This window comes from Goekera deserti, assembly GCF_010685995.1.
Taxonomy (GTDB): domain Bacteria; phylum Actinomycetota; class Actinomycetes; order Mycobacteriales; family Geodermatophilaceae; genus Goekera; species Goekera deserti.
Map to the genome: position 1 here is coordinate 1 of NZ_JAAGWK010000036.1, position 57,671 is coordinate 57,671.

Below are 57,671 nucleotides of genomic sequence, written 5' to 3' on the forward strand. Positions count from 1 at the left end.
GTCCCGGGAGAAGCGGGCATGCCGCTTCCACACCGTCTGCCACGGCCCGAACCGCTCCGGCAGATCCCGCCAGGCGACCCCGCACCGGTAGCGGTGCACGATCCCCTCGACCACCTGCCGATGCTCCCGATACGGCCGCGACCGTCCCCTGACCTGCGGCATCAGCGGCTCGATCACCGCCCACTGCCCATCCGTCAACTCAGCCAGCGGCGCCACGCCCAAGATCATGCCCGACCCCCACAGACTTAGGAGACATGCCCTAGGTCGGCGAAGGACGCATTGGGGTCAGAAAGCAGCCGAACGAACGCGGCACCGATCCGAGGGCTCATCGGTCGACTCCGGCGCAGCGGTCGCCGCATCTTAACGGCATCGATGAGCCAGACGCCGGACACGCGTCGGGCCGGTAACCGCCCAGCCTGGGCCAGTGCTTGGACTCGCCGCACAGATTCCCCGAGCCAGGAAGCGGCTTCGGAGACGCCGATCTCCATAGACGTCTGGGCGATGCCTTCAGGGTCGTCAAGGAGGGTCCCGCCAGGCTTGGCGGACTTACTGAGCCGAACACGTACCTCACGCGTCGCGCTGAAGACCGACCCCTGCTCCATCGAGACCCACGACCACGGTGGACTTGTTCCACGGCATTCCGTCCGCTGCCAATCCGTGGATCTCGCAGACGTCTCCCCAGGCGGTGGGGCGGATGACGGCGTCGGTTCGTTGGTGAAGGTGCCCGCGCCAGACATGCCGGGGCCGCACCGCGTCGATGACCGACTGCACCCGTGCTGAGTGCGAGTCGGACCGAGCTAGGTCGTCCCTGGCCCAAGCCCGGGGAGCCCGGTCCCACCACTGCCCGGGCAGGTCACCGAGGGCAACGGCAGCGGCCTGCGGGCGATCGTGGGAGACGACGACGTCCGCCGGTCCTTCGCCGGCGATGCGCGTGGCCTCCTCGGAGGTCAGCTCTTCCTCTGGTCACCAGGAGTACCCCTCGGTGCGCAACTGTCGGTCCACTGACACCGCGCCGCCCACCGCCAGCCAGCGGTGCTCCTCTCCGCTCGGCAGCAGCATCAGGTTGCTGCCGGAGACGCCTTTGATGTGGTGAGCCATGTGTCTCCTCGGGGTCAGGCGGACAGGCCCAGATCGGCCCAGACGTCAGCATCGGCGAGCGCGGTGACCACCAGGTGGACCGCCACCGCCGGATCGACGCCCATCCGCTGGGCCCACAGCACCGACGGGCACTCATCGACGCACAGCGTGTCGTCGGACAACTCCAGGTAGGTGCCGTCCGAGTCGCGGAGGAGCAGATGCCACAGGTCGACGTCGGGATCCTCGAAATCCCCATACAGGGTCTCCACCATCGGCACCAGGACCAGCCGGCGGCCGTCGGCGAGGAGCACCTCGGCCGTCGTCAGATTCCCGAAGGTGCCGCATTCGGTGAGGAAGTCCGCTCGTCGAAGGTGCTCAGCCGCCTCGGTCGCCACGACGTCCTGGGACATCGGCACGGTGGGGGCGAACGGCTGCACGCTGATGGGAGAGGTCGTCGGCACGTGAACTCCTCGGATGGGGTGAAGGGGACGCAGCGACAGTGCCGGGTGTCTCCGACAGAACCGGGTGCTCCGGGGGCAGCGGAGATCCCGAATCACCCGATCGAGCGACAAGGAGTCACCTGGCGGCGCGGGGGCGCCCCTCCAGCGGCAACTCGCCTGCAACGTCGATCCGGTCGATCCAGCCGTCCAGCCGGGCAAGTCCCTGGCGCAGGAGCAGGCCTTGCGGCGCGTTACGGGCAACGTCCCCCGCGGCGGGGTTCTCCGGGCAGGGAGCCAGGGCCACCTGCGAAGAAGGCGGGTCGCACAGCGCCCGCCACTCCTGAGCCACGGCAGTCATCGCCGTGACAGCGTCGGTGTTCCCACCGGCGGCGAGCACGGTGCGGTGACCGCCCTCCTGCCCGACGACGACCGGCCGCCACGGGCCGAAGGCCGGGCCGAAGGTGCGGTAGACCGCATTGAAGTCCTGCGCCGACACAACCGGGTAGTCGGCGGCCGCGAGCGCCCAGAGCGTCCGTTCGGTCAGGTCGTCCATGGCTGTTCCCTTCCTCATGGGTGTGCTGCCCGATGGCGCACCCAGCGAACTTCGGCAATGAGGGCTCGGACCTTGAGCTCTCCGGGGCCGCATCTCAGGCGGCGGGAGCGAGACGCCCGAGTCCGGCCTCATCACCCGATCGCGGGAACATCGGACACGCGGCTGCCCCCACCGGCTGGGCTTTGCTCAACTCGTAGGGCTGATGGGGAACGGGCTCGTAGTCCCCGCGCCGCCTCCAAGGCACCAGCGCGTGATGCGCGAAACCCAGAACCGCCCATGGCGGCTCCTCCTCGTGGCCCTGCGGGCGGCCGACGCAACGGCGTCTGCCGCGAGTTCCACCGCCCCACCGTGCCTGATGGGGAGCCAGGGGACCGGTTCGATGCCCGGCCCGGCCGGCTCAGTCGGCGGGCTGCTCCTCGGCGGTGTTCGGCAGGCCGGGCCCACCCGGTCCGGGGTCCTCGTCGGCGGCGAGCTCGTCGAGCACCACGTCCAGCACGCGTACCGCCCCGGCCTTGTCCAGCGGGTCGTTGCCGTTGCCGCACTTGGGCGACTGCACGCAGGACGGGCAGCCGGACTCGCACTCGCAGCTGGCCACGGTGGCCCGGGTGGCCCGCAGCCAGGTGCGCAGCACCGCGTGGCCCCGTTCGGCGAAGCCGGCACCGCCGGGGTGGCCGTCGTAGACGACGATCGTGGCCGCGCCGGTGTCCGGGTGCATCGCGGTCGAGACGCCGCCGAGGTCCCAGCGGTCGCAGGTGGCCATCAGCGGCAGCAGGCCGATCGCGGCGTGCTCGGCGGCGTGCAGCGACCCGGGCAGGCTCACGCCGTCCAGCTCGGCGCGGGTGACCGCGCGCTCGTCGAGGGTCAGCCACACCGCCCGGGTGCGCAGCTGGCGGGCCGGCAGGTCCAGCGGGAACTCGGCCAGCACCTCGCCGGTGCCCGCGCGCCGCCGCTGGTAGGCCACGACCTGGTTGGTCACGTCGACCACGCCGGTGTGCGCGGTGACCGTGCCGAGCCGGCGGGTGGTGTCGACCGAGACGATGCCCAGGTCGGTCACGTCCCGCGCGACCGTCGTCCACTCCGGGCTCTCCGGGTGCACCTGGGCGCAGGCGTCGTCGGGGTGGAAGTCGTCCACCACGAAGGTCTCCCCGCGGTGCACGTACAGCGCCCCGGTGTGCACGGTGGCGTGCGCGGCGTCGCCGTCCACCGTGCCGAGCAGCCGCCCGGTGCTGCCCTCGATGATCGTCACCGGCTCCGCGCCGCTGCCCCGGATGTCCACCTCGGGCCGGCCGCGGCCGGCCCAGTACCAGCCGGTCGGCCGGGCCCGCAGGTCGCCGGTGGCCACCAGCGCGGCGACCTGTGCCTGCGCGGCCGCGCCGCCGAAGGTCTCCAGCTCGTCGGCCTGCAGGGGCAGCTCGGCTGCCGCCGCGCACAGCTGCGGGCCGAGCACGTGCGGGTTGGACGGGTCGGTGACGGTGGCCTCCACCGGGCGGCCGAACACGGCGTCGGGGTGGTGGGCCAGGTAGTGGTCCAGCGGGTCGTCGCGGGCCACGAACACCACCAGCGACTCCCGCTCGGCGCGTCCGGCCCGGCCGGCCTGCTGCCACATCGACGCCAGGGTGCCGGGGTACCCGGCCAGCACCACCGCGTCCAGCCCGGCGATGTCGATGCCCAGCTCCAGGGCGTTGGTGGTGGCCACCCCGAGCAGCTCACCCCGGGAGAGCTGGCCCTCCAGCGCGCGGCGCTCCTCGGGCAGGTAGCCCCCGCGGTAGGAGTCGACCCGGCCGACCAGGTCCGACCGGCCGCGGGAGTGCAGCACCCGCCGGGCCTGCTCGGCCACCGACTCCGCGCTGCGCCGGGAGCGGACGAAGGCCAGGGTGCGGGCGCCCTGCTCCACCAGGTCGGCCAGCAGCCCGGCCGTGTCCGAGGCGGCGGAGCGGCGCAGCGGGGCACCGTGCTCGCCGGTGTGCTCGGTCAGCGGGGGCTCCCACAGCGCGAACGTGGCGCCGGGGCGGGGTGAGCCGTCCTCGGTCACCGCCGTCACCGGCGCGCCCACCAGCCGGGTCGCGGCCACCTCGGGGTCGGCGACGGTGGCCGAGGCCAGCACGAACACCGGCTCGGCGCCGTAGCGGCGGCAGATCCGGCGCAGCCGGCGCAGCACGTGCCCGACGTGCGAGCCGAACACCCCGCGGTAGGCGTGGCACTCGTCGACCACCACGTAGGCGACCCGCCGCAGGGTGCTCGACCAGCGCTGGTGGGCGGGCAGGATCCCGCGGTGCAGCATGTCCGGGTTGGTGACGATCCAGCGCGCGTGCCGGCGCACCCAGTCGCGCTCCTCGCCCGGGGTGTCGCCGTCGTAGGCCCCCGGGCGCACCGACGGGTCCGCGAGCGCGGCCACCGAGGCCAGCTGGTCGCGGGCCAGCGCCTTCGTCGGGGCCAGGTAGAGCACGCAGGCCCGCGGGTCCTCGGCCAGCCGGCTCAGCGCCGGCAGCTGGTAGGCCAGCGACTTGCCCGACGCCGTCCCGGTGGCCACGACGACGTGCTGCCCGTCCCGGGCCAGCTGGGCCGCGCGCACCTGGTGGCTGAACGGCCGGTGCACGCCCCGCTCGGCGAGCCGGTCGACCAGCGCCCGGTCCACCCACTCCGGCCAGGGGGCGGTGCGGCTGCTGCGGGTGGGCACCCGGTGCACGTGCGTGACCGGGTCCGCCTCCGGGTCCGACCCGGCCAGCAGCGCGGCCAGCAGCTCACCGCCGGGCAGCGCCTCCGGCCCGTCCCACGCCACCGGGTCGCCGCCGACCGGGGCGCGGGCGGGTGACACCGATGTCATTCCCCCACTGTCACACCTGGGAGGCGGTTCGTGTCGGTCGAGCGCACGCCCACGGCGTGGGACCGGGCGTCTGTGAGCGATCTCGCAGGGGGCGGACGGGGCCGTCCCGGCGGCCTGACCAGCCCTGCGACCGACCTGTGGAGACCACCCGAGCCTGTGGACGACGGCCCCCACGGACGTCGACGGTCTCCCTAGCGTCCCCGGCGTCGGTCTCACCCGGAGACCGCGGCGCCCGGGAGGCACCGTGTCCGACCCCCTCACCGTCCAGCTGGACGTCCTCGACGGCCTGGCCGCCGAGCTGACCGCCCTCGGGGCCGAGCTCGCCGACGACGCCCACGTGAGCACCGCCTGCGGCACCTCGCTGGGGTGGTCCCTGGACGGCGGGCCCGGCGCGGAGACCGCCGCGGTGGGTCACGAGTGGGGCACCGTGCTCGGCCTGCTGGCCGGCCGTGCGACGGAGGTCGGGGCGACCCTGAGCGCCGCCGTCGCCGGCTACCGCGCCCTGGACCGGTCGGCCGCGGAGCTGGTGGCCGGCGCCCGGGGCCGCTCGGCGGTCGCCCGGTGAGCGCCCCGGTCCCGCTGTCGGCCGTGCTCACCTGGGACGTCGTGCAGCTGCGCAGCTCCGTCGGCACCCTGGACCTCGTCGCCGGCCGCACCGGCGCCTGGCGCCTGCGGCTGGACGCGGTGACCCAGGAGCTGTCCCGCGCGGTGTGCTGGTCGGGCCCGGCGGCGTCCGCGGCCGCCGGGGTGCTGGTCGAGCTGTCCACGGTCACCAGCGGGGTGGAGCAGTCGCTGGTGCCGTCTGTCGAGCAGCTGACCCTGCTGTTCACCGCGGCCACCAGCGCGCAGGAGCTGGCGGCCCAGGCGTTCGCCGCGGCCGCCGCCGGCCCGGTCACCCTGCTCGACGACGGCTCGCTGTCGGCGCCACCGCTGCTGCCCGGCAGCGCGATGGCCCCCGACCAGCTGGCCGCCCTGGACGCGATGGCCGACGCCGGCCGGCTCGCCGTCGCCCTGGCCGCGGCAGCCCAGGAGCAGGTCACCCAGGTCGCGGCCCACGCGCGGGGCGCCGCCGACGCCCTCACCCCGCTGCGCCCCGGCGGTCCGGCCGCCGACTTCGCCGACCTGGCCGGCCCCCTGGCGCCGGACGTCGTCGTCCTGCCGCTGCTCCCGCCGCACCACACACCGGAGCAGGCGGCGCGCTGGTGGTCCGGGCTCACCTCCGCCCAGCAGTACACCGCGATCGCCGAGCAGCCGGCTGTGGTCGGCGGGCTCGACGGCGTGCCGGCCTGGGCCCGCGACCTCGCCAACCGGGCGGTCCTGGAGGCGGAGGTGCAGAGCCTGGACACCACCAGCGAGCGGCACGCCACGGCGCAGGCGGTGGCCGCACAGCTGCGTGCCCAGGAACAGGACGGCCGGCTGGTGCAGCTGCACCGGCTGGACCTGGACCAGGGCCTGGTCGGCATCGCGATCGGCGACCTGGACGCCGCCGGCGAGGTCGCCGTGTTCGTCCCGGGCATCACGACCACCGCCGGCGACGACCTCGACGGGCTCGGTGCCGCGGCGGTGCGGATCGTCGGCGCCACGGAACAGGCCGCCCCCGGTGTCGAGGCCGCCGTGCTGGTGTGGCTCGGCTACCGCACCCCGGGCCTGCTCACCGCGCCCTTCCCGTTCGCCGCCGAGCGCGGCGGGCGTGCCCTGGACCGGGCGCTGGACGGGCTGGCGGCGGCACGGCCCGGCCCGGCCGCAGCACGCACCACCGTGGTCGCGCACAGCTACGGCACCACCGTGGTCGACCACGCCGCCGACGAGGACGGCGCCCTGGCCGCGGACGCCGTCGTGCTGCTCGGCAGCCCCGGGGTGTCGGAGTGGACGGCCGGTGGCCTCGAGGTCGACGAGGTGTACGACGCAGCGAGCCCGGCCGACCCGGTGTCCTACGTGAGCTGGTTCGGACAGAACACCTGGATGCCGCTCTGGGGGTCCGAGGGCCTCCCGACCGACATCACGCAGTGGCACACCGAGTACCTGGACGCCGACCGACCCACGCTGGAGGCGATCGGCGAGGTGGTCGCCGGCACCCGCTGACCCGTGGCCACCCGCCGGTCGCGACGCGCTGAGCAGGGACGTCACCGGCGACGGGGAGGCCCTGACCACACGGGGTGATCTCGACCGCAGCGCGGAACACCGTCCGGCGGGAGTCGTTCGACACACCGACGGCACGCCCGCCGGGAGTCCTCGACCGGGCTGCGCCGCCGGTCGTGGCCTACCGTGGCCTGGCCGAGCGGGTGCGCACCGCAAGCGCCCGACCACGCCGGGTCCCACCCGGCGACTGCGACACAGCACCACCGACAGGAGCACCGTGCCCACCAGGACCACGAAGACCGTCCCGACCAGCGACGAGACGAGCGAGGCCGGCACCCCCGCGCCCCCGGCGCGTCGCCGCACGGCAGCGGTCGGTGGCCGGCCGCTGGTCATCGTGGAGTCCCCGGCGAAGGCCAAGAAGATCGGCGCCTACCTCGGCAGCAGTTACGTCGTCGAGTCCAGTGTCGGCCACATCCGCGACCTGCCCCGCAACGCCGCGGACGTCCCGGCCGCGCACAAGGGCGAGTCCTGGGCCCGCCTGGGCGTCGACGTGGACAACGGCTTCAGCCCGCTCTACGTGGTCAGCCCCGAGCGCAAGCAGCAGGTGGCCCGGCTGAAGACGCTGATGAAGGACGCCAGCGAGGTCTACCTCGCGACGGACGGTGACCGCGAGGGCGAGGCCATCGCCTGGCACCTGGTCGACACCCTCAAGCCCAGGGTCCCCGTGCGCCGGATGGTCTTCCACGAGATCACCCCCGAGGCGATCGCCCGGGCCCTCGCCAGCCCCCGGGACCTCGACACCGCACTGGTCGACGCGCAGGAGACCCGCCGCATCCTCGACCGGCTCTACGGCTACGAGGTCTCCCCGGTGCTGTGGAAGAAGGTGCTGCCCAAGCTGTCGGCCGGCCGGGTGCAGTCGGTGGCCACCCGGATCGTCGTCGAGCGCGAGCGGGCCCGGATGCGCTTCCGGTCCGCCGACTACTGGGGCCTGGAGGGCACCTTCCAGGTCGCCGAGAAGGCGGACCCCACCGACGCGGGTGAGCCGGCCCGGCTGTCGGCGACGCTGGTCACGGTCGACGACCGGCGGGTGGCCACCGGCAAGGACTTCGACCCGGACACCGGGCAGACCCAGAGCGACGTCGTCCACCTGGACGAGGCCGGCGCCCGCGGGCTCGCCGCCCGGCTGGAGGGCAGCGCGGTCACCGTCACCCGGGTCGACGAGCGGCCCTACCGACGCCGCCCGTACGCGCCGTTCATGACGTCGACACTGCAGCAGGAGGGCGGCCGCAAGATGGGCTGGTCCTCGGCGCAGACGATGCGGGTCGCCCAGCGGCTGTACGAGAACGGCTTCATCACCTACATGCGCACCGACTCGACGAACCTGTCGAACGAGGCGCTGACCGCGGCGCGCAACCAGGCGCGCGAGCTGTACGGCGACGCCTACGTGCCGGCCGAGCCGCGCCGCTACGCGACCAAGAACAAGGGTGCGCAGGAGGCCCACGAGGCGATCCGGCCTGCCGGCGACGCCTTCCGCACCCCCGGCCAGGTCGCCGGGCAACTGGCCCGGGACGAGTTCCGCCTCTACGAGTTGATCTGGCAGCGCACCGTGGCCTCCCAGATGGCCGACGCGGTGGGCCAGACGGTGTCGGTCCGGCTCGCCGGGCGCTCGAGCACCGACGAGGGTGTCGAGTTCTCCACCAGCGGGCGCACGATCACCTTCCCCGGCTTCCTGCGCGCCTACGTGGAGAGCAAGGACGAGGGCAGCGCCGAGGACAGCGAGGCCGACGACGCCGAGCGCCGGCTGCCCCGGCTGGAGCGCGGCCAGCGGCTGGACACCACGGCGCTGGAACCCAAGGGCCACACCACCCAGCCGCCGTCGCGGTACACCGAGCCGAGCCTGGTCAAGGCGCTCGAGGAGCTGGAGATCGGCCGGCCCTCCACCTACGCCGCCACGATGCAGACCATCCAGGACCGTGGCTACGTGTGGAAGAAGGGTGCGGCGCTGGTGCCGTCCTTCGTCGCCTTCGCCGTGGTCAACCTGCTCGAGCTGCACTTCGGGCCGCTGGTCGACTACAGCTTCACCGCCTCGCTGGAGCGCGAGCTCGACGAGATCGCCGGCGGCAACCTGCAGCGCGTCGACTGGCTGACGGAGTTCTACTTCGGCGGGGACGGCGGGCACGCCGGCGGCATCGCGGCGTCCGGCGGGCTCAAGTCGGTCGTCGGTCAGCGGCTGGAGGAGATCGACGCCCGCGGCGTCAACTCGATCCCGCTGTCGGCGACCGGCCCGACCGGGGAGCCGGTCGTCGTCCGGGTCGGCCGCTACGGGCCTTACATGCAGGCCGGCGGGGAGGACGGCGCCCGGGTGAGCCTGCCCGAGGACATCGCCCCCGACGAGCTGACCAGCGAGAAGGTCGCGGAGCTGCTGGCCGCGCCGTCCGCGGACCGCACGCTGGGCACCGACCCGGACACCGGCGAGACGATCGTGCTCAAGGCCGGCCGCTACGGGCCCTACGTCACCACGCTGGTGCCCGAGGGCAGCAAGGAGGCCCCGCGCACGGCCAGCCTGTTCTCCTCCATGACGCCGGAGACGGTGACCCTGGAGGACGCGCGGAAGCTGCTCACCCTGCCGCGGGTGGTCGGCGCCGACCCCGAGGGTGTCGAGATCCAGGCGCTCAACGGCCGCTACGGGCCCTACATCAAGAAGGGCACCGACTCCCGCTCGCTGGAGAGCGAGGACGCTCTGTTCACCGTCACGCTGGAGCAGGCGCTGGCCATCTTCGCCCAGCCCAAGCAGCGCGGGCGGGCCGCGGCGAAGGCCCCGCTCAAGGAGCTGGGCATCGACCCGGTCAGCCAGGGCCCGGTCACCGTGCGCGAGGGCCGCTTCGGCCCCTACGTCACCGACGGCGAGAGCAACGCCAGCCTGCGCAAGGGCGACGACGTCGAGACGATCACCCTGGAGCGGGCCGCCGAGCTGCTCGTCGAGCGGCGCGAGCGCGCTCCGGTGACGAAGAAGAAGGCCGCCAAGAAGACGGTCGCGAAGAAGACGACCGCCACGAAGGCCCCGGCGAAGAAGGCGACGGCCACGAAGGCGACGGCCACGAAGACCACGGCCAAGAACACCACGGCCACGAAGACGACGGCCACGAAGACGACGGCGAAGACGACCAAGGCTGCGACCACGGCCCGGGGGAAGGCCGTCGCCGGGGACACCGCCGGGCAGGTCCCGGCCGGCAGCTGATAGCGGGCACCGTGATCGGTCCGCACCAGGATCGCCAGACCTGGCAGGAGCACGGCCGCTCCTTCGGCGCCGTCGCCGCCGGCTACGCCCAGCTGCGGCCGGGGTACCCGGCTGACGCGGTGACCTTCCTGCTCGGCGAGCACCCGCTGGACGTGCTCGACCTCGGTGCGGGCACCGGCCTGCTCACCGACGCCCTGCTCGCCGCCGGGCACCGGGTGGTCGCGGTCGACCCGTCGGCGCCGATGCTGGACGAGCTGCGCGCACGGCACCCCGAGGTCCGGGTCGCCGTCGGCGGGGCCGAGGACGTCCCGGTGGACGATGCCTCGGTCGACGCCGTGGTGGCCGGGCAGGCCGCGCACTGGTTCGACCCGGCACCTGCCGCCGCCGAGATCGCCCGGGTGCTGCGCCCCGGCGGACGGGTCGGGTTCGTCTGGAACTCCCGGGACGAGCGGGTGCCCTGGGTGGCCGACCTGGGCCGGCTGCTCGCCGCCGAGGCCCGCGACCACGAGGCCGACGAGGGCGTCGTCGCCTCGTTCGCGCTGAGTCGCGAGCTGGCCGCCCGCGTGGAGACGCACGAGTCCTCCGTCGTCCAGCACCTCACCTCCGAGCAGGTGGTCGGGGGCATCGGCACCCGCAGCTACGTCGCCACGATGGACGAGCCCACCCGGGCGGACTTCCTCGGCCGGGTCCGGACCCTGCTGGCCGAGCACCCGGACACCCGCGGCGCGACCACCCTGGACCTGCCCTACGTCACCCGGTCCTACCGGCTCACGCCCCGCTGACCCGCGCCGGCCGGTGCCCCACGGCGAAGACCCGCCGGAAGGGCAGCACCGTCGTGCCGTCGGGGCGCGCGGGGTAGGCCGAGCGCAGCGCGTCGGCGTAGGCGGCCCGGAAGGCCGCGGCGTCGGCGTCGGCCAGCCGGTCCAGCACCGGGCGCAGCACGGTGCCGGCCACCCAGCGCAGCACCGGGTCCGGCCCGGTCAGCACGTGCAGGTAGGTGGTCTCCCAGACGTCGGCCACCAGCCCCGCCCCGGTGAGCACGTCCAGGTGGACGCCGAGGTCGGGCACCGCGTCCGCCGGTGGCGCGGCCGCGGCCAGCAGCCCGGCCCAGCGCGGCGAGCGGCACAGGTCGGCGAGCAGGGCGTGGGTCGGGGCCCGGTGGTTGCCGGGCACCTGCACGGCCAGCCAGCCGTCCGGCGCCAGGTGCCCGGCCCAGCGGGCCAGCAGGTCCGGGTAGCCCGGCACCTAGTGCAGCACCGCGTTGCTGACCAGCACGTCCACCGGCGCAGCCGGTGCCCAGTCCCGGACGTCGCCGGCGACGAAGTCCACCCGCCCCGCGACGGCGTGCCGGGCGGCGGCGGCCAGCATCGCGGGGGAGAGGTCGACCCCGGTCACCCGGGCCGCCGGCCACCGGGCGGCCAGGGCCGCGGCCAGCGCGCCCTCCCCGCAGCCGAGGTCCACGACCACCGCGGGCTCGATCGCGCCTACCCGCTGCACCAGGTCGGCGGCCGGGCGGGCGCGCTCCCCGGCGAAGCGCAGGTAACCGGCCGGGTCCCAGTCGCTGCCGGTGGAGGGTGCGCCGTCCGGTGCCGTGGGGGGTGCCATGGCGCGTACCCGACCACACCGGCCGGTGTGCCGCTGCGCCGGCCGGCCGGTCCGGTCGGACCTCGCGGGTACCGTCGTCCCGGGCCCGGGGCGTGTCCGGCGCGACCCGGACCCGGCCGCGGGGCCTGCGCGCAGGTCCTGAGCAGCGGGTCGCCTGCCCGGCGGCCCCGCCCGCCGCGGCGTCCGTCACGACCACCGGGAGTCCCGATCACCGCGCAGCCGCCACCGCCGTCCGAGGACGGTCCGACCGGCCACGACGCGACCGGTCCGGATGCCGCCGGTCCGCCGGCCGGCGACGACGACGTGCAGGGCACCGAGGTCGGCCTGGTCGCCCGTGTCCGCGCCGTGCTGCGGGTGCCCGACTTCCGCAAGCTCTGGCTCTCCACCGCGCTGTCCAGCTTCGGCGACTGGCTGGGCCTGCTGGCGATCACCGCCACCGCCACCTCGCTGGTCGACGGGTTCGCCGCCGCCAACTTCGCCCTGGGTGGCGTGCTGCTGTTCCGCCTGCTCCCGGCGATCGTGCTCGGGCCGCTGGCCGGTGCCTTCGCCGACCGGTTCGACCGCCGCCGCACCATGGTGGTCACCGACGTGCTGCGGTTCGGCTTCTTCGCCTCCATCCCGCTGGTGGACAACCTCGTGTGGCTGTTCGTCGCCCAGTTCGTCATCGAGGCGCTGAGCCTGTTCTGGATCCCGGCGAAGGACGCCGCGGTGCCGAACATGCTGCGCAAGGACCAGCTGGAGCCGGCCAACCAGCTGTCGCTGGTGACCACCTACGGTCTGACCCCGGTGGCCGCGGCCGTCGTCTTCGCCGTGCTCACCACGATCGGGGAGCGGATCAGCGACCTGCTGGCGGTCAGCGCCGTGGACCTGGCGCTGTACGTCAACGCGCTCACCTTCCTGGTCGCGGCGGTCGTCATCTGGAACCTGCCCTCGATCAGCGGACGCCGGGCCGCCGGCGTGAAGCCGGTGCACGAGGAGAGCTTCCTGGCCTCGCTGGTCAGCGGCTTCTCCTTCGCCGGGCACACCCCGCTGGTGCGCGGGCTGGTCGTGGGCATCACCGGCGCGTTCGTCGCCGCCGGCGTGGTGATCGCCACCGGCCAGGCCTTCGCGCTCTCCCTCGGCGGCGGCGAGGCCGCCTACGGGCTGCTGTTCGGCGCGGTGTTCATCGGGCTGGGCACCGGCATCGCCTTCGGGCCGAGCGTCGCGCGGGACCTGGCCCGGGAGCGGTTGTTCGGCGTGGCCATCGTGGCGGCCGGCATCGCGGTGTCCCTGCTGGCCTGGACCCCGGAGCTGTGGATCGCGCTGCTGCTGGTGGTGGCCATGGGCTTCTTCGCCGGCATCGCCTACCTGGCCGGCTTCACCCTGCTGGGCACCGAGGTCGACGACGCCGTCCGCGGCCGCACCTTCGCCCTCGTGCAGTCACTGGTGCGGGCCGGGCTGATCGTGTCGCTGGCGCTCACCCCGTTCGCGGTGGGCCTGCTCGGCCGGCACGTGCTCGACCTCGGCATCGGGTCGCTCACCGTCACCGGCGAGCGCCTGCTGCTCGGGCTGGCCGGTCTGGTGGCCGTCGGCGTCGGGGTGGGCGCCTACCGGCAGATGGACGACCGGCGGCCGGTGCCGCTGGTCCGCGACGTCGTCACCGCCCTGCGCCGGGACACCACCGCGCGCCGGCGGCTGGCCGGCGGCGGGGTGTTCATCGCCTTCGAGGGCGGCGAGGGCGCCGGCAAGTCCACCCAGGTCCGGCGGCTGCAGGAGTGGCTCACCGCCGACGGCCTGGTCACCCGGGCCACCTTCGAGCCCGGTGCCACGCCGTCCGGGGCGGGCATCCGGCGGATCGTGCTCGACCCGGACACCGTCGGGCTGGCCGCCCGGGCCGAGGCGCTGCTCTACGCCGCCGACCGGGCCCAGCACGTGCACGACGTGCTGCGCCCGGCCCTGGACGCCGGGGAGGTGGTGATCACCGACCGCTACGTGGACAGCTCGCTGGCCTACCAGGGCGCCGGCCGCGTCATCCCGATGGACGACGTGCGGATGATCTCCCGCTGGGCCACCGAGGGCCTGCGCCCGGACCTGACCGTGCTGCTGGACCTGCCGCCGGAGGTGGGCCTGGCGCGCGCCCGCGGCCGGGGCACCGCCGACCGGCTGGAGGCCGAGTCGCTGGACTTCCACCAGCGGGTGCGCCGCACGTTCCGGGCCCTGGCCGAGTCCGACCCCGGTCGCTACCTCGTGCTGGACGCCACGCAGGACCCCGACCAGGTGGCCGCGGCGGTGCGGGAACGGGTCGGCATGCTGCTGGCCGGGCTGCCCCGGCAGGCGGCGGCCGCCCCCGCCGACGGGGCTGGTGGCTCGTGACCGACGGCGTCTGGGACGACGTGGTCGGGCAGCCGGCCGTCGTCGCCGAGCTGCGCACCGCGGTCCGTGAGCCGGCCTCGATGACGCACGCCTGGCTGTTCACCGGGCCGCCGGGGTCCGGGCGGTCGGTGGCCGCCCGGGCGTTCGCCGCCGCGCTGCAGTGCCCCGCCGGGGGCGACGGCACCTGCCACGCCTGCCGCACCGTGCTGGCAGGGACGCACGCCGACGTGCACCGGGTGGTGCCCGAGGGCCTGTCGATCGGCGTCGCCGAGGTGCGCGAGATCGTCCGCACCGCCGGGCGGGCGCCGTCCCAGGGCCGGTGGCAGGTCGTCCTGATCGAGGACGCCGACCGGATGACCGAGCAGGCCACCAACACCGTGCTGAAGATGCTGGAGGAGCCGCCGCACCGCACGGTGTTCCTGCTGTGCGCGCCCTCGCTGCACCCCGACGACGTGCCGGTCACCATCCGGTCGCGCTGCCGCGTGGTGGGCCTGCGCACACCGGAGGTCGAGGCGATCGCCGACGTGCTGGTGCGCCGCGACGGGGTCGACCCGGCGCTGGCCGCGTGGTCGGCGGCGGCCTCCGGCGGGCACGTCGGCCGGGCCCGGCACCTCGCGCAGGAGGAGGACGCCCGGCTGGCCCGCAAGGCGGTGCTGGACGTGCCGCTGTCGCTGGTGTCGCTGGCCGCGTGCCTCAACGCCGCCGACGACCTGGTGGCCACCGCGAAGGACGAGTCCGACCGCACCACCGCCGGCATCGACGGCGCGGAGACCGAGGCGGTGAAGGCGAGCCTCGGCGTGGGCGCGCGCGGCCCGGGGATGGCCGCGGCGAGCCGGGGGGCCGGCGCGCTCAAGGAGCTGGAGAAGCGGCAGAAGTCGCGGGCCACCCGGCTCGGCCGCGACTCGCTCGACCGGGCGCTGGTCGACCTGGCCGGGCTCTACCGGGACGCGCTGGTGCTCGACTCCGCCGGCCCCGACGTCCTGTCGTCCGCCGTCCCCACGCTCAACCACCCCGACCGGCGCGCGGACGCCGTCGAGCTGGCCCGGAAGATCGGTGCCGAGGGTGCGCTGCGCCGCATCCAGTGGGTGCTGGAGGCGCGCACCGCCCTGGAGCAGAACGTGAAACCGCAGGTGGCGATCGAGGCGCTCACCGTGCGACTGCGACTCCCGGGATGACGCCGGAGGTGCTGCCCGGCCGGCGGCGGCCGGTGTCGTAGGCTCATCCCCGCACGTACGCCGCCTTAGCTCAGTCGGTAGAGCATCTCACTCGTAATGAGAAGGTCGTCGGTTCGATTCCGACAGGCGGCTCCACGCCACCCCACCCGCTCACCCGGCCGGTTCCCGCAGGCCCAGCAGCCGGTCCATCAGCCGCAACCGGTACGCCAGCCCCAGGGCACCGAACCAGACGACCAGCGCCGGCAGCACCGTGGTGTACACCGGCGGTGCGGCGCCGGTCAGCCCGAACAGGTCGCTGGTCACCGGGGTGACCAGCGCGGCGACCAGCACCACGAGCAGCCCGAGGACCAGCCAGGCCGGCCGGCGGTCACCGGTGTACGCCGTCCAGGCGGCGAAGAGCCGGGCCGGCGGCTTGAGGTAGAGCACCAGCAGCACCGAGGCCAGCGACACGAACGTGGACAGGCCGGTCTGCGCCCCGATCGTGGCCGCGGCGGCGGCGAAGTCGCCGTCCACGCCGTAGGTCAGGCCGGTGTACCGCTCGAAGTCGGCGATCACCTGGGCCGGCACCCGGGAGGAGGCGAAGCCACCGGCCACCTCGGTGTAGAGCACGGCGTAGACGGTGGCCCCGCCCGCTGCGGTGAGCACGGCGGCGGGGATGACGAAGCGGGCCAGGGTGCGCAGCACGTGCGGGTCCGGGGCGGTCGGCCGCGCCCACGCGGTGAGCACCAGGCTGGGCAGCCCCACGGTGAACAGCGTCAGCCCGCCCTGGGCCGGGGAGTACGGGAATCCCAGACCCAGCATGGTCACCACCACGATGACCAGCCCCTGGGTGGCCACCCGCGCCAGGAACACCTGCGCGGAGGTCGTGATCCCGTCGATGATCCGGCGGCCGGTCCGCCGGGCCGGCGCCAGCGCGGCCAGCGAGTCGTCGGTGAGCACGATGTCGGCGACGTCCCGGGCCACGGCGCTGCCGCTGCGCATGGCCACACCCACCTGCGCCGCCTTGAGGGCCAGCGCGTCGTTGACCCCGTCCCCGACCATCGCCACGTACCGGCCCTGCCGGCGCAGCGAGGTGACGATCCGCTCCTTCTGCTCCGGGGCGACCCGCCCGAACACGGTGCCCCCGGCGACGACGCCGTCCAGCTCGGCGTCGGAGAGCTGGTCGAGGTGCCCGGCGTGCACCGGCACGGCGTCCGGCAGGCCGGCGCGGGTGGCCAGCGCCGCGACCGTGTCCGGGTCGTCGCCGGACAGCACCTTCAGCTCGATGCCCTCCGCGGCGAACCGGGCCAGCGTCTCCGGCACGTCCGGCCGCAGCTCGTCGGCCAGCGCCACCAGGGCCACCAGTTCCAGCTCGGGCAGCGCCGGCCGCTCGTCGGCGCCCCGCAGCGGCGCACCCGGCGTCGTGGCCCGACCCAGCACGAGCACCCGCAGGCCCTGCGCCGTCCGGGACCGCACGTCGACGTCGGGGTGCGGGCCGGGCGCGGCCGGCACCAGCACCTCCGGCGCACCCAGCACCCAGGTGTCGTCGCGGGTGCGCAGCGCGCTCCACCGCCGCGACGAGGTGAAGGCCACCTCCTCGACCACCGGCACCGGCTCCGCGGGCAGGTGCGCGGCCAGCGCCGCGCTGGTCAGGTTCGGCGCCCCGGTGCTGCGGGCCACCGCGCCGAGCGCGGCGGTGACGTCGTCCAGCGTGTGAGCGCCCAGCGGCAGCACCTCGGTCACGGTGAGCCGGCCGGTGGTCAGCGTGCCCGTCTTGTCGGTGCACACCACGTCGACGTTGCTCACCGACTCCACGGCGTTGACCCGCTGCACCAGCGCACCCTCCCGCGAGCTGCTCACCGCGCCGACGGTGTAGCTCAGCGCGATCATGAAGAACAGCCCGTAGGGCACCAGGCCGGACAGCACCGCGGAGGTCTGCACCACGCGCAGCAGGGAGTAGCCCTCCAGCACGGTCTGGGCCAGGATCGCCCCGCCCATCAGCACGACCAGGACCATGGTCAGCCGGATGACGAAGGAGATCCGCTGCTGCAGCGGGGTGCTGTCGGTGGAGTCGCGGCGGGCCTGGGCGGTGAGCCGGTTGGCGTAGCTGGCCGGTCCGACGTCCCGGGCGAGCTGCGTGCCGCCGCCGCCCACGCAGTGGCTGCCGGACAGCAGGTCCGCGCCCGGGCCACGGACCTGGGCCTCGGACTCGCCGGTCAGCAGCGACTCGTCCACCTCGACCCGGCCGGTCAGCACCGGCCCGTCGACCACCAGCTGGTCCCCGGGGCGCACCGCCAGCACGTCACCGCGCACCACCGCCTCCGGTGGCACCTCGGTCTCCCGCCCGTCCCGGACGACGACGACGGTGCCCCGCGCCAGCAGCTGCAGCCGGTCGAGCTGGCGCTTGGCGCGGATCTCCTGGGCGGCGCTGATCCCGGCGGTGATCACGCCGAGCCCCACGCTGATCAGCGCGTCGCTCCACCGGCCCAGCGCGAGCAGCGCGACCCCGATGGTGAACAGGATCATGATGTAGAAGGAGAAGACGTTGGTCCGCAGGATCCGCGCGTAGGTCCGCGAGGTGCCGGTGACCGAGACGTTGCCCTCGCCCCGGGCGCGCCGGGCGGCGGCCTCGCTGCTGGTCAGGCCGACGGGGGCACCGGTCTCGGCCGCGCGGGTCTGGGACGTCACGGCACCAGGATGACGGCACCGGCCCGGTGCGTCGTCGGCGGCAGCCCGGTCGGGTGAGGTGTCGGTGCAGGCCGGGGGCACGGACGCAGACGGCGACGCACCCGGTGGGTGCGTCGCCGTCGGTCGTCCGGGAGGGCTCGGCGGCCGCTCGCGGAGGAGGGCCGGTCGGTCGGGAGGTCAGTGCTTGGCGTCGCGGGCGCGCCGGAAGGAGGCCTCGATCTCGGCCTCGGCCTCGGCCCGGCCGACCCAGTCGGCGCCTTCCACGCTCTTGCCCGGCTCGAGGTCCTTGTAGGTCTCGAAGAAGTGCTGGATCTCCAGCCGGTCGAACTCCGACACGTCCGTGATGTCCTTGAGGTGGGCCATCCGGGGGTCGGTGGCCGGCACGGTGAGGACCTTGTCGTCCCCACCCGCCTCGTCGGTCATCCGGAACATGCCGATCGCCCGGCAGGTGATCAGACACCCCGGGAAGGTCGGCTCCTCCAGGAGCACGAGCGCGTCGAGCGGGTCACCGTCCTGTCCTAGCGTCTCCTCGATGAACCCGTAGTCGGCCGGGTACCGCGTCGAGGTGAACAACATCCGGTCCAGCCGGATGCGTCCAGTGGCGTGGTCCAGCTCGTACTTGTTCCGCTGGCCCTTGGGGATCTCTACCGTCACGTCGAACTGCACGCTGGGTAGTGTGGCCCACGAGGTGCCGGACCTGCAGGGGAAGGTCCTCCGAAGGGGGGTGGGGGCGGTCACGACGCCTGCTCCGACGACCCGCGCCGCCCGCCGGCAGCAGGCCGCGGCCGCCGCGCCGCGCCGCACCGGCGCCACCGTCGCGATGGTCCTGGTCATCGTGGTCGCGCTGCTGCTCACCGCCGTCCTGCTGGTGCTGCGGGGTGGCGGTCCCGCCGGTGCCGGGTCGGCCGCGGCACCCGTGCCGGACGCCGTCCTGCCCGCGGTCGGCGACGCCCCGCCGGTGCTCGCCGACCTCGACCCGGACGCGCCGCAGCCCACCGCGCTGGACTCCACCCTGGCCCCGCTGCTGGCCGACCCGGCGCTCGGGCGTGGCCTGTCCGCCCAGGTCGTCGACGCCCGCACCGGCACCGTGCTCTTCGACCGCGACGGCTCCGACCCGGGCACCCCGGCCTCGACGGCGAAGCTGCTCACCGCGGTCGCCGCGCTCACCACCCTGGACCCGGCCGCCACCCTCCCGACCACGGTCGTCGCCGGCGCCACCCCCGGCGAGGTGGTGCTGGTGGGCGGCGGCGACCCCACGCTGTCGCGCACCACGCCCTCGGCCACCTACCCGGGCGCACCGACCGTCGACGACCTCGCCCGGCAGGTGACCGCCGCCCTCGCCGGGGCCCCGGTCACCTCCGTCGTCGTCGACAACTCGTTGTTCAGCGGGCCGCTCACCGCCGCCGGCTGGGGCGCCGACGACGCGCCGTCCACGTACGCCGCGCCCGTGACGGCGGCCGCGGTGGACGGCGCCCGCCTCGCCCCGGGCGGCCTGGCGCGCAGCGGGCAGCCCGGCACCGACGCCGGGGTCGCCCTGGCCCGCGCGCTCGGCGCCCCGTCGGTGCCGGTGACGCTGGGCGCCGCGCCGCCGCAGGCCCGGGAGCTGGGCCGCGTGCAGTCCGCCCCGGTGGCCCGGCTCGTGGAGCAGGCGCTCTCGCTGTCGGACAACCTGCTGGCCGAGACCCTCGCCCGGCACGTGGCCCTGACCCGCGGCCTGCCGGCCACCTTCGAGGGCGCCGGCACCGCGGTCACCGACGCGGTGCGGGAGGCGGGCATCGACGTCACCGGGGTGGTCCTGGGTGACGCCAGCGGCCTGTCCGCCGGGGATCTTGTGCCGGCCACCACCCTGACCGGCCTGCTCCGGGCCGCCGGCGACGGTAGCCTGCCGGCCGCCGCCGACCTGCTCTCCGGGCTCCCGGTCGCCGGCTTCGACGGCACGCTGGCCGACCGTGGCGACCCCACCGGCGGCGCCGCCCCCGGCTCGGTCCGGGCCAAGACCGGCACGCTGCTCGGGGTCAACGCGCTGGCCGGCACCGTGCTCACCGCCGACGGCCGGCTGCTGGTGTTCGCCGTCCTGGCCGACGGAGCGGTGGGCGGGCTGGACCCCACCGAGGCGGCACTGGACCGGGTCGCCGCCGCCCTCGCCGGCTGCGGCTGCCGCTGACCCACCCGCGCAGGACCGACACGAACAGCCCGCAGAGATGGCCATCTCTGCGGGCTGTTCGTGTCGATCCTGTCCGTGGCGGCACGACGCTGCCCGGGGTCGCCCACCGGCCGGTCCGCGGCGGCGGGGGCGCGCCGGCCCGACGTTAGGGTGGGGCGATGAGCAGCCCCTCGTCCCTGGTCGACTGGGATCTCGCCGGGCGCACGGCCCGCCGGCTGCTCCGGCCCGGCCCGGCCACCACCCGCGAGGAGGCCGCCGCGGTCGTCCGGGAGCTGCACGAGGCCGCCGCGCTGGCGGTGTCGCACGTCGAGGGGCTCACGGGCCTGCACCCGGTGCCCGGTGGCCCGGAGCCCACCGTCGCCGTGGTGGACCGGCCCGGCTGGGTGGACGCCAACGCCGCCGGCATGTCCGCCCTGATCACCCCGCTGGCCGCGGCGCTGCAGGAGAAGCAGGGCCGGCAGTCCGGCCGGCTGGCCACCGCCGTCGGGTCCCGGGTCACCGGCGCCCAGGCCGGCGGTCTGCTCGCCTTCATCTCCTCCCGGGTGCTCGGCCAGTACGAGGTCTTCGGCACCGACGGCCGGCTGCTGCTGGTCGCGCCCAACATCGTGGAGACCGAGCGGCGCCTGGGCGTGGACCCCTCGGACTTCCGGCTGTGGGTCTGCCTGCACGAGGTCACCCACCAGCTGCAGTTCACCGCCGTCCCCTGGCTCAAGCCCTACCTCGAGGCGCAGATGGGCGAGTTCATCGAGGCCACCGACCTCACCCCCGACCTGCTGCGCGAGCGCCTCGGCGACGTCGTCCGCAGCCTGTCCGACGCCGTCCGCGGCACCCCCACCGCCGACGACGACGCCCCGCAGGGGCTGATGGCGCTGGTCAGCGACCCCGCCCAGCGCGCGGTGCTGGACCGGGTCACGGCGGTCATGAGCCTGGTCGAGGGGCACGCCGAGTTCGTGATGGACGGCGTCGGCCCGGACGTCGTGCCCTCGGTGGTGACCCTGCGCAAGCGCTTCAACCAGCGGCGCAAGGGCCGCGGGCCGATCGACCGCGTGCTGCGCCGGCTGCTGGGCCTGGAGCAGAAGATGCAGCAGTACGCCGACGGCCGGCACTTCGTCTCCGGCGTGGTCGCGCAGGTCGGCATGACGGGGTTCAACACCGTGTGGACCGGTCCGGAGACGCTGCCGCTCAAGGAGGAGCTCACCGCTCCTGAGCAGTGGGTGCAGCGCGTGCTGGGCGTGAGCCCGGCCGTGCACGCCTGAGCCCCGCACCCGTCGTGGCCGGGCCGCACCCCGCGGTCGCCGCCCTGCGCGTCGCGGTGCGCCCCGGGCTGGCGCGTGCCGCGGGCAGGACCGTGCTGGTCGGCTGCAGCGGGGGAGCGGACTCGGTGGCGCTGGCCGCCGCGCTCGCCGTCGAGGCGCCCCGGGCCGGGGTGCGGTGCGGGGCGGTGACCGTCGACCACGGGCTGCAGCAGGGCTCGGCCGCGCGCGCCGCGGCCACCGCGGAGCTGGTGCGCGGGCTGGGCCTGGACCCGGTGCTGGTCGCCCGCGCCGAGGTCGCCGCCGACGGCGGGCCGGAGGGCGCCGCCCGCGCGGCGCGGCTGGCCGCCGTGCGCTCGGTGGCCGGCACGGTGGCCGGCCCGGTGACGGTGGCCCTGGCGCACACGCTGGACGACCAGGCCGAGACCGTCCTGCTCGGCCTCGGCCGCGGCTCCGGGCCGCGCTCGGTCGCCGGCATGGTCGAGCACCGGGACGACGGGGACCTGCGCTGGTGGCGACCGCTGCTGGCCGAGCGCCGCGGCACCACCCGCGCGGCGTGCCGGGCGCTCGGGCTCCCGGTGTGGGAGGACCCCTGGAACACCGACCCGGCCTACCGCCGGGTGCGGCTGCGCACCGAGGTGCTGCCGCTGCTGGAGGACGCCCTGGGCGGCGGGGTCGCACCCGCGCTGGCCCGCACCGCCGCGCTGCTGCGCGAGGACCTCGACGCCCTCGACGCCCTGGCCGCCGCCCGGCTGGCCGCGCTGCTGGAGCCGGCGGGCACGCTGCCGGCGGCACCGCTGGCCGACCTGCCGCCCGCGCTGCGCCGCCGGGTGCTCCGCGGCTGGCTCACCGGCGCCGGCGTGGCCGACCTGCAGTCGGTGCACCTGCTCGCCGTCGACGCGCTGGTGACCGGCTGGCGCGGGCAGCGGGCGGTGAGCCTGCCGGGCGGTGTCGGGGTGGTCCGGCGGTCTGGCAGGCTGGCCCTCGAGCCCACCCGGGTCCCGGGGGGCGCCGCCGCCCGTCCCGGGCCGGTGCACGACAGCCGAGGAGACCCGAGCGTGAGCCAGTCCGTCCCCGCACCCGAGGCAGCGGCCGCCGGCGAGCCGGCCCCCGGGAGCCCTGTCGACGGCCCGCTGGGCCCGGACCACGGCTACGGCCCCGACATCGACCACGTGCTGCTCACCGAGGAGCAGATCCAGCAGAAGATCCGCGAGCTGGCCACGAGGATCGCGGTCGACTACGCCGGCCGCGAGGTGCTGCTGGTCGGCGTCCTCAAGGGCGCGGTGCTGTTCATGAGCGACTTCGCCCGCGCCCTGCAGCTGCCCACCCAGATGGAGTTCATGGCCGTCTCCTCCTACGGGTCGGCCACCAGCTCCTCCGGCGTCGTCCGGATCCTCAAGGACCTGGACCGGGACATCACCGACAAGCACGTGCTGGTGCTCGAGGACATCATCGACTCCGGCCTCACGCTGTCCTGGCTGCTGAAGAACCTGGGCGGCCGGCGCCCGGCGAGCCTGGAGGTCTGCGCGCTGCTGCGCAAGCCCGACGCGGTCAAGGTCGACGTGCCGGTGAAGTACATCGGGTTCGACATCCCCAACGAGTTCGTCGTCGGCTACGGCCTGGACTACGCCGAGCGCTACCGCGACCTGCCCTACATCGCCACGCTGAGGCCCGAGGTCTACAGCTCCTGAGCCACCGGCCCCGCCGCGGGCGGGGTCCGGCGTCGTCGTCCCTCGTCCAGGTGGGGGTCGGCCTTCGTCGAGCGGGCGCACAGCATCCCCGGTGTACCGTCGTCGCAACGACGTCGCCCTCTGCGGCGGGGGCCTCTCCCGGCCGTACGCGGCGTCCGGTGACGTTCAGGAGGGTCGACGGGCAGGCGGGGCACGCGCTCCCCAGCCCGGCATCTGTGTATGGACCGTAAGAAGCTCTTCCGCAGCCCCTGGCTCTGGGTCGTGTTCGTCGCGGTCCTCGCCGCCGTCGCGCTCTCCAACATCGGGGGCAACGGGGGCTACGAGCAGGTCTCCACCTCCACCGCGCTGGCGCAGCTGGCCGACGGCAACGTCACGTCGGCGACGATCAACGACAAGGAACAGACGCTCGACCTGGACCTGTCCCAGGCGGTCGACGGCAACCAGAAGATCACCGCCTCCTACCCGGTGGGTGCCTCCGAGCAGGTCTTCGACCTCGTCCGGGACGCCGAGGGCAACGGCCTGTCCTTCGACACGAACGTCACCGAGGAGAGCGTGCTGCTCAGCGTGCTGCTGAGCTTCCTGCCCATCCTGCTGCTGCTCGGGCTGATGTTCTGGCTGTTCAGCTCCATGCAGGGCGGGGGCCGCGGCGTGATGGCCTTCGGCAAGAGCAAGGCCAAGGTGGTCAGCAAGGACACCCCGAAGACCACCTTCGCCGACGTGGCCGGTGCCGACGAGGCCATCGAGGAGCTCCACGAGATCAAGGAGTTCCTGCAGGAGCCGGCCAAGTTCCAGGCCATCGGCGCGAAGATCCCCAAGGGCGTGCTGCTGTTCGGCCCGCCCGGGACCGGCAAGACGCTGCTCGCGCGGGCCGTCGCCGGCGAGGCCGGGGTGCCGTTCTACTCGATCTCCGGCTCGGACTTCGTGGAGATGTTCGTCGGCGTCGGCGCCAGCCGGGTCCGCGACCTCTTCGAGCAGGCCAAGACCAACGCCCCGGCGATCATCTTCATCGACGAGATCGACGCCGTCGGCCGGCACCGCGGCGCCGGCATGGGCGGCGGGCACGACGAGCGCGAGCAGACGCTGAACCAGATGCTGGTGGAGATGGACGGCTTCGACGTCCGTGGCGGGGTCATCCTCATCGCCGCCACCAACCGGCCCGACATCCTGGACCCGGCGCTGCTGCGGCCCGGCCGCTTCGACCGGCAGATCGCCGTCGACCGCCCCGACCTGGAGGGCCGCAAGGCCGTACTGCGGGTGCACGCCACCGGCAAGCCGCTGGCCCCGGAGGTCGACCTGGACACGGTCGCCCGGCGCACACCCGGCTTCACCGGCGCGGACCTCGCCAACGTGCTCAACGAGGCGGCGCTGCTCACCGCCCGGCACAACGGCACGGCGATCACCGACGCCGCCCTGGAGGAGGCGATCGACCGGGTCACCGCCGGCCCCGAGCGCAAGACGCGCGCCATGAGCGACAAGGAGAAGAAGGTGACCGCCTACCACGAGAGCGGTCACGCCCTGGTCGCCCACGCGTTGCCCAACCTGGACCCGGTGCACAAGGTCACGATCATGCCGCGTGGGCGGTCCCTGGGGCACACGCTCGTGCTGCCCACCGAGGACAAGTACACCCAGACCCGCTCGGAGATGATCGACACGCTCGCCTACGCCCTGGGTGGCCGGGCCGCGGAGGAGCTCGTCTACCACGAGCCCACCACCGGTGCGGGCAACGACATCGAGAAGGCCACCGCGATGGCCCGCTCGATGGTCACCCAGTACGGCATGAGCGCCAAGCTGGGCGCGGTCAAGTACGGCAGCACCGACTCCGAGCCGTTCCTCGGCCGGGACATGGGCTCGCGGCCGGACTACTCCGACGCCGTGGCCGCGGACATCGACGCCGAGGTGCGCGCGCTGATCGAGCTGGCCCACGACGAGGCCTGGGAGATCCTGGTGGAGTACCGGCCGGTGCTCGACCAGCTGGTGCTGGAACTGCTGGAGAAGGAGACGCTGAGCCGCGAGGACATGGCGCGCATCTGCGCCGGCGTGGTGAAGCGGCCCAACCTGGCGCCGTACAACGGCTTCGGCAAGCGGGCGCCGTCCGACCAGCCGCCGGTGCTCACCCCGGCCGAGCGCGCCGGGGCCAACGGCGCCTACGCCGGCAACGGCAACGGCCACCACGGGACCGGCCACGGGGCCACCGCGGTCGGCGACGTCAACGCCCCGGCGTCGCAGCGATGAGCCGCGGCGCCAGCACCACCAGCGACCGGGCCGGCTCCGACGTCGGCCCCATCGTCGCCGGCACGTCCCGCGACCGCACCGCGACCGACGGGATCGACGCCCCCCGCGCCGAGGCCGCCGTCCGCGAGCTGCTGCTGGCCGTGGGGGAGGACCCGGACCGCCCCGGCCTGCTGGACACCCCGGCGCGGGTGGCCCGGGCCTACGGCGAGCTGTTCGCCGGCCTGCGCCAGGACCCGCTGGACATCCTCTCCACCACCTTCGACGAGCACCACGACGAGCTGGTGCTGGTCAAGGACATCGCCATGTACTCCACCTGCGAGCACCACCTGGTGCCCTTCCACGGCGTGGCGCACATCGGCTACGTGCCGGGCGTCGACGGCCGGGTCACCGGCCTGTCCAAGCTCGCCCGGCTGGTCGAGGTGTACGCGCGCCGTCCCCAGGTGCAGGAGCGGATGACCACCCAGATCGCCGACGCGATGGACGAGGTGCTCAAGCCCCGCGGGGTCATCGTCGTCATCGAGGCCGAGCACCTGTGCATGGCCTCGCGCGGCATCCGCAAGCCCGGCGCCCGCACCATGACGTCGGCCGTGCGCGGCGTCTTCCGCGAGGACGTCGCGACGCGTGCGGAGGCGATGAGCCTCATCCTCGGGCGGTGACCCCCTCGCTGCTGCCGTGGCCGGGCCGCTGCGTGGTGATGGGCGTCCTCAACGTCACGCCCGACTCGTTCTCCGACGGCGGCTGCTTCGCCGACACCGCCTCCGCGGTGGCGCACGGGCTGGCGATGACCGCGGCGGGCGCCGACTACGTCGACGTGGGCGGGGAGTCGACCCGGCCCGGCGCCGACCGGGTCGCCGCGGGCGAGGAGTGCCGCCGGGTGCTGCCGGTGGTCAGCGAGCTGGTCGCCGCCGGTGTCCGGGTCAGCGTGGACACCACCCGGGCCGAGGTGGCCGCGGCGGCACTGGAGGCCGGTGCCGTGCTGGTCAACGACGTCAGCGGCGGGCTGGCCGACGCCGGCATGGCCCCGCTGGTCGCCGAGGCCGGCGTGCCGTGGGTGCTCATGCACTGGCGCGGCCACAGCCGGGAGATGCAGGCCGCCGCGCACTACGGCGACGTGGTCACCGAGGTCTGCGCCGAGCTGACCGCCCGCGTGGAGGACGTCGTCGCGGCCGGGGTGGCGCCGGAGCAGATCGTGCTCGACCCCGGGCTCGGCTTCGCCAAGGGCGCGGCACACAACTGGTCGCTGATCGCCGGGCTGGACCGGATGGTGGCCCTCGGGCTGCCGGTGCTGCTCGGCGCCTCCCGCAAGAGCTTCCTCGGCCGGCTGCTCGCCGCCCCCGACGGCACCCCGCGTCCCGCCGACGAGCGGGACGCCGCCACCCTGGCCACCACCGTGCTGGCCGCCCAGGCGGGTGTCTGGGGCGTGCGGGTGCACGACGCCGGCCCGTCCGTCGACGCCGTGCGCACCGTCGCCGCCGTCCGGGCCGCCCGTGCCGAGCAGAGGAGAGACCGTGCCTGACCAGATCGCCGTCCGCGGCATCACCGCCCACGCCCACCACGGCGTCTACGGCTTCGAGCGCGAGCAGGGCCAGACCTTCCGGGTCGACGCCGTGCTCGACGTGGACACCGCGCCGGCCGCCGCCACCGACGACCTGCAGGAGACGGTCAACTACGCGGAGCTCGCCCAGCAGCTGCACGCGGTGCTCACCGGGGAGCCGGTGGACCTGATCGAGACCCTCGCCCAGCGGCTGGCCGACGTCTGTCTCGCCTCGCCGCTGGTGGACGCCGTGCAGATCACCGTGCACAAGCCGGACGCCGACCTCGGCGTGCCCGCCGACGACGTCACCGTGTCCATCCGGCGCGAGCGGGCCTCGGGTGACGGGACGGGCGGGCGATGACCGGTCCGGGCCGGACCCGGGTGGTGCTCTCCCTCGGCGCGAACCTCGGCGACCGGGCGGCGACCCTGCGCGCGGCGCTGACCGAGCTCGCCGGGGACGGGCTGGTCGCCCGGTCCACGCTCTACGAGACCCCGCCCTGGGGCCCGGTCGAGCAGCCGCCGTACCTCAACGCGGTCGCCGTCGTCGTCGGGGAGCGCGACGCCGCAGGCTGGCTGGCCCGGGCGCACGAGCTGGAGGACGCCGCCGGCCGCACCCGGGACGTGCGCTTCGGCCCGCGCACGCTGGACGTCGACCTGGTCACCGTCACCGCCGCCGACGGCACGCCGGTGCTCAGCGACGCACCGGAGCTGACCCTGCCGCACCCGCGGGCGCACGAGCGGGCGTTCGTGCTGGTGCCGTGGCTGAGCCTGGACCCGCGGGCCGTGCTGCCCGGGCACGGGCCGGTGGCCGACCTGCTGGCCGCGCTGCCCCCTGAGGACGTCGCCGGGGTCGTCGGCTGGGACCACCTGGCGTGAAGCCGCTGCGCCGGCGGGAGCTGGTGGCCCTGGGGGCGGTCGTCGCGCTGCTGAGCTGGCTGCTGGTGCGCCGGTTCTACGGCGACCTGCCCGCGCTGGACTGGTGGCTGCCGGTGCCGGTGGGCGCGCTCGCGGTGGCCGAGGCGCTGGGCGCGCGCACGCTGTCCCAGCGGCTGGCCGAGGAGCGTGCCGCCCGGGGTGCGGCCCGGGGCGAGGCGTCCGCCGCCCGGGGGAGCGAGGCCGCTGCCCGCACGGCGGCGGCCGGCGGACCGGCGCCGCTGGCCCGCCGGGTCGAGCCGATGCTGGTGGCCCGGCTGGCGGTGCTCGCCCAGGCCAGCGCGGTGACCGCCGCCGCCATCGCCGGCCTGTGGTTGGGCGTGCTGCTGCACACGGTGTCCGAGCTGAGCCGGCTGGCGGCCGCGCCGGGCGACGCCCGCACCGCGGTGGTCGGCGCCGTCCTGGCGCTCGCGCTCGCGGCCTCGGCGCTGTACCTGGAACGCATCTGCCGCGTCCCGGACTGACGGCCCCGACCGCCGGGGTGCGGACGGGCGGGCCCACCGGGCTCACCACCGTCCGTCCCGGCTCACCAACGTTGGTGAGCCCGGCGCGACGGTGATCAGCTCAGCTGATCGACGCTGCCGGCGCCGGGTCCGCCCAGCCACCCCGGCGGGGGAGGGGCGTCAGCCGACGGTGGTCAGCGCGGCGCCGGCGGTCTCCGGCGCGGTGCCCTCGACCGAGCGGCGCAGCGCCGCGTGCAGCGACTCCGGGGTGAGCACGCCCAGGAACCGGCTGCCGTCCAGCACGGCGACCCAGCCGGCCTCCAGCTGCAGCATCTGGGCGAAGGCGGTCTTCAGCGTGGCGTCGTGAGGCACCCACGCCTCCATCCGCTTGCCCGCGGCCCCCACCGTCCCCGAGCCCTCGGCCCGCTCCTGGGAGATCCAGCCGTGCAGCTCGTCGTCCGGGCCGAGCACCACGGCCCAGCGGGCCCCGGCGCCCTGCATGGCGGCTCGGGCGGCGGCCAGGTCGTCGTCCACCCGGACCACCGGGGGGTGCTCCAGGTCGGCGGCGTCGATGCCGGTCACCGCCAGCCGCTTGAGCCCGCGGTCGGACCCGACGAAGTCGGCGACGAACGGGCTGGCCGGGCGGCCGAGGAGCTCGGCGGGGCTGGCGAACTGCTCGACCTTCCCGCCCTCGCTCATCACCGCGATCCGGTCCCCGAGGCGCACGGCCTCCTCGATGTCGTGGGTGACGAAGACGATCGTCTTGCGCACGGTGTCCTGGATGCGCAGGAACTCCGTCTGCAGCCGCTCGCGCACCACCGGGTCGACGGCGGAGAACGGCTCGTCCATCAGCAGCACCGTCGGGTCGGCGGCCAGCGCCCGGGCGACGCCGGCCCGCTGGCGCTGGCCGCCGGAGAGCTGGTGGGGGTACCGCCTGCCGAAGGTGGCCGGGTCCAGGCCGACGACGGCGAGCAGCTCGTCGACCCGCTCCCGGGTGCGCTTCTTGTCCCAGCCGAGCAGCCGGGGCACGGTGCCCACGTTGGCGCGCACGTCCTGGTGCGGGAACAGGCCCACGTTCTGGATGACGTAGCCGATCCGGCGGCGCAGCAGGTTCGGGTCGACGCGGGTCACGTCGTCCTCGCCCAGCAGGATCCGGCCGGTGCTCGGCTCGATGATCCGGTTGATCATCTTCATGGTCGTCGTCTTGCCGCAGCCGGACGGACCGACCAGCACCGTGAGCTCACCGGCCGCGAAGGTGAGGTCCAGTTCCTGCACCCCGACGGTGCCGTCGGGGTAGACCTTGCTGACGCCCTGCATGCGGATCGGCTCGGCTCCGCCGGTGTCCGCGAGGACCTGCTCGGCGCGGGGGGCAGTAGCGTCCACGGTGTGACCTTCCTGCTGGGCGCCCAGTCGTGGGCGCAGTCGTGACCGGAGCGGGCGGTGCCGTGCTGGCCGTCGATGCCGGGCCGAACCCGTGGTTCAGCTCGTCATGGGTGGTGGACAACTGGTCGGTCATCATGCCCCTGCTCGAGCAGCACGTGCGGCTGACCCTGGTCTCGGTGGCCATCGGGACGCTGCTGGCCTTCCCGCTGACGCTCCTCGCGCGGCGCAGCCGGTACCTCGCCGCGCCGGTGCTGGGGCTGTCCACGCTGATCTACACGATCCCGTCGCTGGCGATGTTCGCGTTCCTGTCGCCCTACACCGGGCTGACCGAGCGGACGGTGATCGTCGGGCTGGTGCTCTACTCGCTCGTCGTGCTGGTGCGCAACTTCCTGGCCGGCCTGCAGGCGGTGCCGGACGAGGTGCGCGAGGCGGCCCGCGGCATGGGCTACGGCTCGGCCCGGCTGCTGTTCACCGTGGAGGTCCCGCTGGCGCTGCCCTCGATCATCGCCGGGCTGCGGATCGCCACCGTGTCCACGATCGCGCTGGTCACCGTGGGCGTGCTGGTCGGGCAGGGCGGGCTGGGGCAGATCATCATCGTCAACGGCTTCAGCGCCAACTACTACCGCCCGCCGATCGTGTTCGGCACCCTGGCCTGCGTGCTGCTGGCCCTGGTCGCCGACCAGCTGCTGGCCCTGACCGAGCGGGTGCTGAGCCCCTGGAACCGCACCCGGGCCGCCGCGTGAACGCCTTCCGCGACGCCTTCGTCTACCTCAACGACCCGCTGAACTGGTCGCGGCCCAACGGGATCCTCGACCTGCTCGGGGACCACCTGCGCATCTCGCTGCTGGCCATGGCCGTCGCGCTGCTGATCGCCGTCCCGCTGGCGGCGGTGCTCGGCCACCGCGGCACCGGCGGCGGCTTCACCGTCGGGCTGGTCAACATCTCCCGCGCCGTGCCGACGCTGGCCATCCTGGCGATCTTCGCGGTCACCTCGATCGGCTTCACCATCTGGGCGCCGGTCATCGCGCTGGCGATCTTCGCCGTCCCGCCGATCCTGGCCAACACCTACGTCGGCTTCCGCGGCGTCGACCGGGACGTCGTCGAGGCCGCCCGCGCCATGGGGATGAGCGGCCGGCAGATCGTGTTCCGGGTGGAGCTCCCGCTGGCCACGCCGATGATGCTCACCGGCATCCGCACCTCCGCGGTGCAGGTGGTGGCCACCGCCACGCTGGCCGCGCTGCTCGGCGGCGGGACGCTCGGCCAGGTCATCCGGATCGGCTTCGCCCGGCAGGACAACGGGATCATCATCGCCGGGGCGCTGCTCGTCGCCGGGCTGGCGATGGCCACCGAGCTGCTGCTGTCGGTGGTCGGCTGGCTGGTCACCCCGGGTGCCCGGGAGCTGCCGTTCCGGCGGGCAGCGAGCGTCCGCCCGGTGGGCGAGGACGTCGTCACGAGCGGGAGTGTGCAGGTCAGCGGCCTGCGAGTGTGACGCCGGGCACTCGGTAACGAGCTGGCAACACTGTGCCTGATGCGTTGCGTGTTGCGGGAGGGGGAGGTTCAGTGGGCCACCGCGGGAACGTCCCGCCAGACACGCGTTGCGGCCAGAAGCGGCCGCACGGGACACAGAAGGCGGATGCCATGCGCATGCGTGCCCGACACATCAGCATCCTCGCGGTCGCCGCGATCGCCCTCACCGCGTGCGGTGACTCCGGGTCCTCCGACAGCGGCGGCGGCACCGGTTCGGGCGGCACCGCCTCCGGCGACGCGTGCGCCCCGGTCCCCGGTGACCAGCTCGTCCCGCTCGAGGACGACAAGGGCCTGCAGCCCGCGGAGAACGTCATCCCGACCGCCAACGCGGCGTACGCCTCCGCGAACCCGACCGCCCTGGACGCGCTGGACACGGTCTCGGCCGTGCTCACCACCGAGGACCTGATCGGGCTGAACTCCGCCGTGGACAACGAGCGGCGCAGCGTCGCCGACGTGGCCGCGGAGTACGTGACCGAGAACGACCTGGGGTCCGGTGTCACCGGCAGCGGCGCGGTCACCGTCGGGGCGGCCAGCTTCACCGAGAGCCAGATCCTGGCGGCGGTCTACGCCGGTGCGCTGAACGCGGCCGGCTTCACCGCCACCGTGCAGACCGTCGGTGCCCGCGAGGGCTACCTGCCGGCGCTGCAGCGCGGTGAGTTCCAGCTGTTCCCCGAGTACGTCGGCACGCTGACCGAGTACCTCGAGGGCAACCCGGACACCGCCGTGGCCACCGCCGACCTGCAGGCGACCCTGGTCGAGCTCACCACGCTGGGCCAGGCTGCCGGCCTGTCCTTCGGCACCCCCGCCGACGCCGTCGACGCCAACGCGTTCGCCATCACCACCACCCTGCAGGACGCGCTGGGTGGCATCACCACGCTCTCCGAGCTGGCCGAGGCGTGCTCGGACGGCTCCCTGGTCCTCGGCGGCACGCCGGAGTGCGAGACCCGGCCGCTGTGCCAGGTCGGCCTGGAGCAGACCTACGGCCTCTCCTTCGCCAGCGTCGAGTCCCTGGAGCTGGGCCCGAACATCAACAACGCGGTGAAGCAGGGCGTGGTCTCCCTCGGCCTGTCCAACAGCACCGACCCGGCCTTCGCCCAGTAGCGAGAGGACCCGGCTGCCCCCACGCCACGCTCCGCGCGGCGCCGGGCCCTGCAGCCAGCCGTTCGAGCCGAGCGAGGCGGGCACCCCGGGTGCCCGCCTCGCTGCGTCAGTACCACCCGCCGGGCGGCAGTTGCTCCCCGGCGGCGACGACGGCGTCGGTCCGGTTGCCCTCCGGGGCCAGCGGGCACGACCAGCGCGGGTCGTAGGTGCACGACGGGTGGTAGGCGAAGTTCAGGTCGACCACCAGCCGGGTGGTGGTCGCGCCGAGGTCGGCGCCCTTCACGGTGTCCAGCACGTATCGCCCGCCGCCGTAGGTGCCGCGGCCGGCGCTGCCGTCCCGCAGCGGCAGGAACAGCCCGCCGCCGTACCCGCCCAGCCACCACACGTCCACCGTGCCCAGCGCGCCGAGGGCGACCCGGCCGGACCGCCGCAGGACCACCACGCCGTCGTCGGCGGTGGGCAGCTCCACCCGGGTCGGCGGCAGGGCGGTGTCCAGGACGGCGTCGAAGCGCAGCGCCGGGTCGTACGGCGCGACCGGCAGGCCGGTGAACGACGCCCGCGCCTGCTCGCCCAGCGGGGAGTCCGGGTGGCCGGCGAACAGCTCGTCCCGGCCGTCCCGCCAGGTGCGCCACCCGGCCTCGGGATCGGTCGCCGCGCGCGCCGCGGCGTAGAGGCCGGCGACCCGGCGTCGCCAGTCGAGCAGGGTGAGGGACATCCGGCCACTGTGGCACGCCCGCCACCGGACCGGCCCGGGCAGTCACAGCCTCTACGCTGAGCGTCATGGCCGGGCGTCGGGACGAGACGACCGGGGGACCGGTGGACGAGTCCTCCGGTCCGTGGCCGCCTGCCGGTGCCCCGCCGACCGAGGCGCTGACCCCCGGGCCCTGGGTGCAGCAGCCCTGGGCCGCCGGTCCGCCGGCTGCCTGGCCGCCGGCGGCCGTGCCCCCGGGCGCAGGGTCCCCGCCACTGGACGAGCCCGCCCCGGAGCCGCGTGCCGAGGACGCGCCGGCGACCGGCTCGCGGGTGCCCGAGTCGCGCATCGCCGCACCGGCGGCCGACCCCGGTCCGGGTGGGGCGCGCTCACCCTCGCTGCGGGTCGCCGCCCTGGCCCTCGGCGTGGTGCTCGCGATCGGTGCGAGCCTGGCCGCCTTCATCACCGAGGACCCGCTGTACCTGCGGCTGGCCGTGCTCGGCGTCGCCTGGGCCTTCGCCATCGCGCTGCTGGCGGCGGGCAGCCGGCGGGCGGACCAGATCGTCGCCGCCGGCCGCGAGCAGGAGCTGCGGCACTCCTACGACCTGGAGCTGGAGCGCGAGGTCGCCGCCCGCCGGGAGTACGAGCTGCGGCTGGAGAACCAGCTGCGGCGCGAGGCGCAGGAGGCGATGCGCAGCGAGGTCGAGGCGATGCGCCGCGACCTGTCCTCGCTGGCCCAGCTGCGCGGGGAGCTGCAGGACCTCTCCGCGCTGCGCTCGGACCTCCGGCAGGACATGTCCCGGATGCGGGCCGAGCTCACCGAGCAGCTCTCCGGGGAGATGCTGGTCGAGCGGATCGTCATGCGGACCCAGTCGATCCGGATGCCGGCCGACCGGCCCTCGCTGGAGGGCAGCGGCACCGTGCTCGCCGGCTCCACCGCCTGGGACGAGCGCTGGCAGGACGACCAGCGGACCGAGCAGCTGGACCCGTCCGAGGAGCCCGTGCCCGGCGGCCCCGCGGCCGGTGGCCGGGCCGCGGCCGGCGGCGCACCGGCCCACGCCGCCGACCGGTCCCACGACCCCGACCGCGCCGGGGACGACGGTGCGTCCCTGCCAGACGACGGTCCGCCCGCCGAGGACCCTGCGCCGCCCGCCCGGACCGAGGTGATCGGCCGTGCCCCGCTGGGTGGTGCGCGGGTCACCGACGACGGCCCCCGCCCGCCGGCGGACCCCCGCGGCAGCCACCGGCCGGCCGCTCCGCGGGCCAACGGCACCCCGGTCGCCCGGCCCGCCGGAGCCCCGCGCACCCCCGCCTCGCCACTGCGCCCGGCCGCCCAGCCGGCGGCTGCGGGACAGCCGGTCCCCGCGTCGCCGGTGCCGGGCAGGCGGTCCGGCGCGGGGCAGGCCCCGGTCGGACCCCAGCCCGCCGCCCGGCCCGCGGCCGCCGAGCCGGACGCCGCCCAGCCCTCGGCCGCCCAGCCCTCGGCCGCCCAGCCCCCGGCCGCCCAGCACTCGGCGGCGCAGTCCGACGCGCCGGCGGCCGGCCCGCAGGCGGTCGCGCCGACGCCTGCACCACTGCGCCCGGCGTCGCCGCGGCCTGCGGCCGGCAGCAGCGCCTCCCGGTGGCCCCGGACGCCCTCGGCAGAGCCCACGCCCTCCGGGGTGCAGCCCGCGCACGGCCTGGTCCGGCCGCAGTCGGCACCCGCGGTGCCGGTCCCCGCGCCGGCGCCCGTGGAGCCCGACGTCCCGGTGCCCGTCGAGTGGGACCCCGCCCCGGTCGACCCCTGGCGGGCCGCACCGGCCGAGGGGCGCCGGCACCGCCGCCGGGCACCCGAGCCGGACGACGACGCCGTCGCCCCGGTGCCCGGTGCCCTGCCGCCCGCGGCCCCCTGGGACGACGACGCCGCCAGCGGGACGCCGACGTACGACGCGCGGTCCTCGGCGCCACCCGCCTACGCGACACCCGCGTACGCGTCACCCGCCTACGAGGCGCCTGCGTACGAGGCGCCTGCGTACGAGACACCTGCGTACGAGACACCGGCCTACGAGGGACATGCGTACGAGGCGCCGGGGTACGACGAGGCCCCGGCCCCCGCCGGGGCGTTCGACGACGTCGAGGAGCCCAGCGGCCACCAGCGGCTGGCGCAGATCCTGGCCGAGAACGGCGTCTCCACGGGTGGCCGGCGCCGCCGCCGGCACCGCGACGACGACGACGGCGACGACGACGTGCTGGCCCGGGTGCTCCGGGGCGACTGAGGACGGACCGCGCCCCTCCCCGCGACGCACTTCGAGCCTGCGAGGGGGTCCTCTCTCAGATGGGGCCCTGGGAGAGGGCCCCGCCGTCGAGGACCAGGGTCTGGCCGGTGACCCAGCCGGCGTCGTCCCCGAGCAGGTAGGCGGCGGCCTCGCCGACGTCGGCGGGCACGCCCAGCCGGCCGGCCGGGTACTGCGCCGCCACCGCCTCCTCGCGACCGGTGAACAGCGCCTCGGCGAACCGGGTCTTCACCACCGCGGGGGCCACGGCGTTCACCCGCACCGTCGGCCCGAGCTCCACGGCCAGCTGCGTCGTCAGGTTGATCAGCGCGGCCTTGCTGGTGCCGTAGGCGCCGATGCCCAGCGAGGACTTCAGGCCGGCGACCGACGCAACGATCAGCACCGAGCCGCCGTGCTCGGCCATCCACGCCCGCCAGGCCTCCTGCACCAGGCCCAGGCTGGCCACCACGTTGGTGTCCATGATCTTCCGGTAGGCGTCGAGCGGGGTCTCCATCAGCGGCCCGTACGTGGGGTTGATGCCGACGTTGCCGACCAGCATGTCCAGGCTGCCGAACGTGTCCACCGCGGTGCGCACGGCCTCGGCGCGGTGCTCGGCGTCACCGGCGTTGCCCGGCACGGCGACGGCGACCTCCGGGCCGCCGAGCGACTCGACGGCCTCGGCCAGCGCGTCGGGCTTCCGCGCGGTCAGCACCACGCGCGCGCCCCGCGCCACCAGGCTCTGCGCGATGGCCAGCCCGATGCCGCGGCTCCCGCCGGTGACCAGCGCCGTCCGTCCGTCCATGGTGCCCACGGTGTCCTCCACGTCATCGGGCCCGCCACGCCTCGCTGCGCGGCAGTCAGCTGCCGGGGGCCGGAGCCGGCCCGTCGGGTCAACGTATCGCCGGGCGGGAGCGGGCTCGGAGCGGGACCGGGTCCCGCGGGTGAGTGAGGACACAGGCCCCTCCCGTTGTGGGCCGGGGGACCGGGCAACACACTTGCTGCCAGCCCGACACCTGCGCGACACATCCGGTTGCAGCAGGCGGCGGGCCGCACACGCACCGCCCCACCACCGCACGACCGGTCGACGACGCAGTCGCACCGGAGGAACGCCCGAGTCCGGTACCCGAGAGGGACTGGAACGAGAGGTGACCACCATGTACCCCGCCCTGCCCCCGGACCCCGCCCGGTACCCCGCCCTGCCCCCGGACCCCGCCCTGCCCCCGGACCCGGTCCGCCGCCCCCTGCCCGCCGGGCTGCCCCCCGCGGACTCCGCGCCCGCCCGGCTCCGCGTCGGCGTCGTCGGCGCCGGTCGCGTCGGTGCGGTCCTCGGTGCCGCCCTCGCCGCCGCCGGCCACGAGGTGGTCGCCGCCGCCGGCCTCTCCGCCGGGTCGCACGAGCGCGCCGCCCGGCTGCTGCCCGGTGTCCCGCTGCTGCCCACCGACCAGGTGGTCGCGATGAGCGACCTGGTCGTGCTCGCGGTCCCCGACGACACGCTGACCGGGCTGGTCGCCGGCCTGGCCGGGACCGGCGGCTGGCGCGCCGGCCAGCTGGTCTTCCACACCTCCGGGGCGCACGGCCTCGCCGTGCTGGCCCCGGCCGAGCGGGCCGGCGTGCTCAGCCTCGCCCTGCACCCGGCGATGACCTTCGCCGGCCGGCCGGAGGACGCCGACCGGCTCGTCGGCGCCCCGTTCGGGGTGACCAGCCGGCCCGAGCACCGCGCCGTCGGCGAGATGCTCGTGCTGGAGATGGGCGGCGAGCCGTTCTGGGTCGCCGAGCCCGACCGGGTGCTCTACCACGCGGCCCTGGTGGGCGGCGCCAACCACCTGGTCACGCTGGTCGCCGAGGCCGCCGACCTGCTGCGCACCGCCGGCGTGCAGTCCCCGGCGCGGGTGCTCGGCCCGCTGCTCACCGCCGCCCTGGACAACGCGCTGCGCCACGGCGACCAGGGCCTCACCGGGCCGGTCAGCCGCGGCGACGTCGGCACGGTGCACGACCACGTCGTCACGCTCACCGACCGGGCCCCGGCCGCGGTGGACTCCTACGTCGCCATGGCCCGGCGCACCACGCAGCGGGCGCTGTCCGCGGGCCGGCTCAAGCCGCACGAGGGCGCCCCGCTGCTGGACCTGCTGGCCACCGCGGCGCAGGAGAACGGGGCCGCACGGTGATCGGGGTGCTGCCCGCCGTGGCCGAGACGGTCGCCGACCTGCGCGCCGCCCGCGCCGCGCTGCCCGGCCCGGTCGTCCTGGTGCCCACGATGGGCGCCCTGCACGAGGGTCACCGGACGCTGGTCCGCGCCGCCCGCGCCTGGGGGGGCAGCGTGGTCGTCTCGGTGTTCGTGAACCCCACCCAGTTCGGCCCCGGTGAGGACTTCGACCGCTACCCCCGTACCTGGGACGCCGACCTGGCGGCCCTCGCCGAGGAGGGCGCCGACCTGGTGTTCCACCCCGGCGTGGCCGACGTGTACCCCGCGGGTGCACTCGGCGTGGGCGTCGACCCCGGCCCACTCGGCTCGGTGCTGGAGGGCGCCGTCCGGCCCGGGCACTTCGCCGGGGTGCTCACCGTGGTCGCGAAGCTCTTCGGCCTGGTGCGGCCGGACGTCGCCGTGTTCGGGGAGAAGGACTACCAGCAGCTCACACTGATCCGGGCGATGGCCCGGGAGCTGGCCCTCGGCGTCGAGGTGGTCGGGGTGCCGACCGTGCGGGAGCCCGACGGGATGGCGCTGTCCTCCCGCAACCGCTACCTGTCCGGCGACCAGCGCCGCGCCGCCGCCGTGGTCTCGGCCGCGCTCCGCGCCGGGGCCGCAGCCGGCCCGGCGGGTCCCGCCGCGGTGCTCGCCGCCGCCCACGCCGTGCTGGCCGCCGAGCCCGGCCTGGTGCCGGACTACCTGGAGCTCACCGACCCCGACCTCGCCCCGGCCCCCGCCCGCGGCCCGGCCCGGCTGCTCGTCGCCGTCCGGGCCGGTTCGACCCGGCTGCTCGACAACGCCCCGATCGACCTCGGAGACCCCCGATGATGCGCACCATGCTCAAGTCGAAGATCCACCGCGCCACCGTCACGCAGGCCGACCTGCACTACGTCGGCTCGGTCACCGTGGACGAGGACCTGATGGACGCCGCCGACCTGCTGGCCGGCGAGCAGGTGGCCATCGTCGACGTCACCAACGGCGCGCGGCTGGAGACCTACGTGATCCCGGGGGAGCGCGGCAGCGGGGTGATCGGCATCAACGGTGCCGCCGCCCACCTGGTGCACCCCGGCGACCTGGTCATCCTGATCAGCTACGGGCTGGTCGACGACGCCGACGCGAAGAGCCTGCTGCCCCGGGTGGTGCACGTCGACGCCGCCAACCGGGTGGTCGAGCTGGGTGCCGACCCGGCCGCGCCGTCCCCCGGGGTGCTCGGGCAGGTACGCGGCGACACCACCGCGTCGAGGTGAGCACCCGCACCGCGGACGCGCCGACGTCCGCGGGCGCCGCCCTGCCGCGGCGGCTCACCGCGCCGGCGCCGGGCTGGGAGCTCACCGCGGACGTGTGCGTGGTCGGCTCCGGGGTCGCCGGGCTCTGCGTGGCGCTGCACGCCCGCGCCGCGGGGCTGTCGGTCGCGGTGGTCACCAAGGTGCAGGTGGACGACGGCTCGACCCGCTGGGCGCAGGGTGGGATCGCCGCGGTCCTGGGTGCCGGGGACACCGCGGCCGCCCACGCCCGGGACACCGAGGTGGCCGGGGTCGGGCTGTGCGAGCCGGCGGCGGTGCACGCGCTGGTCACCGAGGGCCCGGAGCGGCTGCACCAGCTGATCTGCTGGGGCGCCGCCTTCGACCGCGACCACCGCGGGCACCTGCTGCTCACCCGTGAGGGCGGGCACCACGCCGACCGGATCGTGCACGCCGGCGGGGACGCCACCGGCGCCGAGGTGCAGCGCGCCCTGCAGGACGCCGTCACCGCCGACCCCGGCGTCACCCTGATCGAGCACGCGATGGTGCTGGACCTGCTGACCACCGTGGACGGCCGCGCCGCCGGGGTGACGCTGCACGTGCTCGGCGAGGGCACCGCCGACGGGGTGGGCGCGGTGCGCTCCCGGGCCGTCGTGCTCGCCACCGGCGGGATGGGCCAGGTGTACGCCGCCACCACCAACCCCTCGGTGTCCACCGGGGACGGCGTCGCCCTGGGCCTGCGCGCCGGCGCGGTCGCCACCGACCTGGAGTTCGTCCAGTTCCACCCCACCTCGCTGTACCTGGGCGCCGGGCTGCGCGGTCAGCAGCCGCTGGTCTCCGAGGCACTGCGCGGGGAGGGCGCCGTGCTGCTGGACCGGAACGGCGTGCGGTTCATGACCGACGTGCACCCGCTGGCCGACCTCGCCCCGCGCGACGTCGTCGCCAAGGCCATCACCCGCGTGCAGCTGCGCGACGGCGTCGACCACGTGCACCTGGACGCCCGGGCGGTGCCCGACCTGGCGCAGCGGTTCCCGACGATCGTGGGCCGCTGCCGCGAGGCCGGCATCGACCCGGTCACCGACCTGGTCCCGGTGACCCCTGCCGCGCACTACGCCTCCGGCGGGCTGGCCACCGACCTCGACGGCCGCACCACCCTGCCCGGGCTGTACGCCTGCGGCGAGGTGGCCTGCACCGGCGTGCACGGGGCCAACCGGCTGGCGTCCAACTCGCTGCTGGAGGGGCTGGTGTTCGCCGGGCGGATCGGGGCCGCGCTGGCCGCCGGGCTGCCGCTGGCCGGCGAGCCCGCCGCACCCGGCCCCGACCAGGACGGCCTGCTGGACCCCGGCGCGCGGGACCAGCTCACCGGCACCATGTCCGGCCGGGTCGGGGCGCTGCGCACCGCCGAGGGGCTCGCCGCGGCCACCGACGAGCTGGCCCGGCTGCGCAGCTCCGTCGGCCGGGGCCCGCTGCCCACCCCCGGGGTGGCCAGCTGGGAGGCCACCGACCTGCTGGCCGTGGCCAGCGCGCTCACCGTCGCCGCCAGCGCCCGGGCCGAGACGCGCGGCTGCCACTGGCGGGCCGACCACCCGGACGCCGTCGAGGACTGGCGGGTGCACCTGGACGTCCGGCTGGGCGAGGACGGGCCGGAGCTGACCCGCCGTCCGGTCGGCGTCCCGGTGGTGCAGCCGTGGTGAGCAGCACTCCGGCCGACCCGGCGTCGCTGGAGGGCACCGGCCTGTCCGAGGCGTGGGTGACCGAGCTGGTCGAGCGCACCCTCACCGAGGACCTCACCGGCGGCCCGCCGCTGCCGCACGCGCCCGACCTGGCGGTGCGGCACGACGTCACCAGCTCGGCGACCATCGCGGCCACCCGGTTCGGCACCGCCGACCTGGTGGCCCGGGCGCCCGGCGTCGTCGCCGGGCTGCCGGTGGCCGCCCGGGTGTTCCAGCGGCTGGCACCGGGCGTCACGCTCACCGCCGGCGCCCGGGACGGCGACACCGTGGCCACCGGCGACGTGCTGCTGACCGTGCGCGGGCCGGTGCGGGCACTGCTCGCCGCCGAGCGCAGCGCGCTCAACATCGCCAGCCGGGCCAGCGGCATCGCCACCGCCACCCGCGCCTGGGTCGAGGCGGTCGCCGGCACCGGGGCCGTGGTGCTGGACACCCGCAAGACCACCCCCGGCCTGCGGCCGCTGGAGAAGTACGCCGTGCGCTGCGGGGGCGGATCGAACAAGCGGATGGGCCTCTACGACGTGGCGATGGTCAAGGACAACCACGTCGCCGCCGCGGGCTCGGTCGCCGACGCCGTCGCGCTGGTGCGGGAGTGCGCCCCGTCGGTCCCCGTGCAGGTGGAGGTGGACACCGTCGCGCAGGCGGCCGAGGCCGTCGCGGCCGGCGCGGACTTCCTGCTCTGCGACAACATGCCGCCCGCGGTGCTCCGCGAGGTGGTGGCCGTGGTCGCCGGGCGGGCCGAGCTGGAGGCCACCGGCGGGCTGACGCTGGGCGTCGCCCGCGAGGTTGCCGCCACCGGCGTGGACTTCCTCTCCGTCGGGGCGCTCACCCACTCCGCGCCGATCCTCGACCTCGCCCTGGACCTGCGGGCGGCCGGCTGATGCTGCTCGCGGTCGACATCGGCAACAGCCAGACCGTCCTGGCCACCTTCGACGGCGACCGCCGGGTCGGCTGCTGGCGGGTGACCACCCACGCCCGGGCCACCGCCGACGAGCTGCAGCTGCTCTGGCGCGGGCTGCTGCGCGACGCCGACGTCACCGCGGTGGCGGCGTGCTCCACCGTGCCCGCGCTGCTGCCGGCGCTGCGCCAGCTGCTGGCCCGCCTCGACCTGCCGGTGGTGCTGATCGGCCCCGGCGTGCGCACCGGCGTCCCGCTGCACGTGGACAACCCGCGCGAGGTCGGCTCCGACCGCGTGGTCACCGCCCTGGCCGCGCACGAGATGTTCGGCCGCCGGCCCGACGGCACCGGCCGGCCGGTCGTCGTCGTCGACTTCGGCACGTCCACCAACGTCGACGCCGTCGGCCCGGACGGGCAGTTCCTCGGCGGCGCGCTGGCCCCCGGCGTGGAGGTGAGCCTGCAGGCGCTGACCGACCGGGCCGCGCAGCTGCGCTCGGTGGAGCTCACCACCCCGGCCCAGGCGATCGGCAAGAACACCGTGGCCGCCCTGCAGTCCGGGCTGGTGCTGGGCTTCGCCGGGCTGGTCGACGGGCTGGTGGGCCGGATCGCGGCGGAGCTGGTCGCCCAGTTCGGCGCCGCCCCGGTCGTCGTCGCCACCGGCGGGCTGGCCCCACTGGTCGTGGACAGCTGCCGCTCGATCGGGGAGCGGGAGCCCGACCTCACCGTGCACGGCCTGCGGCTGGCCTTCGCCCGGCACCACGCCGGGCGCTGACCGGCCCCCGCGGCACCGCGCCCGGCGGCCGGGGCCCGGTCCGTAGGCTCGGCACCGTGATCGAGGAACCGCCCGGCCCGACCGACGACGAACTGCCCGAGCAGGTGCGGGTGCGGCGCGCCAAGCTGGACCGGCTGCGCGGCGCGGGCGTCGACCCCTACCCGGTCGCGGTGGCCCGGACGACGTCCCTGGCGCAGGTCCGGGCCGCGCACCCGGACCTGGAGCCGGACACGATGACGGGGGAGACCGTCGGCGTCACCGGGCGGGTGATCTTCTCCCGCAACACCGGCAAGCTGTGCTTCGCGACCCTGCGCGAGGGCGGCACCGAGCTGCAGGTCATGCTGTCGCGCGACCGGGTGGGGGAGGAGCAGCTGGCGGCGTGGAAGGCCGACGTCGACCTCGGCGACCACGTGCTGGTCACCGGCGAGGTGGGCACCTCCCGGCGCGGCGAGCTGTCGGTGTTCGCCGACTCCTGGCAGCTCGCGGCCAAGGCGCTGCGGCCGCTGCCGGTGGCGCACAAGCCGATGAGCGAGGAGCTGCGGGTCCGCCGCCGCTACGTCGACCTGATCGTGCGCGACGAGGCCCGGCGCACGGTGCACCAGCGGGCCACGGTGATGTCCACCCTGCGCGCCGGCCTCACCGCCCGGTCGTTCCTCGAGGTCGAGACGCCGATGCTGCAGAACGTGCACGGCGGGGCCACCGCGCGGCCGTTCCGCACGCACATGAACGCCTTCGACCTCGACCTCTACCTGCGGATCGCCCCGGAGCTCTTCCTCAAGCGCTGCATCGTGGGCGGGCTGGACCGGGTGTTCGAGATCAACCGCAACTTCCGCAACGAGGGCGCGGACAGCTCGCACTCGCCCGAGTTCGCCATGCTCGAGGCCTACGCGGCGTACTGGGACTACCAGTCGATGGCCACCATGACCCGTGAGCTGGTGCAGGAGTCCTGCGTCGCGCTGTTCGGCGACCACGTGGCCCGGCACCACGACGGCACCGAGCTGGACCTCTCCGGGGTGTGGCCGCAGGTGCCGCTCTACGGCGCCGTCTCCGAGGCGGTGGGCGAGGAGGTCACGCCGGAGACCCCGGTGCAGGCGCTGCGCGCCCTCGCCGAGCGGCACGAGGTCGGCGTGGACCCCGCCTGGTCGCCGGGCAAGGTGGTGGAGGAGCTCTTCGAGGCCCTCGTGCAGCACACGCTGCAGTCGCCGACCTTCGTGGTCGACTACCCGCTGGACACCTCGCCGCTGACCCGGGCCCACCGCACCACGCCCGGCCTGGCGGAGAAGTGGGACCTGTACATCGGCGGCATCGAGCAGGGGACGGCGTACTCCGAGCTGGTCGACCCGGTCGCCCAGCGGGAACGGTTCACCGCGCAGGCACTGCTGGCGGCGGCCGGCGACCCCGAGGCCATGGCGCTGGACGAGGACTTCCTGGAAGCACTCGAGTACGGGATGCCGCCGACCGGTGGCATGGGATTCGGCATGGACCGGCTGATGATGACGCTCACCGGACTGGGGATCAGGGAGACCATCCTCTTCCCACTCGTCCGGCCGCTCACCCCGCATGGATGACATTCGTCCACCCGCGCATTCATGAACACGCCGGGAATGCACTTCCCCGCGCAATGTGTGGTGAAATGGCCTGGTCGTCCACCCGGGCGATCCAGAACAGGCCACGGGGGCCCGAATTCCAGGAGAGAGAACACAATGGCTCGCAAGGTCACGGTCGTACTGAGTGACGACCTCGACGAGAACATCCCCGCCGACGAGACGGTCTCGTTCTCACTCGACGGGACCGCCTACGAGATCGACCTCTCCGAGAAGAACGCCGCCGCACTCCGCGAGGCCTTCTCCACCTATGTCGAGGCCGCCCGCAAGGTGACCCGCGGTACCTCGCGCGCCTCCGGTGCCGGCCGTTCCCGCGCCACCGGCGGCGGTGGCCGGATGGACCGCGAGCAGGCCGGCGCCATCCGCGACTGGGCCCGCAAGAACGGCCACGCGGTGAGCGACCGCGGCCGCATCCCGGCCAGCGTCGTCGAGGCCTACGAAGCCGCTCACTGAGGCCTCGTCCCGAGGCTCGCCGCGCGCGGAGCGTGCGGGGAGGAGGACGAGGTCCTTCTCCCCTTCGCCCCCCACCACGAACGAGCTCGCGGCGGGGCCCTGCGAAGGGGCCGTTCCATCCGGCGTGCGGTGGCCTCCCCGAGGGGTCGTCCCACCCGGCGTGCGGTGGCCTCCCCGAGGGGGCCGCGCAGGCGGTCACGGCCCGTCCCCTGAGCGGGGGCGGGCCGTCGTCGTCCCTGGGGACCGGCAGGGCGTCCGCTGAGGGCGTAACGCCGGCGGAACACCGATCCGGCACCGTCAGTTGGACCGGGCAGCCACTTCTGCACCAAGGTGGGTCATCACCGGCAGGGCAGCGTGGTCCATGACTACAGTGGAAAGACCGGTGCCCTCAGCGAGCGCCGACATGACGTCGGGTGACACCTCTCCCCGCTGCGGCGGGGGGACTGAGCACAGCAGGTCCGCACCGCGCAGAGGAGAAGTGAGATGTTCGAACGGTTCACCGACCGAGCCCGTCGCGTGGTCGTCCTGGCGCAGGAAGAAGCCCGGATGCTCAACCACAACTACATCGGCACCGAGCACATCCTCCTGGGCTTGATCCACGAGGGTGAGGGCGTCGCCGCGAAGGCCCTCGAGTCCCTGGGCATCTCCCTCGAGGGTGTCCGCCAGCAGGTCGAGGAGATCATCGGCCAGGGTCAGCAGGCCCCGTCCGGCCACATCCCCTTCACCCCGCGGGCCAAGAAGGTGCTCGAGCTGTCGCTGCGCGAGGCGCTGCAGCTCGGCCACAACTACATCGGCACCGAGCACATCCTGCTCGGCCTGATCCGCGAGGGCGAGGGCGTCGCCGCCCAGGTCCTGGTCAAGCTGGGTGCCGACCTCAACCGCGTCCGCCAGCAGGTCATCCAGCTGCTCAGCGGCTACCAGGGCAAGGAGCCGGCCGCGGCCGGCGGCCCCGCCGAGGGCACGCCGTCGACGTCGCTGGTGCTCGACCAGTTCGGCCGCAACCTCACCCAGGCCGCGCGCGACTCCAAGCTCGACCCGGTCATCGGGCGCGCCAAGGAGATCGAGCGCGTCATGCAGGTGCTGTCGCGCCGCACCAAGAACAACCCCGTCCTCATCGGCGAGCCCGGCGTCGGCAAGACCGCCGTCGTCGAGGGTCTGGCGCAGGCGATCATCAAGGGCGAGGTCCCGGAGACGCTGAAGGACAAGCAGCTCTACACCCTCGACCTCTCCGCCCTGGTCGCCGGTTCCCGGTACCGCGGTGACTTCGAGGAGCGCCTCAAGAAGGTGCTCAAGGAGATCCGCACCCGCGGCGACATCATCCTGTTCATCGACGAGATCCACACCCTCGTCGGTGCCGGTGCCGCCGAGGGCGCGATCGACGCGGCCAGCATCCTCAAGCCGATGCTCGCCCGCGGTGAGCTGCAGACCATCGGGGCCACCACGCTCGACGAGTACCGCAAGCACTTCGAGAAGGACGCCGCCCTCGAGCGCCGCTTCCAGCCGATCCAGGTGGGCGAGCCCACGCTCACCCACACGATCGAGATCCTCAAGGGCCTGCGCGACCGGTACGAGGCGCACCACCGGATCAGCATCACCGACAGCGCGCTCGTGGCTGCGGCGACCCTGGCCGACCGGTACATCTCCGACCGCTTCCTGCCCGACAAGGCGATCGACCTGATCGACGAGGCCGGGGCGCGCATGCGCATCAAGCGGATGACCGCCCCGCCGGACCTGCGCGAGTTCGACGAGCGCATCTCCGGTGTGCGTCGCGAGAAGGAGTCCGCGATCGACGCGCAGGACTTCGAGAAGGCCGCTGCCCTCCGTGACACGGAGAAGCAGCTGCTGGTCGAGAAGTCCGAGCGGGAGAAGCAGTGGAAGGCCGGCGACATGGACGTCGTCGCCGAGGTCGACGACGAGCAGATCGCCGAGGTCCTGGCCAACTGGACGGGCATCCCGGTCTTCAAGCTGACCGAGGAGGAGACCACCCGCCTGCTGCGCATGGAGGACGAGCTCCACCGGCGCATCATCGGCCAGCACGAGGCGATCAAGAGCGTCAGCCAGGCGATCCGTCGCACCCGCGCCGGCCTCAAGGACCCGCGCCGTCCGGGTGGTTCGTTCATCTTCGCCGGCCCCTCGGGTGTCGGGAAGACCGAGCTCGCCAAGACGCTCGCGAACTTCCTCTTCGGCGACGACGACGCGCTCATCCAGATCGACATGAGCGAGTACCACGACCGTTTCACCGTGTCCCGGCTCGTCGGTGCACCTCCCGGTTACGTCGGTTACGACGAGGGTGGTCAGCTGACCGAGAAGGTGCGGCGAAAGCCGTTCTCGGTGGTCCTCTTCGACGAGATCGAGAAGGCGCACGCGGACGTGTTCAACACGCTGCTGCAGGTGCTGGAGGACGGGCGTCTCACCGACGGCCAGGGCCGGATCGTGGACTTCAAGAACACGATCCTCATCCTGACCACGAACCTGGGCACCCGGGACATCTCCAAGGCCGTCGGGCTCGGCTTCCAGGCCGGCCAGGACAACCAGAGCAACTACGAGCGGATGAAGCTCAAGGTCAACGACGAGCTCAAGCAGCACTTCCGGCCCGAGTTCCTCAACCGCATCGACGACATCGTCGTGTTCCACCAGCTGACCGAGGACGAGATCGTCCACATCGTCGACCTCCTGCTCGCGCGGGTCGAGACGCAGCTGCAGAACAAGGACATGGCGATCGAGGTGACGCCCGCGGCCAAGAAGCTGCTGGCGGCTCGCGGGTTCGACCCGGTGCTGGGCGCGCGGCCGCTGCGTCGCACGATCCAGCGCGAGATCGAGGACGCGCTCTCGGAGAAGATCCTCTACGGCGAGCTGTCCCCGGGGCAGATCATCGTGGTCGACGTCGACGAGGACACCGACACCACCAAGTCGAAGTTCACGTTCCGTGGCGAGTCCAAGCCGGTCGACCTGCCGGACACGCCGCCGGTCGCCCTCACCGGCGCCGACGACGACGGCGACGGGTCCACCGCGGCACCGCAGGCGGACTGACGAAGGACCCCCGTGCCCCCCACCACGAGCACGCTCGCGGCGGGGCCCTGCACGGGGGCCTGCTGACCGAGGCCGCCCCCGCTCCCACGAGCGGGGGCGGCCTCCGTCGTCCCGGGCCGGACCCGCGCGGCCGCCCGGCCGTGGACGTCACGCGCGAGCCCCCCACCCTGCCGCCAGGATCGACACGAACTGCCCGCCGAGATGGCCATCTTGGCGGGCAGTTCGTGTCTCCTCGGGATCCCATGGTGGGCGGGAGCTGGTTCCGGACGGAGGTCAGGTGGGGAGGGTGAAGCGGCCGTCCGGGGTCTGGTCGACCAGGCGGTCGGCGAGCAGGGAGTCCAGGCAGCGGGAGCGCTGGACGGCGTCGTCCCAGACCCGGTCCAGCTGGTCCTGCTCGACCGGCGCGGTGGCGGCGCGGAGCACGTCGAGCAGCCGGCCCCGTACCTGCCGGTCGGTGCCGGCGAACTTCTGCACCTTCCGGGCCGGGCCGTCGTACGCGGGGGAGCCGGCCAGCCGCCAGGCGCAGCGGTCGCGCACCGGGCAGGCCCCACAGCGGGGGGTGCCGGCGACGCAGAGCAGCGCTCCCAGCTCCATCACCGCCACCGAGAAGCGCACGGCGCGGTCGTGGTCGGCGGGCGCGAGTGCCGCGATGTCGAGCAGGTCGGTGGCCCGGGCCGGTGCCGCCTCGGCCCGGCCGTGCACCATCCGGGCGACGACCCGGCGCACGTTGGTGTCCACCACCGGCTGTCGCTGGCCGTAGCCGAAGCAGGCCACCGCCCGCGCGGTGTAGGTGCCGATGCCCGGCAGCGACTCCAGCACCGCGACGTCGTCCGGGACGACGTCGCCGTGCTCGGCCGCCACCACCGCGGCGGCCTCGCGCAGCCGCAGCGCCCGCCGCGGGTAGCCGAGCTTGCCCCAGGCGCGGATGACGTCGGCCGGGCTGGCGGCGGCCAGCGCGGCCGGGCTGGGCCAGCGGGCCAGCCACTCCCGCCAGACCGGCTCCACCCGGGCGACGGGCGTCTGCTGCAGCATCACCTCGCTGACCAGCACCGCCCATGCGTCCACACCGGGACGGCGCCAGGGCAGGTCACGCGCGGCCCGGTCGTACCAGTCGACGATCAGGTCACCGCGGTCGTCGGTGCGAGGGGTGCTGGTCACGGGTGCCCAGTCTCCCCGCTCCCGCGGTGGCTGGCCACGACCGCCCCGTCACGCACACGGGCGGTGCCGCGGGGCTCAGCTGCCGTACGGGGCGGTGCGGGACACCTCGTGCACCGTGATGGTCGGCTCCGCGGTGATCATGTCCGGCAGCTTCGAGAGGGCCTCGGCGAGCTCGGGGGTGCCCATGTGCCGGTCGAGGTCCTCCCGGGACTCCCACTGCTCGATCGAGGTGAACGCGTTCGGGTCCTCGATGTCGCTGGTGAACACGTAGCTCGTGCAACCCTGCTCACCGCGCGAGCGCCTCGCCAGGCCGGCCAGCAGGGCCACCATGTCCTCGCGGCGGTCGGGGCGGGCGTGGGCGGCGGCGATGACGAGGATCATGGCCGCAGGCTGGCACGTCGATGGCCCGCGCGCCACCGCCCGGCGCACCGGGAGGCCCCCGCAGCACGCTGGACAGGCCCGGAGCACCCGGGGCGGGCCGGGCCGGCGGCGTGCCGGTCGGTGCCCGGTCGGCGGCGCGGCTACCGTGCTCGTGTGCTGCACCCGGTCGGAGACCTGCCCGCCTCCGTCTACTGGCGGCGGCGTGCCCTCCTGCTGGCCGTGGTGCTCGTGCTGCTCGCCGGCCTGGCGTGGCTGCTCACCTCGGTGACCGGCGGCGAGCCGGAGGTGACCGCGGCCCCGGCCGGCGCGAGCTCGTCGGCGTCGCCGTCGGACACACCGGCGCTGGAGCAGGTGCTGCCGTCGCTGGCCAGCGTGCAGGTGCCGACCGCGCAGACCGGCTCGACCGCCGCGCCGGACACCGGTGCCCCGGCCCCCACCACCGAGCCGCCCCCGCCCGCGGCGCCCGGGCCTTGCGGCGACGACGCCCTGACCGTCGACGTGGCGCCCACCCCGGCCCAGGCGCCGGTGGGCAGCCGGCCGACCTTCGAGCTGGTGGTCACCAACACCGGCTCGGTGCCCTGCGTGCGGTCGCTGGACGGCGGCGTGCAGGAGATCCAGATGTTCGACTCCTCCGGGCAGCGGGTCTGGGGCAGCAACGACTGCTTCCCGGAGTCCACCTCCGACACCCGGACGCTGGCGCCGGGGGAGGCGGTGCGCCTGCCGCTGACCTGGAGCGGGCTCAGCAGCGCACCGGGCTGCTCCTCGGCCCGGGTCACCCTCCCGGCCGGTCAGTACGTGCTGCGCGGCCGGCTGGACACCAAGACCGGCGCGGACGCCGCCTTCAGCCTGGTCTGACCCGCACCGCTGGACGGGGCCTAGCTGTAGCGGTCGAGGATCGAGGTCTCGGCCAGCCGGGACAGGCCCTCGCGGATGCCGCGGGCACGGGCCTCGCCGACGCCCTCGACGGAGAGCAGGTCCTCGATGGTGGCGGCCAGCAGCTTCTGCAGCCCACCGAAGTGGGCGACCAGCCGGTCGATGATGGCGGCGGGCAGCCGCGGCACCCGGGCCAGCAGCCGGTAGCCGCGGGGGCTGACCGGGCTGTCCAGCGAGTCGGGCGAGGTGGGCAGGCCGTAGCAACGGGAGACGGCCGACAGGTCGAGCAGCTCGGTGGCCGACAGGGCGCGCAGGTCGGTGAGCACCTGCTCGCCGGACCGGGTGCGCCGCCCGCTGTTGGGCAGGTAGTCCCGCACCAGCAGGCCGCGGTCCTCCTCGACGCCGGCCAGCATCTCGTCCAGCTGCAGGGCCAGCAGCCGGCCGTCGGTGCCCAGCTCGACGACGAAGCCCTCGATCTCGTCGGCGATGCGCCGCACCATCTCCAGCCGCTGGCTGACGCTCATCGCGTCGCGCACGGTGACCAGGTCCTCGATCTCCAGCGCCGACAGCGTGCTGGCCACCTCGTCCAGGCGCAGCTTGTACCGCTCCAGGGCGGCCAGCGCCTGGTTCGCGCGGGCCAGGATCGTGGTCGGGTGCTCGAGGGTGTAGCGCCGCCCGGCCACGTAGACGCTGATGATGTGCATCGACTGGCTGACCGAGATCACCGGGAAGCCGGTCTGCAGGGCGACCCGCTCCGCCGAGCGGTGCCGGGTGCCGGACTCCTCGGTGGGGATGGTCGGGTCGGGCATCAGGTGCACGCCGGCCCGGACGATCCGCAGCCCGTCGTAGGAGACGATGACCGCGCCGTCCATCTTGGCCAGCTCGCGCAGCCGCGTCGCGGACAGGGCGACGTCGAGGGCGAAACCGCCGGTGCAGATCGACTCGACCACCCGGTCGTAGCCCAGCACGATCAGCGCGCCGGTGCGACCGGCGAGGATGCGCTCCAGCCCGTCGCGCAGCGCCGTGCCCGGGGCGATGCGGCCGAGGAGCTCGCGCAGGGCGACCTCTGAGTCCACCTCGGGGGGCACGAGCGCTCCTGACGGTCCGATGACGGGTGAGCCGAGTCTAGTGGGCGGCTGCGGGGAGCCGGTTCCCGAGCACTCCTGCACCTGCTGGGAGGCGGCTCACAGCAGCAGCGCGAGCCGGCAGGTCAGAACAGCCGCTGGATGGCCGCGCCGAGGTCGCTGATCGGCACCAGCCGCATGCCCGCCGGCCCCGTGCCGGAGTCCTCGGGCACCAGCGCGGCGGTGTAGCCCTGCCGGGCCGCTTCCGCCAGCCGCCGGCCGGTGCCGCCGACCCGCCGGATCTCGCCGGACAGCCCCACCTCGCCCAGGGCGATCAGCCCGGCCGGCAGTGGCCGGTCGGCGGCCGCCGACGCGATGGCCAGTGCCAGCGCGAGGTCGGCGGCGGGCTCGGTGATGCGCACCCCGCCGACCGACGCCGCGAAGACGTCGGCGTCGGCGAGCTTGACGCCGGCCCGCCGCTCGACCACGGCGTTGACCATGGCCACCCGGGCCGGGTCCAGGCCGCTGACCGCCCGCCGGGGCGACCCACCGCCGGAGGGCGCGACCAGGGCCTGCACCTCGGCGAGCAGCGGCCGGCTGCCCTCCATGGTCACCGTGACGCAGCTGCCCGGCACCGGTGCGGACCGCCGGGAGACGAACAGGTGCGACGGGTCGGGCACACCGACGACCCCGCTGTCGCCGATCTCGAAGCAGCCGATCTCGTCGGCCGGGCCGAACCGGTTCTTGGTGGCGCGCACCATGCGCAGCGTCGAGTGCCGCTCGCCGTCGAAGGAGAGCACCACGTCGACCAGGTGCTCCAGCGCCCGGGGGCCGGCGATCGCGCCGTCCTTGGTGACGTGGCCGACGAGGATCGTCGTCATCCCGCGGCTCTTGGCCAGCGCGATCAGCGCCGAGGCGACCGCCCGGACCTGGGTGGCGCCGCCGTCGGTGCCCTCGACGGCGGGTGAGCGGACGGTCTGCACGCTGTCCAGCACCAGCAGCGTGGGGGCGACGTCCTGCACGTGGGTGATCACCGCGGAGAGGTCGGTCTCGGCGGCCAGGTAGAGCTGATCGTGCAGGGCGCCGATGCGCTCGGCCCGCAGCCGCACCTGGGCGGTGGACTCCTCACCGGAGACGACCAGCGTGGGGCCGGCGGCCGCGGCCACCCGGTGCGCGACCTCCAGCAGCAGCGTGGACTTGCCCACCCCGGGCTCACCGGCCACCAGGATCACCGCGCCGGGCACGAGGCCGCCGCCCAGCACCCGGTCGAACTCACCGATGCCGGTGGGCACCGCGCGGGCGCCGGCGAGCTCCACCTGGCCGATCGGCCGGGCGGGCGCGGTGACCGGGCCGGCGTGCACGGCCCGGAGCGGTGAGGAGGGGGCGCCGACCTCGGTCAGCGAGCCCCACGCCTGGCACTCGGGGCAGCGGCCCACCCACTTGGGCGAGGCGTGGCCGCACTCCGTGCAGCGGTGGGCGGGGCGGGCGGACTTCACGCCGGAAGGGGGCACGCGAGCGACGCTAGCGGCCCCCACCGACAGTCCCGCGCGAGCCGCGCGGGACCGTCGGGCAGGTCAGTTGTCGCCGCTCTCCGAGCCCCGGCCGCCGTCGGCCTCGGTGTCCTCCTCGTAGGCCTGGCTGCCCTCGGTGTCGCCGCCCCCGGCGCCCTCCTCCTCGTGGAAGTCGAACGCCTCCCCGCGGGGCAGGGCCCGGCTGGACACGCCGACCAGGGCCGGGACGGTGATCTCGCCGGCGTTCTCGAACGTGAGCACGACGTCCACGGTCTGTGCCGGGGTGAGCTCCTCGGTCAGGCCGGTCAGGGTGACCTGCGGGCCCTCGCCGACGTACACGTTCTGGTTGGCCGGGACCGCGATGTCCACGGTGCTCGGGTCGGTCGGCGCGGCGGCCGGGGCGGCGGCGGCGAGCGCCGGGTCGGGCACGACCTCGACGCCCTCGAACTGCTCGCCGGTGATCGAGATCAGCCGGTCGTCGGTGCCCGTCGGGTTGGCGATCGCCATCAGCAGGCGGGCGTCGCCGCCGGCCTGGTAGACCCCGGTGAGCGGGTAGGCCAGCTGCACGTCGCGCAGCTGGAGCTCCCCGACGGTCGCCATCGCACCGGTCTTGTCCCGGTCCTGGGTGGCGGTCTGGGTGACCTGGCCGGCGCTGCAGGCGCCGAGCGCGACCGGGGAGAGGAGCAGGACGCCCATGGTCGCGGCGCGCAGTGCGCGGTTCACAGCGGTTGACCTCCAGGCGGGGACGTGCGGGGCGGGCCGGCCGGGGCGGCGGTGCTCGTCGACCACGACTCGCGCCCAGCCTAACGGCCTGCACAGGATGTGCACCGGGAGGTGAGCGATGTCGTCGATCGACGTCGGACGGTCGGTGGACGGTGACCCCGCCACCGCGGTGTTCGGTGAGCAGGCCCCGGGCACGACGCGGTGGTGCTTCGCCGACCAGCTCGGCCCGCACTTCCTGGACCACCCCGACCAGCCGGTGCTGCTGGTCGAGTCCCGGGCGGTCTTCCGGCGGATGCGGTTCCACCGGCAGAAGGCCCACCTGGTGCTCTCCGCGCTGCGGCACCGGGCCGCCGAGCTGGGCGAGCGGGTCACGTACCTGCAGACCGACACCTACGGCCAGGCGCTGGACCAGGTGCGCGAGCCGCTGTCGGTGTGCGCCCCCACGAGCTGGGGCAGCCGCGACCTGGTGCTGCGCCGCCCGGGTGTGCAGGTGCTGGCCGCCCGGGGGTTCGTCACCTCCGAGGCCGACTTCGCCGCGTGGGCCGGCCGCCGCACCCGGGGCGGTCGGCCCAGCGGGCGCCGGCTGCTGATGGAGGACTTCTACCGCGACGCCCGGCGCCGGCACGACGTGCTGATGGACGGCGCGGAGCCGCTGGGCGGCACCTGGAACCTCGACCACGACAACCGCGAGCCGCCCCCGGCCGACGGCCGGTCCCCGGCCCCGGAGCCGTGGTGGCCGGTCGAGGACGAGATCGACGAGCGGGTGCGGGCCGACCTGGACCGCTGGGAGGCCGACGGCGACGTCTCCTTCGTCGGGGACGACGGGCCGCGGCTGTTCCCGGTCACCCAGGCCGAGGCACGCACCCGGCTGGAGGACTTCCTGGCCCACCGGCTGGGTGCCTTCGGCCCGCACGAGGACGCGATGCTGGCCGGCGAGCGCTGGCTGGCGCACTCGCTGATATCCCCGGCGCTCAACCTGGGGCTGCTGGACCCGGCCGAGGTGGTGCACCGGGTGGACGCCGTCTACCGGGAGAGCCTGGCCGCCGGTGACCCGCTGCCGCTGAACTCCGTCGAGGGGTTCACCCGGCAGGTGATGGGCTGGCGCGACTACATCTGGCACCTCTACTGGTACCTGGGCCGGGACTACCGGCACGGCAACGCGCTGGCCGCGCACGAGCCGGTGCCGGACTGGATGACCGAGCTGGACGACGGCGCGGTGGACGCCGCGTGCCTGAGCGGCGTGCTCGGCGACGTGCGCCGGGACGGCTGGGTGCACCACATCCCGCGGCTGATGGTGCTGGGCAACTACGCGCTGCAGCGCGGCATCGACCCGCTGGCGATGGCCGACTGGTTCCACGCCTCCTTCGTCGACGGTTACGACTGGGTGATGGTGGCCAACGTCGTCGGCATGAGCCAGCACGCCGACGGCGGTGTGCTGGCCACCAAGCCGTACGCGGCCGGCGGGGCCTACATCGACCGGATGAGCGACTACTGCGGCGGCTGCCGGTACGACCCGAAGAAGCGGCTCGGGGACGACGCGTGCCCCTTCACCGCCGGCTACTGGGGCTTCCTGGAGCGCAACCGCGAGCGGCTGGCCGGCAACCAGCGGATGCGCCAGCCGCTGTCGGGCCTGGGCCGGCTCAAGGACCTGGACGCCGTCGTCGAGCAGGAGCAGCGCCGCGGCACCCAGCCCCCCTGACGGCGGCCCCTCTCACGAGGGGCCTCTCTGTCAGGTCAGGGACGCGCCGCCGGCCAGGAGCAGGACGACGTCGGTGACCGTGAGCAGGATCACTGCGGGGAAGGCCAGCCGGCGGAAGCGGGCGCTCCCGGCCAGCGCCGCCACCACCACCGCGGGGACGGCGACGACCAGGGCCACCCACCCGGTGGCGCCCGGCGCACCGGCGGGCCCGGCCACCAGCAGCAGGGTGGCCGCGAACAGGAGTGTCGCGCCGGCGACTGCGGAGACGGTGGCACCCAGCCGGTGCGGCAGCCCCCGCACGCCCGTGGCCAGGTCGTCCTCCAGGTCGGGTGCCACGTTGGCCAGGTGTGCCGCACCGCCGAGGCAGGCGCCGGCGGCCACCAGCCACCACGGCGCGGCCGGCGTCCCGGGGGCGGCGGCGACCACGCCGGCGGGCAGCAGCCCGAAGGCGACGAGGTAGGGCAGCATCGACGCCACGCCCGACTTCAGCCCGCAGTTGTACGCCCACCCGCACACGACCACGCCGAGCAGCAGCAGCCCCGGCACGAGGCCCAGCAGCAGCGACAGGACGACCGCGGCGAGCGCCGCGAGCAGTGCCGCCGAGCGCAGCAGGTGCGGGGTCAGCGCCCCCTGGACGACCGGCTTGTCGGCCCGTTCCACGGCGCGGTCGCGGTCGGCGTCGAGCCAGTCGTTGCTCCACCCGATGGACGCCTGACCTGCGAGGACGGCCAGTCCCACCAGTCCCACACGTCCCGCCTGCACCCCGGCTGCGACGGCCAGCAGGGTGGCCACGAGGGTGACCCCGACGGTGGGTCCGAGGTGGGTCGCCAGGGCCATCGAGCGTGCCGTGTGCCATCCGCCCCGGGGTGTCCGACCCTCCGTCACACGCACACCCACCCCTCGCTGTCAACCCCAGATCCTCCCCGGGGTGGGCCTCTGACCAGCACTTTTGCAGGTCTCGTCCGGTCCGGCGAACAGTCTGCCGTGGTAACCTGGTCCACAGCGAAAGGGGTCACATCCACATGGGCTTCACTGTTGGCGAGACCGTTGTCTACCCCCACCACGGGGCCGCTCTGATCGAGGCGATCGAGCAGCGCACCGTGCGTGGCGTCGAGCGGGCCTACCTGGTGCTGAAGGTGGCGCAGGGCGATCTGACCGTCCGGGTCCCGGCGGACAACGCCGAGATCGTGGGCGTGCGCGACGTGGTCGGGCAGGACGGCCTGAACAAGGTCTTCGAAGTGCTGCGGGCTCCGCACACCGAGGAGCCGACGAACTGGTCGCGGCGTTACAAGGCCAACCTGGAGAAGCTCGCTTCCGGGGACGTCAACAAGGTCGCCGAGGTCGTCCGCGACCTGTGGCGTCGGGACAAGGACCGTGGCCTCTCCGCGGGCGAGAAGCGGATGCTCTCCAAGGCCCGGCAGATCCTCGTCAGCGAGCTCGCGCTCGCTGAGGGCACCAACGAGGACAAGGCCGAGATCCTGCTGGACGAGGTCCTCGCCAGCTGATCGCTCTGCCCACCGACACCCCCCGCCCGGCTCGTCCGGCGGGGGGTGTCGCGCGTCCGGGCCCCGTCTTCAGCCGGCCCACCTCGGGTCGGTCAGGTGTTCGTCACCCGCGCCTCCCTGCGCGCCGACCTCAGCGCACTCGGCCTGCGACCCGGCGACGGCGTCCTGGCCAGGGCGCGCTGAGCCGGGTCGGTCGCCTGCTCAACGGGCCCGATGCCGTGATCGGGGCGCTGCTGGACGCGGTGTCACCCGGCGGCACGGTGCTCGCGTAGACCGACCGGGACGCCCGCTACGACGAGGTGTTCGACGCTTCTCGACCGGCGTGGTGACACCATGGCCCGGTGGACACACCGGCACTGCCCCTGGTCGGGGTCGGCACCGACGTGCACGCGCTCGCCGTGGGCGTCCCGCTCTGGGTCGCCGGTCTGCACTGGCCGGACGAGCCCGCCGGCCTGGCCGGTCACTCCGACGGTGACGTCGTCGCGCACGCCGCCTGCGACGCGCTGCTCGGTGCCTCCGGGGTGGGCGACCTCGGCTCCGTCTTCGGCACCAGCGATCCCCGGTGGGCCGGTGCGGCCGGCGTGGACCTGCTCGCCGAGACCGCACGCCGCGTGCGCGCCGCCGGCTACGAGATCGGCAACGTCGCCGTCCAGCTGATCGGGGCGGTGCCCCGGCTGGGCCGCCGCCGCGACGAGGCTCGCGACGTGCTGTCCGCGGCGCTCGGCGCCACGGTGCGGCTCAGCGCAACCACCACCGACGGCCTGGGGCTCACCGGCCGCGGTGAGGGGCTCGCCGCGACGGCCGTCGCCCTCGTCGTCCCCGTCCGGGGCTGACCTGCACCGCGCACGCCCCGCCCGCCCCCGCGGTGCACCGCCGCAGCCAGGTCCGACCTGGTCGCCGCGCCGAGCGGCGTCCGGCCCGAGCCGTCGGCTCTACGCTGACCGGGTGAGCGGATCCCCGGCCCCCCGGCGTGCCGCTCTCGTGCTGCTCGCCGCCGGGTCGGGGACCCGTACCGGTCACCGCACCAACAAGGTCTTCCTGTCCCTCGCCGGCCGCCGGGTGTTCGTCTGGTCGCTGGACGCCACCCGCGATCTCGCCGAGATCGGCCCGGTCGTGCTGGTGGTGCGCGAGGACGAGCAGGACGCCGCGCACGAGGTCCTCGCGCAGGAGGCGCCCGGGCGCGAGGTGCGGGTCGTAGTCGGCGGAGCCAGCCGGCACTCCTCGGAGTGGCGTGCCCTGCAGGCGCTGCGGCCGGACATCGAGCGGGGCGAGGTGGACGTGGTGGTGGTGCACGACGCAGCCCGGCCGCTCAGCGGGCCGGCCCTGTTCCGCTCGGTCGTGGCCGCTGCCCGCCGGCACGGCGGAGCGGTCCCCGGGCGCCTGCAGCCCGCCCTGCTGCACCGCGACGGGCTCACCCGCCGCGCCGGGGACGCCGTGGCGGTGCAGACCCCGCAGGCCTTCGCCGCCGCACCGCTGCTCGCGGCGTACACCGCGGCCGCGGGCCAGGACTTCGACGGGTCGGACACCGCGGCCTGCGTCGAGCGCTTCGCCGCCGGCGTGGTCATCCACCACGTGCCCGGGACGCCGACCAACATCAAGATCACTTTTGCCGAGGACGTCGTCCTGGCCGA

The 57,671-nt window shown here is 75.0% G+C and carries 51 protein-coding genes and 1 tRNA gene (1 of these 52 running past the window's edge); 34 read left to right on the plus strand and 18 right to left on the minus strand.

Going from position 1 to position 57,671, the window contains the following annotated elements:
• The 5 genes from G1H19_RS21130 to G1H19_RS21145 form a co-directional block, all read right to left on the minus strand.
• Positions 1-216 (minus strand): transposase (locus G1H19_RS21130; RefSeq protein WP_163638869.1); only part of this gene is annotated, 216 nt, incomplete at its 3' end.
• Between the two features lie 747 nt (positions 217-963).
• Entirely contained in the window at positions 964-1,098 is a 135-nt protein-coding gene (locus G1H19_RS24240) for a hypothetical protein (RefSeq protein ID WP_268895476.1), read from the minus strand.
• 14 nt (positions 1,099-1,112) lie between these two features.
• Positions 1,113-1,538 (minus strand): hypothetical protein, encoded by a 426-nt coding sequence (locus G1H19_RS21135; protein WP_152729559.1) that lies wholly within the window; start codon positions 1,536-1,538, stop codon positions 1,113-1,115.
• A gap of 115 nt (positions 1,539-1,653) precedes the next feature.
• Entirely contained in the window at positions 1,654-2,070 is a 417-nt protein-coding gene (locus G1H19_RS21140; protein WP_152729560.1) for a hypothetical protein, read from the minus strand.
• Between the two features lie 397 nt (positions 2,071-2,467).
• The gene (locus G1H19_RS21145; RefSeq protein WP_152729561.1) at positions 2,468-4,894 is read right to left on the minus strand and encodes a DEAD/DEAH box helicase; all 2,427 of its coding nucleotides are present in this window, start codon (positions 4,892-4,894) and stop codon (positions 2,468-2,470) included.
• 244 nt (positions 4,895-5,138) lie between these two features.
• Between G1H19_RS21145 and G1H19_RS21150 the strand changes: the two genes are divergently transcribed.
• From G1H19_RS21150 to G1H19_RS21165, 4 genes are all read left to right on the plus strand, one after another.
• Positions 5,139-5,459: a hypothetical protein gene (locus G1H19_RS21150; protein WP_152729562.1), complete on the plus strand. Its 321-nt coding sequence runs from the start codon at positions 5,139-5,141 to the stop codon at positions 5,457-5,459.
• Positions 5,456-6,976, plus strand: coding sequence for an alpha/beta hydrolase (locus G1H19_RS21155; RefSeq protein WP_152729563.1), 1,521 nt, complete (start codon positions 5,456-5,458; stop codon positions 6,974-6,976). The genes G1H19_RS21150 and G1H19_RS21155 overlap by 4 nt, the downstream gene beginning before the upstream one ends.
• 274 nt (positions 6,977-7,250) lie before the next feature.
• On the plus strand, positions 7,251-10,211 hold the full coding sequence (gene topA / locus G1H19_RS21160; RefSeq protein WP_162392984.1) for a type I DNA topoisomerase: 2,961 nt from the start codon (positions 7,251-7,253) through the stop codon (positions 10,209-10,211).
• A gap of 11 nt (positions 10,212-10,222) precedes the next feature.
• Entirely contained in the window at positions 10,223-10,993 is a 771-nt protein-coding gene (locus G1H19_RS21165; protein WP_235928124.1) for a class I SAM-dependent methyltransferase, read from the plus strand.
• Here G1H19_RS21165 and G1H19_RS23670 read toward each other — a convergent pair.
• Both G1H19_RS23670 and G1H19_RS23675 read right to left on the minus strand, forming a co-directional pair.
• A complete protein-coding gene (locus tag G1H19_RS23670; protein WP_235909579.1) occupies positions 10,980-11,456 on the minus strand; it encodes a class I SAM-dependent methyltransferase in 477 nt (158 codons plus the stop codon). The two genes, G1H19_RS21165 and G1H19_RS23670, sit on opposite strands and share 14 nt — an antisense overlap.
• Positions 11,457-11,816 (minus strand): methyltransferase domain-containing protein, encoded by a 360-nt coding sequence (locus tag G1H19_RS23675; RefSeq protein WP_235909580.1) that lies wholly within the window; start codon positions 11,814-11,816, stop codon positions 11,457-11,459. It lies immediately after the preceding gene.
• A 303-nt stretch (positions 11,817-12,119) separates the two neighbouring features.
• Here G1H19_RS23675 and tmk point away from each other — a divergent pair, with 303 nt between their 5' ends.
• The 3 genes from tmk to G1H19_RS21185 all read left to right on the plus strand — a co-directional run bounded on the left by tmk (position 12,120) and on the right by G1H19_RS21185 (position 15,478).
• Positions 12,120-14,168, plus strand: a complete 2,049-nt coding sequence (tmk, locus tag G1H19_RS21175) for a dTMP kinase (RefSeq protein ID WP_235928125.1) — start codon at positions 12,120-12,122, stop codon at positions 14,166-14,168.
• Entirely contained in the window at positions 14,165-15,343 is a 1,179-nt protein-coding gene (locus G1H19_RS21180) for a DNA polymerase III subunit delta' (RefSeq protein WP_162392985.1), read from the plus strand. Before tmk ends, G1H19_RS21180 begins: the two co-directional genes overlap by 4 nt.
• 59 nt (positions 15,344-15,402) lie before the next feature.
• A tRNA-Thr gene (locus G1H19_RS21185) sits at positions 15,403-15,478 on the plus strand.
• Positions 15,479-15,493: 15 nt separating this feature from the next.
• On the opposite strand, the gene G1H19_RS21190 is transcribed toward G1H19_RS21185, so the two are convergent.
• Together G1H19_RS21190 and G1H19_RS21195 are read right to left on the minus strand one after the other, a co-directional pair.
• A complete protein-coding gene (locus G1H19_RS21190; RefSeq protein ID WP_162392986.1) occupies positions 15,494-18,010 on the minus strand; it encodes an HAD-IC family P-type ATPase in 2,517 nt (838 codons plus the stop codon).
• Between the two features lie 177 nt (positions 18,011-18,187).
• Positions 18,188-18,676, minus strand: a complete 489-nt coding sequence (locus G1H19_RS21195) for an inorganic diphosphatase (RefSeq protein ID WP_162392987.1) — start codon at positions 18,674-18,676, stop codon at positions 18,188-18,190.
• Between the two features lie 58 nt (positions 18,677-18,734).
• Between G1H19_RS21195 and dacB the strand changes: the two genes are divergently transcribed.
• The 9 genes from dacB to G1H19_RS21240 all read left to right on the plus strand — a co-directional run bounded on the left by dacB (position 18,735) and on the right by G1H19_RS21240 (position 28,281).
• Complete coding sequence (gene dacB, locus G1H19_RS21200; RefSeq protein ID WP_235928126.1) at positions 18,735-20,174, plus strand: D-alanyl-D-alanine carboxypeptidase/D-alanyl-D-alanine endopeptidase; 1,440 nt, start codon at positions 18,735-18,737, stop codon at positions 20,172-20,174.
• Between the two features lie 158 nt (positions 20,175-20,332).
• Positions 20,333-21,430 (plus strand): zinc-dependent metalloprotease, encoded by a 1,098-nt coding sequence (locus tag G1H19_RS21205; protein WP_152729565.1) that lies wholly within the window; start codon positions 20,333-20,335, stop codon positions 21,428-21,430.
• Positions 21,431-21,444: 14 nt separating this feature from the next.
• Positions 21,445-23,118: a hypoxanthine phosphoribosyltransferase gene (hpt, locus tag G1H19_RS24965; RefSeq protein WP_322099363.1), complete on the plus strand. Its 1,674-nt coding sequence runs from the start codon at positions 21,445-21,447 to the stop codon at positions 23,116-23,118.
• A gap of 219 nt (positions 23,119-23,337) precedes the next feature.
• Positions 23,338-25,350: an ATP-dependent zinc metalloprotease FtsH gene (ftsH, locus tag G1H19_RS21215; RefSeq protein ID WP_152729566.1), complete on the plus strand. Its 2,013-nt coding sequence runs from the start codon at positions 23,338-23,340 to the stop codon at positions 25,348-25,350.
• Positions 25,347-26,006, plus strand: a complete 660-nt coding sequence (gene folE, locus G1H19_RS21220; RefSeq protein WP_152729567.1) for a GTP cyclohydrolase I FolE — start codon at positions 25,347-25,349, stop codon at positions 26,004-26,006. Before ftsH ends, folE begins: the two co-directional genes overlap by 4 nt.
• On the plus strand, positions 26,003-26,866 hold the full coding sequence (gene folP / locus G1H19_RS21225) for a dihydropteroate synthase (protein ID WP_235928127.1): 864 nt from the start codon (positions 26,003-26,005) through the stop codon (positions 26,864-26,866). The genes folE and folP overlap by 4 nt, the downstream gene beginning before the upstream one ends.
• Complete coding sequence (gene folB, locus G1H19_RS21230) at positions 26,859-27,245, plus strand: dihydroneopterin aldolase (RefSeq protein ID WP_162392988.1); 387 nt, start codon at positions 26,859-26,861, stop codon at positions 27,243-27,245. The genes folP and folB overlap by 8 nt, the downstream gene beginning before the upstream one ends.
• Positions 27,242-27,760, plus strand: coding sequence for a 2-amino-4-hydroxy-6-hydroxymethyldihydropteridine diphosphokinase (gene folK / locus G1H19_RS21235; RefSeq protein ID WP_152729568.1), 519 nt, complete (start codon positions 27,242-27,244; stop codon positions 27,758-27,760). Before folB ends, folK begins: the two co-directional genes overlap by 4 nt.
• Positions 27,757-28,281 carry a DUF3180 domain-containing protein gene (locus tag G1H19_RS21240; protein ID WP_162392989.1) on the plus strand — a complete coding sequence of 175 codons (525 nt, stop codon included), beginning with the start codon at positions 27,757-27,759 and terminating at the stop codon, positions 28,279-28,281. The genes folK and G1H19_RS21240 overlap by 4 nt, the downstream gene beginning before the upstream one ends.
• A 159-nt stretch (positions 28,282-28,440) precedes the next feature.
• Here G1H19_RS21240 and G1H19_RS21245 read toward each other — a convergent pair whose 3' ends face one another.
• On the minus strand, positions 28,441-29,643 hold the full coding sequence (locus tag G1H19_RS21245; protein WP_235928128.1) for an ABC transporter ATP-binding protein: 1,203 nt from the start codon (positions 29,641-29,643) through the stop codon (positions 28,441-28,443).
• Between the two features lie 41 nt (positions 29,644-29,684).
• Between G1H19_RS21245 and G1H19_RS21250 the strand changes: the two genes are divergently transcribed.
• From G1H19_RS21250 to G1H19_RS21260, 3 genes are all read left to right on the plus strand, one after another.
• The gene (locus G1H19_RS21250) at positions 29,685-30,386 is read left to right on the plus strand and encodes an ABC transporter permease (protein ID WP_235928129.1); all 702 of its coding nucleotides are present in this window, start codon (positions 29,685-29,687) and stop codon (positions 30,384-30,386) included.
• Positions 30,383-31,132 (plus strand): ABC transporter permease, encoded by a 750-nt coding sequence (locus G1H19_RS21255; RefSeq protein WP_162392990.1) that lies wholly within the window; start codon positions 30,383-30,385, stop codon positions 31,130-31,132. The genes G1H19_RS21250 and G1H19_RS21255 overlap by 4 nt, the downstream gene beginning before the upstream one ends.
• Before the next feature lie 155 nt (positions 31,133-31,287).
• On the plus strand, positions 31,288-32,271 hold the full coding sequence (locus tag G1H19_RS21260) for a glycine betaine ABC transporter substrate-binding protein (protein WP_235909581.1): 984 nt from the start codon (positions 31,288-31,290) through the stop codon (positions 32,269-32,271).
• Positions 32,272-32,377: 106 nt separating this feature from the next.
• Here G1H19_RS21260 and G1H19_RS21265 read toward each other — a convergent pair whose 3' ends face one another.
• Positions 32,378-32,986, minus strand: a complete 609-nt coding sequence (locus G1H19_RS21265; RefSeq protein ID WP_152729570.1) for a DUF1684 domain-containing protein — start codon at positions 32,984-32,986, stop codon at positions 32,378-32,380.
• A gap of 65 nt (positions 32,987-33,051) precedes the next feature.
• Between G1H19_RS21265 and G1H19_RS21270 the strand changes: the two genes are divergently transcribed.
• A complete protein-coding gene (locus G1H19_RS21270) occupies positions 33,052-35,217 on the plus strand; it encodes a DUF6779 domain-containing protein (RefSeq protein WP_152729571.1) in 2,166 nt (721 codons plus the stop codon).
• A 55-nt stretch (positions 35,218-35,272) separates the two neighbouring features.
• Here the strand turns inward: G1H19_RS21270 and G1H19_RS21275 are convergent, their stop codons facing one another.
• A complete protein-coding gene (locus G1H19_RS21275) occupies positions 35,273-36,016 on the minus strand; it encodes an SDR family oxidoreductase (protein WP_152729572.1) in 744 nt (247 codons plus the stop codon).
• Positions 36,017-36,368: 352 nt separating this feature from the next.
• Here G1H19_RS21275 and G1H19_RS21280 point away from each other — a divergent pair, with 352 nt between their 5' ends.
• From G1H19_RS21280 to G1H19_RS21320, 9 genes are all read left to right on the plus strand, one after another.
• Positions 36,369-37,379, plus strand: coding sequence for a Rossmann-like and DUF2520 domain-containing protein (locus G1H19_RS21280; RefSeq protein WP_152729573.1), 1,011 nt, complete (start codon positions 36,369-36,371; stop codon positions 37,377-37,379).
• A gap of 5 nt (positions 37,380-37,384) precedes the next feature.
• Positions 37,385-38,227 carry a pantoate--beta-alanine ligase gene (gene panC / locus G1H19_RS21285; protein WP_235928130.1) on the plus strand — a complete coding sequence of 281 codons (843 nt, stop codon included), beginning with the start codon at positions 37,385-37,387 and terminating at the stop codon, positions 38,225-38,227.
• 8 nt (positions 38,228-38,235) lie between these two features.
• Positions 38,236-38,646 carry an aspartate 1-decarboxylase gene (gene panD / locus G1H19_RS21290; RefSeq protein ID WP_322099364.1) on the plus strand — a complete coding sequence of 137 codons (411 nt, stop codon included), beginning with the start codon at positions 38,236-38,238 and terminating at the stop codon, positions 38,644-38,646.
• Positions 38,643-40,334, plus strand: a complete 1,692-nt coding sequence (locus tag G1H19_RS21295; RefSeq protein ID WP_162392991.1) for an L-aspartate oxidase — start codon at positions 38,643-38,645, stop codon at positions 40,332-40,334. The genes panD and G1H19_RS21295 overlap by 4 nt, the downstream gene beginning before the upstream one ends.
• Complete coding sequence (nadC, locus tag G1H19_RS21300; protein WP_202925904.1) at positions 40,331-41,251, plus strand: carboxylating nicotinate-nucleotide diphosphorylase; 921 nt, start codon at positions 40,331-40,333, stop codon at positions 41,249-41,251. Before G1H19_RS21295 ends, nadC begins: the two co-directional genes overlap by 4 nt.
• Positions 41,251-42,039, plus strand: coding sequence for a type III pantothenate kinase (locus G1H19_RS21305; protein WP_152729575.1), 789 nt, complete (start codon positions 41,251-41,253; stop codon positions 42,037-42,039). Before nadC ends, G1H19_RS21305 begins: the two co-directional genes overlap by 1 nt.
• A 56-nt stretch (positions 42,040-42,095) precedes the next feature.
• Complete coding sequence (gene lysS / locus G1H19_RS21310; RefSeq protein WP_162392992.1) at positions 42,096-43,607, plus strand: lysine--tRNA ligase; 1,512 nt, start codon at positions 42,096-42,098, stop codon at positions 43,605-43,607.
• Positions 43,608-43,742: 135 nt separating this feature from the next.
• Positions 43,743-44,096: a histone-like nucleoid-structuring protein Lsr2 gene (locus tag G1H19_RS21315; RefSeq protein WP_152729576.1), complete on the plus strand. Its 354-nt coding sequence runs from the start codon at positions 43,743-43,745 to the stop codon at positions 44,094-44,096.
• Between the two features lie 483 nt (positions 44,097-44,579).
• Complete coding sequence (locus tag G1H19_RS21320) at positions 44,580-47,126, plus strand: ATP-dependent Clp protease ATP-binding subunit (protein WP_152729577.1); 2,547 nt, start codon at positions 44,580-44,582, stop codon at positions 47,124-47,126.
• Positions 47,127-47,399: 273 nt separating this feature from the next.
• Here the strand turns inward: G1H19_RS21320 and G1H19_RS21325 are convergent, their stop codons facing one another.
• On the minus strand, positions 47,400-48,284 hold the full coding sequence (locus tag G1H19_RS21325; RefSeq protein WP_162392993.1) for an A/G-specific adenine glycosylase: 885 nt from the start codon (positions 48,282-48,284) through the stop codon (positions 47,400-47,402).
• A gap of 75 nt (positions 48,285-48,359) precedes the next feature.
• Complete coding sequence (locus G1H19_RS21330) at positions 48,360-48,665, minus strand: putative quinol monooxygenase (RefSeq protein ID WP_152729578.1); 306 nt, start codon at positions 48,663-48,665, stop codon at positions 48,360-48,362.
• 153 nt (positions 48,666-48,818) lie between these two features.
• Here G1H19_RS21330 and G1H19_RS21335 point away from each other — a divergent pair, with 153 nt between their 5' ends.
• Positions 48,819-49,520: a MucR family transcriptional regulator gene (locus tag G1H19_RS21335; RefSeq protein WP_162392994.1), complete on the plus strand. Its 702-nt coding sequence runs from the start codon at positions 48,819-48,821 to the stop codon at positions 49,518-49,520.
• A gap of 20 nt (positions 49,521-49,540) precedes the next feature.
• Here G1H19_RS21335 and disA read toward each other — a convergent pair whose 3' ends face one another.
• From disA to G1H19_RS21350, 3 genes are all read right to left on the minus strand, one after another.
• Positions 49,541-50,626 (minus strand): DNA integrity scanning diadenylate cyclase DisA, encoded by a 1,086-nt coding sequence (disA, locus tag G1H19_RS21340; RefSeq protein WP_162392995.1) that lies wholly within the window; start codon positions 50,624-50,626, stop codon positions 49,541-49,543.
• A 122-nt stretch (positions 50,627-50,748) separates the two neighbouring features.
• Entirely contained in the window at positions 50,749-52,113 is a 1,365-nt protein-coding gene (gene radA, locus G1H19_RS21345; RefSeq protein ID WP_235928131.1) for a DNA repair protein RadA, read from the minus strand.
• Between the two features lie 63 nt (positions 52,114-52,176).
• Entirely contained in the window at positions 52,177-52,836 is a 660-nt protein-coding gene (locus tag G1H19_RS21350; protein WP_152729580.1) for a copper chaperone PCu(A)C, read from the minus strand.
• A 118-nt stretch (positions 52,837-52,954) separates the two neighbouring features.
• Here G1H19_RS21350 and G1H19_RS21355 point away from each other — a divergent pair, with 118 nt between their 5' ends.
• Positions 52,955-54,535: a cryptochrome/photolyase family protein gene (locus G1H19_RS21355; protein WP_152729581.1), complete on the plus strand. Its 1,581-nt coding sequence runs from the start codon at positions 52,955-52,957 to the stop codon at positions 54,533-54,535.
• 30 nt (positions 54,536-54,565) lie between these two features.
• Here G1H19_RS21355 and G1H19_RS21360 read toward each other — a convergent pair whose 3' ends face one another.
• Positions 54,566-55,372, minus strand: coding sequence for a UbiA family prenyltransferase (locus G1H19_RS21360; protein WP_152729582.1), 807 nt, complete (start codon positions 55,370-55,372; stop codon positions 54,566-54,568).
• Between the two features lie 185 nt (positions 55,373-55,557).
• Here G1H19_RS21360 and G1H19_RS21365 point away from each other — a divergent pair, with 185 nt between their 5' ends.
• The 3 genes from G1H19_RS21365 to G1H19_RS21375 form a co-directional block, all read left to right on the plus strand.
• The gene (locus tag G1H19_RS21365; RefSeq protein WP_152729583.1) at positions 55,558-56,040 is read left to right on the plus strand and encodes a CarD family transcriptional regulator; all 483 of its coding nucleotides are present in this window, start codon (positions 55,558-55,560) and stop codon (positions 56,038-56,040) included.
• Positions 56,041-56,381: 341 nt separating this feature from the next.
• Entirely contained in the window at positions 56,382-56,873 is a 492-nt protein-coding gene (gene ispF / locus G1H19_RS21370) for a 2-C-methyl-D-erythritol 2,4-cyclodiphosphate synthase (RefSeq protein WP_202925905.1), read from the plus strand.
• 112 nt (positions 56,874-56,985) lie between these two features.
• Positions 56,986-57,671, plus strand: partial view of an IspD/TarI family cytidylyltransferase gene (locus tag G1H19_RS21375; RefSeq protein WP_162392996.1) — the 5' portion only. 46 nt of this gene lie beyond the right edge of the window; the window shows 686 of its 732 coding nt (coding positions 1-686); its start codon is at positions 56,986-56,988; its stop codon lies off the right edge, out of view.

Bases quoted from the DNA above. Each gene is read 5' to 3' on its own strand.
- G1H19_RS21280 (WP_152729573.1), top strand. From the start codon at position 36,369: ATGTACCCCGCCCTGCCCCCGGACCCCGCCCGGTACCCCGCCCTGCCC.
- G1H19_RS21365 (WP_152729583.1), top strand. From the start codon at position 55,558: ATGGGCTTCACTGTTGGCGAGACCGTTGTCTACCCCCACCACGGGGCC.
- G1H19_RS21270 (WP_152729571.1), top strand. From the start codon at position 33,052: ATGGCCGGGCGTCGGGACGAGACGACCGGGGGACCGGTGGACGAGTCC.
- G1H19_RS21145 (WP_152729561.1), bottom strand. From the start codon at position 4,894: ATGACATCGGTGTCACCCGCCCGCGCCCCGGTCGGCGGCGACCCGGTG.
- folK (WP_152729568.1), top strand. From the start codon at position 27,242: ATGACCGGTCCGGGCCGGACCCGGGTGGTGCTCTCCCTCGGCGCGAAC.
- G1H19_RS21140 (WP_152729560.1), bottom strand. From the start codon at position 2,070: ATGGACGACCTGACCGAACGGACGCTCTGGGCGCTCGCGGCCGCCGAC.
- G1H19_RS21260 (WP_235909581.1), top strand. From the start codon at position 31,288: ATGCGTGCCCGACACATCAGCATCCTCGCGGTCGCCGCGATCGCCCTC.
- G1H19_RS21360 (WP_152729582.1), bottom strand. From the start codon at position 55,372: ATGGCCCTGGCGACCCACCTCGGACCCACCGTCGGGGTCACCCTCGTG.
- G1H19_RS21275 (WP_152729572.1), bottom strand. From the start codon at position 36,016: ATGGACGGACGGACGGCGCTGGTCACCGGCGGGAGCCGCGGCATCGGG.
- G1H19_RS24240 (WP_268895476.1), bottom strand. From the start codon at position 1,098: ATGGCTCACCACATCAAAGGCGTCTCCGGCAGCAACCTGATGCTGCTG.
- G1H19_RS21205 (WP_152729565.1), top strand. From the start codon at position 20,333: ATGAGCAGCCCCTCGTCCCTGGTCGACTGGGATCTCGCCGGGCGCACG.
- G1H19_RS21265 (WP_152729570.1), bottom strand. From the start codon at position 32,986: ATGTCCCTCACCCTGCTCGACTGGCGACGCCGGGTCGCCGGCCTCTAC.
- G1H19_RS21320 (WP_152729577.1), top strand. From the start codon at position 44,580: ATGTTCGAACGGTTCACCGACCGAGCCCGTCGCGTGGTCGTCCTGGCG.
- G1H19_RS21305 (WP_152729575.1), top strand. From the start codon at position 41,251: ATGCTGCTCGCGGTCGACATCGGCAACAGCCAGACCGTCCTGGCCACC.
- G1H19_RS21355 (WP_152729581.1), top strand. From the start codon at position 52,955: ATGTCGTCGATCGACGTCGGACGGTCGGTGGACGGTGACCCCGCCACC.
- ftsH (WP_152729566.1), top strand. From the start codon at position 23,338: ATGGACCGTAAGAAGCTCTTCCGCAGCCCCTGGCTCTGGGTCGTGTTC.
- G1H19_RS21315 (WP_152729576.1), top strand. From the start codon at position 43,743: ATGGCTCGCAAGGTCACGGTCGTACTGAGTGACGACCTCGACGAGAAC.
- G1H19_RS21330 (WP_152729578.1), bottom strand. From the start codon at position 48,665: ATGATCCTCGTCATCGCCGCCGCCCACGCCCGCCCCGACCGCCGCGAG.
- panD (WP_322099364.1), top strand. From the start codon at position 38,236: ATGCTCAAGTCGAAGATCCACCGCGCCACCGTCACGCAGGCCGACCTG.
- G1H19_RS23675 (WP_235909580.1), bottom strand. From the start codon at position 11,816: ATGGCACCCCCCACGGCACCGGACGGCGCACCCTCCACCGGCAGCGAC.
- folE (WP_152729567.1), top strand. From the start codon at position 25,347: ATGAGCCGCGGCGCCAGCACCACCAGCGACCGGGCCGGCTCCGACGTC.